Below are 57,671 nucleotides of genomic sequence, written 5' to 3' on the forward strand. Positions count from 1 at the left end.
AAAAAAATCTCTGTAATGTCTTTGATCACTGTTTCTACCCAATTTTTGAGGCGAAGATTTCCTTTCCCCTCAAAGCGGTTAATTCTGATTTATTTGACTACTGCGCTCTCTATTGTTAGTGTTTCTAATATATTTTTGTACGTTTTCATGACTTACAATTTAGAGCAACAGTCCAATCAAGAACTGCTGGCTTTAGCAGAAATAGCGGCCCCCATTTTAGAGATAGTTAAAGTCGAAGGACTGCAAAATTTGGAGCAAGAAGTTCCCTGGCGAGACTTATTTGCAGAACAAAAACAGAGTTTAGATTGGTTTGACAGTAAGGGTAAGCTTTTAGCGAGAGAAGGAAAGAATTTTCAGCGATCTTATTTTCCGCAAACTATAGCTGCTGCTAAGACTAGAGAAGACTTTCCCTTTTATAAACGTTGGGGTCAGGTTCGGACTGTAACTATTGCTGTTTATACAGACAACACAGAGGGTAAAACTGAAACATTAGAAGGCTATATTCGAGCCAGTGAATCCACTGAGGAAATAAATCTGATCCGTAATAAGCTAAAGTTGGCATTAACACTCAGGGAGACTATAGCAATGCTCCTAATTTGTACTATTAGTATTGGTTTTACTCAACAAACGATTATGCCTGTCAAGCATGGTTTGAAAAAATTGAAACAGTTAAGTTCTGAAGTTTCTCACCAACTACGCACCCCTTTATCCAGAATTAGCATGGCTACAGAAATTTTGCTGGCTCATGGAGATAAAATTCAATCTTCCGAAACTAGAAAACTCAACATTATTAATGATGCTGTCGAACAACTTAAACGTGTAATTGAGGATTTGCTAGTTCTCATTCGCATAGATCTAACTGCCGATCCAGAAGAGTTACAATTTTCGGATGTTTCTCTCAATCTATTGCTACAAAATTTGCAAGCAAGATTCGTCCCTCTGGCTCGTTCCAGGAACATTGACTGTCAAATTCAGATGCCACATAATATTTTAATTAAGGGAAATACTGCTGAATTGAATCGTTTATTGAAAAATTTATTAGAAAATGCCATTGACTACACAAAACCAGGAGGAAAAGTTCTTGTGCTTACCAAATTAGAACGAAAGACTGTGACTATCTCGGTTCAAGATACGGGGATGGGCATTACTGTTGAAGAATTACCGTTTATTTTTCAGCATTTTTGGCGAGGCGAACTGGCAAAAAGTAAGCGAACGGAAGGTTCTGGTTTAGGATTAACCATCGCTCACACAATTGTTCAACAGCACGGAGGAAAGATTGAAGTAGATAGTCAGCCTGGACAAGGTAGTTGTTTCAAGGTACATCTAGAACGTTGCTAATTGATAAGTAATCTCAGTTCGGTTTAAGGTTATTTTGCTACTTATTCCACCAAAGAATAGGAGTTACAACCAAGGATAAAATAGGGGTTTTAGCCGATCCCGAACTCAGGTTAAGTAAGTTCTACTTTATTGAAACTTCAACCTTTATCAGTATTGTGATGATTGCCCTGTTAGCAACCATTGGCGGAGCAAAAAGGTGGGAAGATATCAACTCATGGCTTACGCCATGAGGGTTGGTTGTCCAGTTTCTGGGAGTTACCTTTCGGATATCCAGTGTTGATACCTATCGACAGACGTTTGAGCGGATATCGTCCACCGCTATGAAGCGGAGTTTCAAGTCGCTTTTTTTGGTAGTAAAATTGTAAAACGAGTAAAAGTATCAGCTTTAGTTTCTAATTTTATTTTTCCTTGACTGACTTCGGTGATTAAATTGTGGGATATAGACAAACCCAAACCCATCCCTTCTTGTGGTGGTTTAGTCGTAAAAAAAGGATCAAAAATTTTATTAATAATTTGGAGAGGTATTCCTTGACCATTATCTTGAATAATAATAGCAATCTCTTTCTGTAGGTTATTAGTCTTAATTTTTAGCGTTGGGGTAAACTCTTGACCGTCTTTTAGATACTTTTCTTGCAGTGTATAATAAGCATTATCGATAATATTAATTAAAGCTCTACTTACATTTTGAGGTATTATTTCTATTAAATCGATCGCAGTATTGTATTCTTTGACGACTGTGACAAAAAAATTGTTATCTCGATTTTTTTGGCTATAAAAAACTAAGTTAATTGCTGAGTCGATTAGCTGATGAATATTGCTCAACTGATAATGAAAACTCTGTTGGTGAGGATGAGGTAGCATCATTTGTAAAATATCGTTGGCTCGTTGGCTATATTCTTGAATTTCAGTCAAATTTTCCACCAAGGTATCCAAACATTGATAAGTCTCATTAGTTATTTTATATTCATCAGATGGTAAGTATCGAATGACTTTTTCTCGTAGTTCTTCAGTCAAATCTACCGATAAATCGGCAAAGTTGCCAATAAAATGGAGCGGATTTTTTAATTCGTGAGAAACTCCAGCTACTAAAGTTCCTAAAGCAGCCAATTTTTCTTGAAATATAATTTTTGCTTGAGCTGATTGTAATTCTGCTAAAGCTGCTTCTAATTTGCGAGTACGTGCTTTAACTTCATTTTCTAAAGCAGCATTGTATTCTTGAAGCTTGCTGACATTAATACAGACAATAATTAAAATAGTCGAACCAAAAGATGACAATAGCGAGGGAGCCAAAGGAAGCCACCAACCGTCTAAAAAAGCAATATAACTGATGCTCGCTAAAATGATACTGGAAATAACTCCACCAACGATAATTATTGCCACTAATCTTAGAGCATTTTTAGTGTGACGATATTTCCACCCCCAGATAGCCACCATCGCACTCCAGCCAGAAATCCAAAAATATTCTTGAGAGTCCGACCAAATCTTAATCAGAGGGCGTTCATCGAGAACTGTACTCAGAATTTGACTGGCAAGATTTGCTTGAATTTCAACGCTATAAGTTTGAATAGGGTTAGTAATAGTTCCTTGACTATAAGGAGTATAAAAATGGTCTTTGATACTGGTTGCTTGAGAACCAATTAAAATAATGCGATCGCGAAATAATTCTGGATCGAAGCGTCCTGCTAAAACGTCTGTTAAGGTTATAGTCGGAAAATTGTCAGCCGAACCTCTAAAGTTTAATAAAGTCTGATATCCACTGTCATCAGCACGAACGTAACCACCATCGTTCTGCTCAAAAGGAGCAAACACGGCATCTTGTAATTGCAACCAACCTTCATTTTCAGAAACAGCAGGCAAAATTCCTTCTTGCTCTAAATACTGTAAAGCTACTGCCATTCCTAAACTGGGTAATATTTCTTCTTTTGAGACTATCGGAAATAAGAAGGCGCGACGCAGTACACCATCTCCATCAATAATCAAATCGCTGGCACTAATTTGTTCTAATTCTGCTAATATTGGTGGCGGATTTATCTTCGCAGAAAACGGATCGTCAATTGCTTTTTTAATGCCGATGGGGGTAGGTGTATCTTTAAATACTTTGATTAACTCTTCATAGCCTGGTTCGACTGGTAAATTTCGATACAAAGATAATCCGATCGCTCTTGGCTTTTGTGCTTGCACTTTCTCAAGCAATTGAGCTAGTGTGCGATCGCTTATGGGCCATTGTCCTAACTTTTGGAGATCTGTTTCTTGTATACTAATAATCGTAATCCTACGATCTTCTGACTCTTGTGGGCGAATCTGAAACATCAAATCTAAAGCATTCCATTCTAAAGGCTGCAACCAACCACTGATTCGCAAAAAAGCGATCGCTATTGTAACGCAGGGTACTGTCCAGATTACTCCTCGCCAATCCCAAACTAGCTTTTTTAATTGATTCCACATCCTAAAATGCCATATTCTTATTTTTACGTCATAAATTCAGAGAGTAACAAAAGAAGTTTTATGTATGTCATGATAATTCACTTTATTAGCAAATAGTGCTAATATCCAATACCTTGTGGCAGTTCTCAGCATGATACGATAATAATATAAAGCATATTTTGGTAGAGGTAAAGCCTATAAAAAGGCTGTAACTTGAAAACAACTACTACCACAATTAATAAAATAGCTAATTTTATTGTAGCTTTGAATTTTTAATATTATTAATGGTTGAGAATCTTGAGAGCACTTATTTTTGAAAATAATTAAGGGCAAAAATGTCAATTAATATCTTAATTGTTGAAGATGAAAAGTCTTTTGACAAAATAATCAAGCAATATTTTAGGCAAAAAATTAAATCCAAGAAATATCAATTTGAGTTTGCTATCAATGGAAAACAGGCTCTTGAAAAAATTGTTGCCTGCGATTATATTGACTTATTAGTCTTAGATATTAAAATGCCAAAAATTGATGGATTAAAGTTGTTGAAATTACTTGAATATTTTAACATTAAAATAGAGACAATTATAATTTCTGCCTATGGAGATATGGATACAATCAGAAAAACCATGAATTTAGGAGCATCTGATTTTTTAAATAAACCATTTTCCATGCAAATTTTAGAATCAGCTATTGAAGATCGAATCAAGAAAATATCTGAGCGAAATATAGGCTATATTGAAAAAAGATATATTTACAAACAACAGACAACTGGGGAAGAAAAGGAATACGGACCTTACCTCTATTTTAGACAAAGAAATGAACAAAAAAAATTCAACGATATTTATTTAGGAAAAGAAGAACCTTGGCTACAAAAATTGATAGACATGGCTGAAGATATTGAACGTAAAGAATAGATATAAAGATTGAGTATCAGAATGGAGAGTATCTCGTTCATATTATTTTCTCTAATGCCAATGGACAAGTAGTTGTCTTAGCTTATGACTGCGTTTTTTGTTGTACGGATTTTCATTTCGATAGTTATATCTTTGACGAGAATTGTCAGCCAGAATTAGTGATTGATAATAAGTTTCCCGCTATGATTAAGTGAAGGAAAATCTAGCAACGTTAAAGACTTGCATTTTGCTGGAACTTGAATGCAAGTGCGTGACTTTCATAAAACCTATTGCAATGTGGTTCATGGATTCCGCTTTAATGTTAATGTTAAAGCTCTATCTCAGATGATCGAAGAGAAATATCACGATGAGCCATTACCACATCACACTCTTCCATTTAATTCATAAGCAATTACCGACATGATAATTGAGAGAGCAAGTACGAGTGCAAGTATTTTTCTACAACAAGGTTTTCTCGACGATTTTATTTTTTTTAATGTTTTTGCACATCAAGTTCGGTTAAACCTAAATTAAAGAATAGCTTTTTAAACTTTTGGTTATAGAATCATAATCTACAGTAACAAAAATTAATATTTTGACCTTATCAAAATTTAGCTCACAAATTTTGACGGGAGAAAATGCTTCTGGAAAAGCGCGCATATTCCACTCCCGTGTTGACCTTCAATCTTAATACAATTGCTATTTGCTCTTTAATTTTCTGGCTTTTCAGCTCACAAAAACTCAAAACCAGAACCAATTACCCTTAAAGAATAGAGCAGAACAAGGTGTTGAGCAGCTATGCTAATTAAACATTAAGGTAATTCAGTACGTACCTTATTACTTACATAATTTCGATAGCTTGATTAAATTCATTATGTCTTCTAATTTATCTATCAAAGTTTTATCCAATAGAATTTTTGACTATTCTAGCTTAGATGCTGAAACTATGAGTTTTGTGCAGCAGCAAACTGGAGAGATTCGCTCGTTAATGAAACGAACAGCCCAAGATGTTATCGAGATCGGACAAAGGTTAATGGAAGTCAAACAGCGTTTGGAACATGGACAATATAGAAAATGGATAGAAGCTGAATTTAATTGGGGTAAATCAACGGCTAATTCTTTTGAAAATGTTGCTAAACAATTTACTAATGTCCAAAATTTGGACGTTTTTGCGCCTTCGGCACTTTATGCACTAGCAGCACCTTCAACTCCCAAAGAGGCTAGAGAAGAGGCAATTGCTTTAGCGCAAACTGGAAAAAGAATCAGCTATACAGTTTCCCAAGAAATTAAGCAAAAGCATAAAAGTAAGCTCGCCAAGCCAGAATCAGAATCTACTGAACAATCTTTTCTCTCAAAAAAATCTCGGCTAACCATAGCAGAAATAGAAGAAAAAGCAAACAACTGTAGTTTACTATCTTCTGCTGTTGTCAATCCCACTGCACCACTATTACAGCCAGAGCAATCAAAAGTTGTCGATCTTTATTCTTCTACCTCTAGAAAACTTTCGATAGCTACCGCTAAAACAACTGAAAATGTCAGATTTTCTGACGATTCTAAATCACTCCAGTCTGAGCGTTGGTGGCGGTTAGGAAATCATCTTCTTTATTGTGGAGAACCCCATTCACAGCAATTTCAGGAGCAGCTACCAGAGAAAATCGCTCTAGCTGTTGCTTTTCCCGCCACTCATAATTGGCATTGGGGAAATTTATCATCCAAAATAAATTCTTCTTTGACTCTTCATAGTAGGTATAAAGATATAGATTTAAAGCTATTACGAGAACTGTTACAGAATGCTTTGGAACTCTATACTGAAGGACAGGAAACAGTATTTTGGGCTTTTGTTCCCGATCCTGCCTTGCTCTTGCTAGCAGAGAATCTTGATTGTCAATGTTTTCTCGCCGAATCAGATATCGAACGCTGTGAAGCTGTAATTCAGGTTTGGAAACAGATAGGTGGCAAAGTAGAGAAATTTTTGGTAGACAAGTCTAGTAAAAAAGCGGTTGGTTAGCGATTTTCTCTAGTCCCATTTTTATCAAAAGTTCTTCCCAATATCCAGCTAAAGAATGATTTTCTGGTTGAGCTTTTCTTAACTGAGCTATCTGATGTAAAAGATCGTACCAAATTCCCTGTTGTGATAATAAGCAAACAGACTCATGAGAAACATCTAATTCTGGTAACTGCGCTAAGGTAGAATCAAGTTTAACTCGCTTAATCCATCCTGAAACTTGAGGATCGTCTGGCTCTAGTTGTTGCCCACAAATCAACACCAATGACCATTTGTAATCGGTATCCACCATTAGTGATTGTGCTGCTTCGGGAAGAGTAATACTTATGACTCCCGATCGCTCTGGCAAGGGAATGGTTGTTTGATAGTGAAGATTTCCATCTCGATTTTGCAGGCTAAAAAAAGCTTGTTGAGCAGAAGTTGTCGGAATATGGACAAAAATAGTAGGATACTGCGCTAAAGTAAGACCAAAATTGTTACTAGGAACTAGAGGAGTTAAAATAGTTTGCTCGGGGTTTAAAAAACATTGTCCGTCATTTCGAGAGCCACCAGGAGTAGTTCTTTCAGGGATTTCTCTGCTTGGTAATTGAAATTTCTCTTCTTGTGAAAAATCTGAACATAAAATGTTTCCCAATGATACGATTGAGGCGATCAACAACTGGGGTATAATCATGTAGCTGTTACTCATGAGCTTGTTGTTTGACTTCCACAATTTTAATTTTAATTCAATAGCTTGTAACCATTAGATATTAGCTTTTAAAGATAATCATAGAGCAATAAGATAGTATTCTACAACGGCTGAAAAACCGATTAAATAAAGATTTCGTGTCGAGAATGTGTCATAACTATAAATTACGATACCTTATACTTGCTTTCATTTTATCGGCTAGCCATAGGAGAAGCAGGAAAACGGTCTATTAACACCAACTCTCGCGCACTAGCTAGATAAGTAACCTGAGTTCGGTATCGGCTGAAAATACTATTATTTCGTAAAATCATCTCCTAAATTGTCTTAACTCGAACTGATGTTAAGTAGTAAATTATTTATTACTAAGAAAAAATAGGCAAACTCTTGCAGATTATGACATCACGACTCGATAATTCCTGAATTCTTTGCCTCTACTAAGTCTCCAGATACTTTGTGATAAATGGCATAACTTATCAACAAGTAGCTTTAAGCCGTTTTAAGACCAATTTCCCACTAAAACAAAAGCAGCCCAGTATACTGGATGATTGTATTCTCCTTCAATAAGGGACAGTTGAGCGCGACGTAAAGCCTCGGCTCTAGTTACTCCAGGCTGTCCTAAATGTTGGTAAAATTCGGTCATGAGTTTAGTAGTTGAGCGATCGCGTACTGCCCATAAAGTCCCCAGAGTACTACTTGCTCCCGAGCGTACTGCCAAACCAGCTAAACCTAAAATCGCTCTGGGATCGCCCTTAGCGGTTTGACAAGCACTCAAAACCAGTAATTCAATTGGGTTGGCTTGATTGGTTTCTCTAGAGCGAATTAGGGTGTCAAAATCTCTGGCGTTAATCTTGCCATTCCAAGCCAGGACAAAAGTTTCTTCAGCGTTGCTGCTAAATTTACCGTGAGTAGCTAGATGTAATATGGAGAAAGGATTTTCATCGAAAGTATTTTGTAGATTAGGCTGGGTAAAATTTTGATTTAAGAGTATTTTGGCTTCGATCTGAGTATTAATTTTGGCTAATTCTTGTTCCACTCCAGGTAAAGCTTGAAAGCCTTGGTTAGCTTCACTCAAGCCAGCAGCGATCGCTATTAAGTTAGAATTTGCCAAATTTTGAGGTTGTAATAGCTGTAATCCTGGGCTAATAACGGTGCTGTATTTTTCTAGTAAATACTGTTTGCCGTCATAAAGAGCCGACATCGGTACATTTCGTAAGCTACCATCTAAGACAAACACTAAAGTTTTAATCCCAGAGTTTTCTAGTTGAGAAGCTGCTGGCTCAATCAACCAATTGTATGCCTGTTGGTACAGTTTTAAACGTTCGGCTTGAGCGTAAGCAGGATTAAGAGACTGTCGCATAAGCTGTAAAACCGATTCTACTTCTGCCTGAGCCAGATGAGTTGTATAGTTACTTAGTGGTTGTCCTGGTATGGAAAGAATAACTTCTAAACGATCTGGCAAAATAATCGGGTAAATAATTGCTGCATCAGAATCAATTTCATCGAGTTGCACTGACTGGGTTTTTAAACAGGCTTCGTGGAAGAAGTTGTCTAATTCAGCTAGTTGCAGTGCTTCAATAACTTGACGAGCTTTTCTCAAATTGACTTGGCTGACTTGATTAAACCTATTTGCTGGTTTTTTAGTTTTGGTAGAGGTTAATAATAATGAGACTAGCTGCCGATAAATCGGTTCAATAGATTCTGTAAAAGAAAATTGAGTTTCGGCATTAATGGAAGCTAGATCGGTGCGGAGAGTTTGAAGAGTATCAAAAGTCAGTTCATAAGCAGTAATGGCTTGCTGAATATCTCCTTGCTGTCTATATAGTTTACCGAGTTGCCAAGCAGCACGAGCGACAATTTCTGGTGCATCAATTTGCTGGGCTAGCAGTAAGGCATTGTTGGTAACGGTTAAAGCTTTTTTCGGTTGCTGTGGAGCGAGTAATTTCCCCAACTGAGTTAAAACTAGAGCTTGAGCGCGGATATCTTTTAGCGTTTTAGCTTCATTGACAGCATTGGTTAAAATTCTTTCGGCTAGAGAAATATAAGAATTACTGCTAATTTGCTGCTCTTTGATCGAGGTTTCTAGCCGTTCTAAGCTTTCCGCAAAATTAACCGTAGCATTAATAGATGCCCGACTGGGAGGCAATTTACTAAGATGAGATTCAACTAGGGGAATTAGTGCGATCGCTTGTTCTGGTTGTTCTAGTTGCAGATAGAGACGCAATAAATTGAGTTGAGTTTTTAGTTCTATTTGCTGGCTATTAGTGATTTTAGTAGCTAACTGATAATATTCTAAAGCTTTAGTTAAATTTCGTGCTTCTCTAGCAGCGTTGCCTAAACTAAATAAAATACTGCTGGTGTCTAGTGGTGGATTGAGTTTATTTGCGATCTCGGCGGAGCCGAGGCGCTTCGCGATCGCTAAACTTTGTTCTAAGACTGTTTGAGACTGCGCTAACTTGCCTGTATTCTTTAATGCTATTCCTAAACTTTGTAAACCCTGCACCTTAAAGGAAGAATCTGATTGAGCTTGTAATTCTTTTTCAAGAGAGTTCAAGATGGTTTCTGCCCTGTGATATAGTCCCAAACGCCGTAGGGCTTGAGATTGATTGATTTGACTGCCCCAAATTCCCTGTTTGTCGTCTGCATTGCGATAAGCTGCTTCTGCTTGCTGCCAGCTTTGTATTGCGGATTCAGTTTGACCTGTAGAGCTTTGGAGATGTCCTTGAATATTGAGAACTTGAGCGAGAATAGCTGGTTCTGGTGGGGATGATTCTAAAAGTTGGCGACTTTCAGCGATCGCGGTTGTTGCCTCTTGCCATTTTCCTAAAGCTTGTTGTGCCAAAGAAAGATAGCTGAAACTCCAGGCTTGACCGATGGAGTCTTGCTGTTGCTCATATCCCTGGGCTGCCTGTTGCCAAACGGATGCTGCTGCGGTAAATCTGCCTGCTTCGTATAAAATTCTGCCTTGGTTTAATAATGTTTCAGGAGGGTTACCCTGGGCGATCTCATTTGAAGAGATATAGATATTAGGGGTTTGAGATTGGGCTGCTGGCAAGATTCTAGTTACTAATAAAAAAGTCAGCAACACCAAACAGATACTAGAGATAATGCGATCGCAAATTTTCATGGTCTTACTAACTATTTACACTCAAAGGTATTTTGCCATTTAGGTTGGGAATCACCAGAAGCGATTAACTGTACTTTACCGCGATCGTTAACAACCCAACTTTGAGCTTCCACAATGGGGGCTGATGTTTGCAAGCTTTGATTATTTTTGTCTGTTTCTCTTGGTTGTTGGCGGTTCAAAGGTCGCAAATCCGTCCAAAATGTTTCTCCCACAAGGTACTGGCTGGGGTCTTCGGGTATGCCACCTCTGCCGATAGAAACAAAGACATTATCTCGATCTGCTGCACAGCCTGTGGTAATTTCTTGAGAGCGATCTCTGATAGTTTCAGGTAACTCAGTAATGTTGTTTCTATTCTCAGTTACCTCAATATTGACGTTGCCATCAAAGCCAAACTCAGAAGAAGCAGTAATTTCGCTATTAGACTCTAAAAATAAACCTTGAGTGATAATATCAATGTTACCTCCCGCCCCAAAAACCGCATTGGCTCGAATGTCGCTGTTATTCCTCGCGATCAGTAAATCGGTATCGATCTTAATATCTCCGCCCCCTCCTGTGCTATCTGCAACGCTAGTGCTGAGTAAACTTTGATTATCTAAAGACAAAAGATCGCTCGTCAGAAAAATATCTCCGCCACCTGTACTTTCTGAAGTAGCAGTAATTTGACCGTTGTTGATTTCTAATTGCCTTGCGGTGATGATAATGTTACTCGCTTCACCCGTGCCAATGCTGTTAGCTGAAATTTGAGCGTTGCTGGTTAACTCCAGAAAATTAGTCATAATTGCGATCGCGCCACCATCGCTGCTGCCTCTAGTATCAGCAGTAATTTGACTACCATTACGAGCAATTAAGAAATCTTGAATCTCAAGCTCAATGCTTCCTCCACCAGCTTCGGCAGTCGCAACAGTAATGCTGCTAGGTTCATCGGACATAGCACTGTCTAAGAATAATGAATTAGCATTAATTTCAATGTTTCCCGCTTTTCCTTGTCCTGGGGGAATATCTGGGTTACGACTAGAAAAATTACTGGCGTTAATCGTTGCTCCATATTCAATGGTTAAGCGATTAGTAGTGAGCCTGATATCACCGCCATCCCCCGTACCAAAAATAGTATTGGCAAATAAACCACTAGCACCTTGTTCTGAGGCCTCACTTAGTTCTACAGATTCAGTAGCGTTGATAACTAGCTCTCCCCCATCTCCCGATCCCCCAGTACTTACTACGATTTGCCCTCCTCCAGTTACTAATAAACTACCTGTATCGATAGTTACATTGCCTCCTTTGCCTGTGGAATCAATGTCTACAGGTGAGAATAAACCACTAGGACGAAATTGCGAACTGCCAACGATATTGATTTCCTGAGCCGTAATTGATAATGCTCCTGCATTGCCCTCTCCAAAAGTGCCTACCGAGATTTGCGCTCCATCAGTGAGTTGCAAAAGCTTGGTGTCAATAGCTAAACTACCTCCATTACCTGTTGCTCCTGGTTCAACCGATGTAGAAAAGTTACTTGCACGAAAAGCTGAGTCACCGACCAAATCAACTTCATTAGCTTCAACAGTTATGTTTCCAGCATTACCTGAGCCAAGAGTAATTGAGTTTATCTGCGCTCCGTTGGAGATTGATAAGCGATCGCTATTAATGGTTAAATTACCTCCATTCCCTTTTGCTCCTGCTTCGACATTAGAAAATAAGCCACTAGGGAAACCATCGGCTGATTCTCCAATCAGTTTGATTTCATTGGCACGAATATTTAAAACTCCTGCATCACCAATACCAAAGGTTGTAGTTGCAATTTCTGCTCCATCAGTGAGTTGCAACAGTTCGGTATCAATAGTCAAATTACCTCCATTACCCACAACATCTGTTTCCACATTAGAAAAAAAACCGCTAGCACCTAATGGCGAGTCACCCACCAATTCCACTTCCGTTGCGGTAACTATCAATGTCCCTGCATCACCATCACCAAAAGTATTAACTCCCACCTGCGCTCCTTCGGCAACCAATAAACGATGGGTATCAATAATAAGATTACCTCCAGTACCTGTCGCTCCAGAGGAAACATCGGCAAACAAACCGCTAAAAAAGGAATTATCGACTGAAGTTCCCATTATTTCTACTGTTTCCGTCGCCTCTACCGTTAAGTTACCTCCAGGCGAACTACCCAAGGTATTTGCGAGAATTGCCGAACCATCTCTCAGTGCAATGCGTTGTCCCTGTAGCTGAATATTTCCTCCCCCATCACCACTAGCATCTACTGAAGCTGCCTGAGACAAGCTGATATCTTGAAATATCTCTACTCCTTCATAACTAAATTGCCAGCCAAGTTCAACAGGAGTAAGTCCCACTAATTCGTTACTACCGACGCTGCCAAGCTCGATGTTTCCTGCTTCAGCAGTTAGATTGCCACCCTCTAGAGAAATATTGCCACCAATTAGAGCGAAAGTTTGATTGAGCTTTACTCCAAGCCCTTCGGGTCGATTCTCGCGGATAACGGCAAAAGTTTGGGGATCGATACTGAGATTATTTCCCGAACCTGTAACTTTAATGTCTCCGGCATTTGTTCCATACTGCAAACCCACGGGAATATTAACCGTCAACAGAGGTGGTGCTTGAGGATCGACCGCACTAAACTCGCTGCCGTCGGCAAACTGCATACTATTAGCTGTAGAGCCGATAAAAGAGCCACCAATATTTAAAGCTGCGTTTTCACCCAACACAATGCCGTTGGGATTGAGCAAAAACAAATTAGCAGTACCGTTGGCACGAAGCAAACCATCAATATTAGATATCCCATCCCCCGTAACTCGGCTAATAATGTTATTTATATTGGCAGCATTATTAAAGAAAGCTGTATTGCCTGTCAGAATCGAAAACTGTTCAAAGCTATGAAAAAGATTTTCGCCAACTGTCGTACCTCCTGTAATCTCAGTCATATTTTCTTCTGAAGTAACGGCAGAGTTATTAGGCAGAGTATTATCAGGTACGATTTGAGCAGTCAGGGGCGATCTTATTCCTGTTGACAAATTTAAAAGAATTGATAAACGTAAAAATGTATTGATTTTGCTTCTTTGCCAAAGCTGCTGGTATAAATTGATAGTGACTGGCATTTTCTTGCGATCTGGTTACAGATAGTTCAATATTACTTGGAAAAGTCGTGTTTTTTGTTTGTCAATTCAGAAATACTTTCCCGATCAAACCTCAAGTGTGCGGTATGAAAAACTCTACTTTTATCAGAAGCTACCGCGTCACAAAGATTGGTAAATCCCGCGAACTAATCGATTATCAACCCCCTAGCCCTCCAATACTGCGGGAAAAAAGCTTGAAATCCCCATTTTTGGGGGATTTAGGGGAATAGATTCACTTCCAAATCAAATGAATAAATTAAACAATGAGATGTGCATATAAGGTATTTCTTTAAAAAGAGCTTATTGTCCATTGCTCACTCATACATCCCCCATATTTTCAACATTATCCACTGCCAAAACAGGCTCAAATATCTCACTTGTTGACCCTTGCCAGTTCTCAAATTCCTCACCAGATCCATATAGAGCTAAATTACTGTTCAATTCGGCAACATTTGTTGTTGACCCTTCCCCAGCAAGTTCTGGAATAGAGTAAACACTATTATCAATAGTTGTTGCTCCAGTAATATCCAAGCTCTGACTATCTACCTCTACTGGCTCGATGTTTGATTTCCCCGTCTGCCACCAACTCCAACTCGAACCTCCAGAACTTCTGCGTGCCATCTCGTCGGGAGCAGCAATACTCTCAAGCTTTGCTAATTCATCATCTAGAGAATCCCCCGTCTGCCACCAACTCCAACTCGAACTGCCAGAACTTCTGCGTGCTATCTCATCAGGGCCAGCAATACTCAACAACTTTGCCAGTGCTGCATCTAGCTGTGTTCCTGTGGGACTTTCACCATTAAAAGTGTCTTGATACAGTAACCCCAAAGCATCTCGAATCTTATTATTCCATTCGGTTCGCTGACTTTCATTACCAGAGCTAACCGTTATGGCTAAAGTGACAAGCTGTAAGTCAGTGGCATTCTGCGGGTCTAGATTTTCCTTGAGTTCGGTTGGCGACTCATCTAACCATTCTTCAATTTGGTCGTTGAAAGACTCTTGTAACTCATCTTTGTAGAGCTTATCTAAATCGGCTAGAGATTTTTGGATATCTGAAGTTCCTTTGAGGGCTGCTTCTAATCGCAGGTCGGGATCGTTTTGATTTTCTTCTACTTTATCCAGAGTTATCTGAATTGCTTCCCGTTGCTTTTGGGCTACATCATTGGTATCTTCTTCTAAGTCGTCCACTTCACCCGCGATCTCTGGATCGAGTCCTCTAATTGCCTCTCGTTCTTCTGCGAGACTTACCAACTGCTCATCTAAATAGTCCGTCAGCAAATTTTCTAGGGAAGTTAAATCGGGATTAGAACGATCCCAATCAATAGTTTGTACCGTTTCCCTGACATCTACCTGTAACTGGGGTATACGATCCCAACCAATTCCATCTAACAGTCGTAGGTCTAAATCAGAAATTTCGATTCTTTCTCCCTTTTTGAGTACAGGAGTTGCAATACCCCGCGAATCACCGTCTTTCCAGTGACTACCTTGAAACCCATCATTAGAATTTCCTGTAGAAAAATCACCAAGATTATTATCTCCGCCATCAAGAGAGAAATAGGTTTGCCCTCTAGTCCAGTCGGGAACGCCTAAGCTAGAGCTATATTCGGAATAGCGCAGCAAGTCCATTGGTGAAACATAATCCAAATTTTGCTCGGTAATCTCGCCCTCTTGGGACAAGAGATCGAAAGCATCAGTACCGCTAATAAAACCTAAAACATGACCAATTTCGTGGCTGGCAACAGTTAAAAGGTCATAGCGATCGCTGGAAACTCCTGTATTAGGGTCAAAATGCCAAGAAGCGGAGTCATTAACGCGGATACTAGCATCAAAATCACCATCATTGTCGTTAATTAAGTTTAATGCTTTGGCATTAGCACGAGTCAGCCAAATTTTATTTGCTGAGTCAATTTCACTGCTTTCTCCCCAAGTATTGGTGTCAGGATTATATGTCTCTCTAAGATACTCAAAACTATTGCCTGGTTCTCGATAATTAGCAGCACTTTGATCGTCAGGAGAACTAGCGTCTGAATTGAATTTATTGATAAAATCAGTATATTCAACTCTCGTCATCCCTGGACGAGAGCCAGCTAAGGCTGCTTCAGGTAATGAGCCATAATCAACATAAATATTGACAGTAGCCTCATCAGTTACAACATCAAGAATTTCGCTATCAATGCGCTCAACAGACCAAGCGTCAGCAGCCCCCCAAAAAGCTGACATTACTTCAATAGGAGTGCCGTCAGCAAAGGTAAAATTAAAAGTTACCATGATAGTCGTGTGCCAAATAGATTATGCCATGGAACATAATCTCATAAATACAGACAAAAAATAGATATAGACTGGTATTGTTGCGAACCTCTGGGGTCTGTTAATGAAGTTAATCAAGACTTGTTCTGATCGCTGGAAAATAAAAGAGTTTCATCGTGAACTCAAACAATTAACTAAGATTCAGTCTTGTCAATGTCGTCAAGCTAGAATTCAGAGAAACCATATTGCCCGATGCTCTTTTAGTGTGGAATTATCTGAACAAATTATCTGATTTCACTAAATCTACAGTTTATCAACCAAAGCAAAATAGTCGATCTTCACATCTAACTAAAGAACTGAAACAATCTTCTTTGCTTATGAAATGAGTTTGATTATTGTTCACTCGATATCTAGTGTTTTTGCGTCAGTCCTGATTTTTTCAATTCAGGGTGTTGTTTTTTAATTAGTTGAAGCGAGGAGAAGGTCAATTCTAGCAATTGGTAATTTCTTTGATTTCTGACTTTTGGCTTTTTTGGCTTTAACTACCCATACCGCCTTAATGGGGTTACGGTTTCACTTTTAGAAAGGGGTAAATAGACACGAAAGCAAGTACCAAGACCAATTTGGCTTTCAACTTTGATTTTGCCTTGGTGTTTTTTAACAATATTCTTAGAGATTGCTAAACCCAAACCCGAACCCTCTTTTTTTTGTTTACGAACCCGTTCGTCTCGCCAAAAACGTTTAAAAATAGAGGATAAATGTTCGGTAGCAATTCCTATTCCTGTGTCTCGGACCAAGATTATAGCATTCTTCTGAGATTTTTGCAGAGAGAGATTTACTGTGCCTCCACTCTCTGTATATTTAAAGGCGTTTTCTAACAGATTAGAAAACAATCGATTCAATTGCGATGCATTTCCTTTGACTACCAAGGGACAATTCAGATCGAATTGAAAATCAATTTTTTTAGTAGGAGCAACTGTTCTCAAGGGTTCTGCTAGCTGTTGCAACAGTTGATCGATTCTAATATCGGATTTTTCGGAGTGGTTTAAAGTATAAGTATCATCAGTTCGAGCTAAAAATAGTAGATCGTCCAACAAATGTTTCATTTGCTCTGTAGATCTATTAATAATCTGTAATTTTTTTTGTGCTGAAGTCTGGGAAATCTGTTCTGGATAATTCAACATAATTTCCGCGGCAAAGCTAATCCTCGTTAAAGGAGTACCAAGCTCATGAGAAGCGTCGGCAGCAAACTGTTTAAGCTGCTGAAAGTTTCGGAGAGTGGGTTTAAAAGCTTGATGAGTCAGGTAAACACTGCTAATGCTAATCAGCAAGATAGCCGTTCCACCTCCAAGCCATAATCCCAATCGTAGTTGATTTAAAGTGGCATCAAGATCGCGGGTTGATTCGCTAGCTCTGATGTAGCCTTTGAGTTTTAAAACATTTCCTTTACCTTCATCAGCATAGATAGCAATAGTCACACTGCGAATATTATCTTCATTTTGAAATAATAGTGTATTAGTATTGGAAAAAGAATCTAAAAGCTTTTCATAAAAAGGTGCTTGTGGGAAAAATTTTCCTACTTTGGCTATAGTTTGACCGTTAACTCCAAACCACTCTAAACTTTGTTTTTTACGAGAAAAAAGTTCTTGCCAAGCTAGTTCGTTGTCTAAATCTTGCATCCCTTTTTCCTGAATAATATTAAGACTAGGAGCAGCAGTTTTCGCCAACATAATTAGTTCTTGGTCTAACTGTTCGCGCATACTGCGATTGAAGAAGACATAAAGTGAAATGGCAGAAACGCTTACAATAGCTGCCATCACCGTTAGGTAAGCCAACATTAAACGTTGGCGTAATCCAGGAAAATCCATATTAAATTTGTTGTTTGAGACGATAACCTAATCCATAAACCGTTTCAATAAAGTCATCCGTAGCCCCAGCCTTTGAAAGTTTTTTTCTTAAACGTCTCATGTGGGCTTTGACTGTATTTTCGTCGGGTGGCTCTTCAAAAGACCAGAGATTATCTAAAATTTTGCTGCGACTCAATAAGTTATTTCCATTACGCAAAAAAAGTTCTAGCAACTGGTACTCTTTAGGAGTAAGCTTTAAGGCTTGATTATTATATGAGGCTTTACAGATATTGGTGTCAAAAGACAAGTCTCCCCACCGTAAAACGGGAGATACTGAAACAGTCTTTCGGCGCAGTAAAGCACGAATTCTCGCTAACAACTCTCCCAATTTATAAGGTTTGATTACATAGTCATCTGCTCCTGCATCAAGTCCCTGGATCTGAGATTCGCTGGAATCCAAGGCAGTTAGCATCATAATTGGTGCGGGATATTCTTTGGCTCTCAATCGGCGACAAAGCTCGACACCATTAAGCTTGGGTAACATGACATCGAGCAATAATAAATCATAATCACAGGCTTTGATAAAATCCCAACCCTCCTCACCGTCAGTGGCTAGATCGACTAGATATTGTTCTCTAATTAGAACTTCTGTAAGTAGTTCACTAATTTCTCTATCGTCTTCAACTAATAAAAGTTTCATCTTTCAAGTTTGAACAAAAACTACAATTTTAATGCTGTATCTACTACTCACTCACAACCATACTTTAGATTCGCATCGCTTTATTGCTTATAGTAAGCGGAAAACAAAATTCAACCTACCAGATTAGAGCAAAAAAACACAAATAAATCCTTACGCTTTATTCAAAATAAAACTGGAATCAAAGAGCTGATTTTGCCCTACACCAAAGCTTCAATTAAGTTATTACGTTGCTCGTGGAAGATATTTGGTTAAAGCAAATACGAAAGTAATTTTTAGATTCATGGTTTTTAAATTATGACTTAATTGTAAAGAAAACGAGAAAAACACAAAACAACGAGAAATGTAAAGACAAAAATAAATAAACACACAATTCTTATAAACAAATACACAATCCTATGAAAAAACTAATTTTTTGCAATATTAGCTATAAGAGGATTTTTATTGATTATTTTTAGGTTTCTCCTAGCTCTGAGGCGTAGTTACGCTACCTATGAATCAATTACTCTGAGATGAGTGTTAAGTACAACCTTTTGAACAAAGGAGCAATTTAACTCCTTATAGAATACAATTCTTAGATCGCTTGTAGCATAAAGCTTTTATCAAGATTTTATGTCTGAACTATTAAGTTGTCACGCTGGTTTCGATCCCACCAAAAAACTGGGAAATTGTTCTCTCGCGGAGCTAATAGTTGATATTGTTTCCAGTTTGTTACTTTTTTGTTCCGAGTTCGTTACTTTGATGGGTTTAATCTGAAAGTGACATCAACACCCAACGCATCGATCGCTAATTTTTATTATTCAGTCTAGAGGAACATTTGGTTATGACTTATTCTTCATTAAAATCTACCGCTACAACCAATAAAAAACTTTCTTCAATGGGTTATCGAACTAGATCGACAAAAACCAAGATTGCTAACGGTAGACATATTGCTGCTGGTGCGATTATTACCAATCAGATTACAGCTAACAGTTTGCCTTCGGTAAATTCCGTAATCCATAGAAGACAGGCTCAAGCCAATCGCAAAACATTATTTAATGGCAAGCATCTATATGTTGTTGGTAAGAAGCGTGAAATCACTGGGCAGTCAGCATTTCGAGGAAATATCGAACAGCGCGACTCTTCAAAGCGAGGAAACCTTGCCGAATCTCGCGCTCAAACTACGCCCAATCAAAATAATATAGTTGTCAAAAACTATACGGCAGCCTAAAGCGCAATAGCTCCCAACAATTTCGCTACATTTAATTTTAATTGAATTTAACTCGGATAAAAAGTTATGCCATCTTTCTTTCCCCAACGTAAATCCTCTTTAAGCCAAATTAAAAATCAGTTTTTTGGTAATCCAGAGCAATCGCTAAAAGAAGCCTATGAAGCTGCCTCAAAAATTAAAACCATTGAAAATCATTATTTTAGCGGTTACAAAATCCCGATTGAATCACTGCAAAACGAGCGCCTACAGGCAGAAGTTCGTGAAAACCTTGAAATTTTGCAAAGTAGAATTGAAGAATTCAACGCCAGTAGTTCTGCCTCTGGTAAACTCGGTTCCAATCACCTAGAAAAGCTAATTTTTGTTGAAGGTATCTTAGCCAACTATAGCCTCGAAGCAAATCAAGCATCTGGCTTAATGGCAATGCCTCCTCAACCAGAAATTAATTCCACAAATTCCGCGTTATCAAACACGAATATTGTGGATGTACCATCCAGCATAGAACCGAGTGCCAAATCTAAAGAACGCAAACCTAAAGCTAATTCTCGCGGTCGACAACAAGGTAATAAGGTTAATCCAGCCGATGCGCTCTTGGGTTCTGGGGGAATGTTTTCACCAGGCTCAGTAGGCAAAGCTTTTAACAAAATCAAAAGCGACCTTAATCCTGACTCAGAACAAGAGGTCGTCAACGAATTTCGTCGTTCTAGAGCCGTAACCATGGTAGGTGTAAGGTTATTGGCTTTACTGATTGTGGCACCGATTTTAACTCAGCAAGTATCTAAATATTTTGTAATTGCACCTATAGTAGAACAGTATCGTGGTGGTGCAGAAGCTGTGGTATCTCTAGACGAATTAAACTCCGAATGGAGAGAAGAAGCGTTGCTAGAACTCAACAGCTATGAAGAAGAGCTCAAAATGGAGCATATGTTCAAAGGTGTACCCCCCATAGCTCCAGAGGTCAGAGAAGAGAAAGTTCAAGAAAAAGCTAACGAAATAGCCGAAGTCTATCACCAGAAAAACACTAACGCCATTAGTAATGTATTTGCTGATTTTGTCGGTTTAATAGTTTTTGCGATGGTACTTCTTCTGAGAAGGCGAGATATTAATGTTCTTAAGACTTTTATTGATAATATTATTTATGGTTTGAGCGACAGTGCCAAAGCCTTTGCGATCATCTTGTTTACAGATATGTTTGTCGGCTTTCACTCCCCTCATGGTTGGGAAGTTCTTTTAGAAAGTATGGCAAATCATTTAGGAGTAGCAGCCAATCATAGTGGTATCTCTCTGTTTATTGCCACAGTTCCCGTAGTTATGGACACAATGATGAAATATTGGATTTTTAGATATCTAAGTCAGATGTCTGCTTCTACCGTAGCTACTTTGAAAGAAATGAATGAATAATCCACACCTGTTGCCAAAGTTAAAAATTAAAGTCTCCGCGCCGAGAAACCTGCACCCTCAAAAAATCACGATTCAGGAACACACTTCAAAAGATTAAAAAATTAAAAATTCTCGATCGCGGAGCTTTTATTCAGGTTTTTCAATCGATGTTTGATTCTCGCTTCTTTCTATCTATGAGCTAGTCATAATTTTCATGGCTAATGATGAATGACTAATCGCTAACAACTAAATCAATGGGAGTTAAGTGGAAAAAATTAATCTCCAGAATAGCTTTTTGGTTGATTGCAGAAATTATACTGAACCTTTTGGGGTTAGACAATTTAGCAGATTATAGCGAGTTCGTTTTCGAGAAGGATTCAGCTTGCTCAGAACAATCAAATCTAATTATTGGAGATTTAGCAATGAATACACCAAGTAATAATAATTATCAAAAGCAGAAAACGTCAAAAAATAAGGTTTTGCGATTTTCCCAAAAGGATCAAATCAATCGCCAAAAATCGGCTACTTATAGAAGATTTCGCGAAAAATTTAAGATTTATAGTGGCGAGCATCTGCACGGATTACAAGTTATCTCACGACTAGCAGGAACAGTAATTCCTAGTGTCCTTCCTTGGGCTAGTTTGTGTGCTGGATATGGATTTCTAGTTGCTTTACTCAACCATTGGGGGTTTTTAGACTTTATCGTGGGAAATAAGTCAATTTCCGATTCGATTGTGGGTTTAAATGTGGCTTTGGGTTTGTTACTGGCATTTAGAACCAATACCGCCCACGATCGCTTTTGGGAAGGTCGTAAGCTTTGGGGCGCAATGGTTAATGTAGTTCGTAACTTAAGCAGAGGTATTTGGATTTACATTCAAGAAGAAAATCTTGAAGACCGTCGGGAAAAAGAAGCATCAATACGTTTAGTTCCAGCTTTTTCTACCGCAATGAAGATGCATTTACGCCGAGAGCAAGTAAACTCTGAAGTCGAATCTTTGGTATCACCCGCTCAGTATCGCCGACTGCAACACGCTAATCACGTACCTTTGGAGTTGGCTCTTTGGATTGGCGATTATTTACAGCGTTGCTACAGAAACGAAAAATTAAATGTGTTTCAGTTAACCGACTTGCAAAATTCTTTAGATGAAATGGTGGATATTTTAGGAGGCTGCGAACGTATTTTAAAAACGCCAGTTCCTTTAGTATATACGATTGCTTTAAAAACACTGCTAATTGCTTATTTCGTGGTGTCGCCTTTAGGATTAGTTGCAGGATTGGGCTGGGCAACTGGTTTAGTCTCAGGATTTATCAGCTTTATCTATCTCTCAATTGACGAAGTAGGAGCAGAAATTGAAGAACCTTTTGGTCACGATCCCAATGATTTACCTTTAGATTTTATCTGCACAGCCATTGAGGGCAATGTTGAAGACTTAATTCAAAATGCACCTGATTCTACAAAAATTATCAATCTTCCCAGATCGCCTAAAAAGACTGCATAGGGATCTATCTATTCCCCAGAAAATGATAGGTTCAAGACTAGGATGAAATTTCCAAGATTTTACCCATCATTAATTTAAGATGCAAAGTAAGAGTTTTTACTTGTCTTAATTCCAAAAAGTTTTTACCAATTTTAATGAATCTAGTTCCAGGAAAGTATCATGTTATTTGTATTTGCTCTGATGTTTGCTCTTCTTCCAATGTCAGTCGCCTTGATTATATTTGCTCCTGATGCCTATGACTAAAAACCAGTGACAAATAACCAATCACCAATGACCAATTAAACCTCAGTTTTTTTATGTATGAATCCATCAATTTTATTTCGTTCTCTTCCAGCTCGCTATCATAGCTTCTTACCTCGATTTTCTCAACTGGCAATTGTTAGTATTTTCTCTAATATGATGGTGCCGTTAGCAGGAATCTGCGATACTGCCTTCTTAGGGCATTTAGAAGATATCCGCTATTTAGCAGGAGTAGTTCTGGGGAGTATCTTATTTGACTATCTCTATCGAATCTTAAAATTTTTCCGCAACGGCACCAATGCCTTAACTGCTCAAGCAGTAGGAGAAAATAACCATAAAGGAATTGCGTTAGCACTTCTGAGAAGTGGTTTAGTAGCTTTGGCGATCGCTGTTATTATTCTAATTTTACAATATCCGATCCAAAAGTTAGGTTTTGCCATTCTATCTGGAGAGCCAGCTATTGAAAACTTTGGGATTGATTATTTTAACGCTCGTATCTGGGGCGCACCTGCGGTTTTACTGAACTTTGTCTTAATCGGTTGGTTTCTGGGACGAGAAAATAAGGCTTTGGTGCTAATAATTTCTTTAGTCGGTAATGGTTCTAATGTAATCTTAGACTATCTAATGATTAATCAATGGAACTGGTCAAGTTCAGGAGCAGGTTTGGCAACGGCATTAAGTCAGTATCTAGCACTGTTCATTGCTTTGATTGGAGTGGCTGTGAGTATTGATTGGCAAATATTACCCGCAGCTTTCAAAGAGTTGTTTGATTGGCAAGCACTAAATCGACAGTAATTCTTAAAGGCAACATTTTGATTCGCTATTTGGCGATGATTACTGCCTATTCTATTTTTACCAACTTGAGTGCGGGCATGGGGACTGAGGTGATTGCTGCCAACGGATTGTTACTGCAAATTGTACTGTTGAGTCAATTTACGGTTAATGGTGTCGGTCTGACTACCCAAACCCTAATCGGTAATTTTAAGGGCAAAGGTGAAACAGAACAGATGATACCCTTGTTAAATGTCTCTATTGTTACCAGTTTAGCGATCGCATCTACCTTTGCAGCAATGCCGATTTTGTTTCCGCACACACTTCTCGGCTGGCTTACTAATCACGATTATCTCAGCCAATCTGCGATCTTATATACAGCTTGGTTGTTGCCACTTCTGACCTGTGGTGCTATTGCTTTCATGTTAGAAGGATATGTAATCGGCTTAAAAGAAAGTGCGAAACTACGCAATTCTGCTTTAGTAGCTCTAATACTGGGATTTGTTCCTGTTGCAGGACTTGCTTGGTATTTTCAAAGTAACCACCTGCTTTGGTTATCTCTAACCTCTTATATGGCAACACTTTTAATCTCTCTAGCTATAAAAGTTTTTAGAATTCAGAGTCACCAAAATCTTCAGGTTTAGGCGATTAACCACTTAATTATTGGCTATTTAAATCTGGAATAAAAAATAATCCTCGACCTAGTATAGATCTCTATTAGTTTTAATAGGGATTTTTGCTGACAATTAAGGATTGATGAGCGAAGATACCTGCCGATACTCCGTCAGCAGCAGCCCAAGTTGCTCGATAAATCTATCTTCAGCCGTCCACTGCGGTATTATTCTTGCTGGCTTAAAATTTAAATCATCAATTACCTGAGCAATTGATTCAGGACTCAAACTGATAATTAGTTGTTCTGCTGGTTGTTCGATCCAGGTTGCGTGAGGTAAGTCTGGAGAAACGACAGAAATAGAGCCGCTTTTAACGAATTGGTATCGTTGTTTTTCCGTCTCAGTTTGCCACTTTACGTTAATTGCAGTTTGTCTTAAGGGAATACCTATTTTCAAAAATAATTGGTGGTGGTTTGTCATTGGGAACTGAGCGTGACGTACCCGTCGGCATAGCCGAGGGCTTCCTCTTTCGCTTAGGTTGGTCGCTTTTACCTTTGGCATTAAGCCTATTCTCACGACTCTTACGTCCTATCCCCAGGTTTGGCTATCTCTATGAAATGCCCTGTACTGGCGTACAGCTCAAGCTGTACCGAGGCTTCAGTTCCTCCGTCCGAAGAACTATATTTTATTTGGTTACAACCCTCATGCTTTATTTGCAAAAAGCTACGTTATTCACTTTTCAAGGATTGATTAACTCATTAGAGTTAGCAGTTCTAGCGTTTCCAGTTTCACTGTGTAGGAGAGTTCGCGAACTGCGACTAATCTCTTCTTTTCTGGCAACCTACAAGCTTTACTAGACAACAATTTCAGCTTTTACTGCATGAAGATTCTGTTTCAAAATTGCCAATTTTACCCGACAGGATATCGCGCTCGCTTTCATCCCTTCACTTAGAGTGAAGGTCTTCCCGCTCGCAAGATAAAAGACTCTTGATATTTTTAGGATATTCCACCTGGAACTGATTCATCACTGATAATCTAATAACAATTGGCGTTGCTGATTAGGTAATGGTGGCAAAAGTTATTGTAGAGATTTAGCATCGCCAAACCCCTACCAATTTATTCTTATCGATCCATCATTAAATTCAAATTAATGCATTCAGTAACACCTAGCAATTTAGCAAATTATTAGCATAGTAGTAGAGGCTTCATGTCTGCTTATCCTACATTTTTTTGCAACAATGGGGAGGTCGGATAAAAAAGTAACTCGGCAGTGGAATGCTGATTCACCATTTCTTTATTAATTAAGCAATGATGAATATCTTGTCGTGATGGTAATTCATACATGATATCCAACATTAAATCTTCCATAATTCCTCGTAATGCTCTAGCTCCAGTTTTGCGTCGATAAGCTTCTTGAGCGATCAACAATAGAGCTTCAGGTTCAAATTCTAACTGCACGTTATCCATCTGCATTAGCTCCTGATACTGTTTGACCAAGGCATTACGAGGCTCGGTTAATATGGCAAGTAATGCTTCTTCTGTTAAAGGTTTTAAAGTGGTGATGATCGGGAGTCGTCCAACTAATTCAGGAATGACGCCAAATTTTACAATGTCCTCTGGTTCGAGATCCTTCAAGAGATTATCTTTTGCTTGAGAAGTTAAATCTATCGTTTTCGCAGATGTAAACCCCATAGTTTTTTGGTTTTGGTTGTTACGGCGAGAGATCATTTTTTCTAAACCCACAAAAGCACCACCGCAGATAAAAAGAATGTTGCTAGTGTCTATCGGAAGACATTCTTGATTGGGATGTTTTCTCCCACCTTGAGGCGGTACGTGAGCAACAGTTCCTTCAATAATTTTTAATAAAGCTTGCTGTACTCCTTCGCCAGAAACATCGCGACTAATGGAAGGATTTTCGCTTTTACAAGTAATTTTATCGATTTCGTCAATGTAAATAATTCCTCGTTCTGCTTCGGAGATATCCATTTCTGTTGCTTGCAAAAGACGCAAGAGAATACCTTCAACGTCCTCGCCAACATAACCCGATTCTGTAAGGGTCGTGGCATCAGCGATCGCAAAAGGAACATTCAGAATTTTAGCTAAAGTTTGAGCTAGTAAGGTTTTACCCGAACCAGTAGAACCTATTAACAAAATATTCGATTTTTGTAACTCAATAGCATTATCTGTACCTGAAGAATTGTTGTTGGCAGCTTTAGCTTTATGACTAAGACGTTTGTAGTGATTGTAAACAGCTACGGACAACACCTTTTTAGCGTCTTCTTGACCAATTACGTATTCGTCTAAGTATTTTACTAACTCCTTGGGTTTGGGTAGAGGTTCATCCAACCAAGTTTGAGGGGTATCTTCGCTACCATCTTCCACAAGATCGCTAATTAATAATTCACTACATGATTCCACACATTCATTGCAAATACGAACACCGTCGCTAGCAATGAGTCTGTTCACCATATCTTGAGGTTTGCCACAGAAAGAACAGCTTAATTGAAGAGGTTCGATAGTCATTATAATTTCCTAAATTTTGAGTTGATAAGTAAGTATGTAAATTAAATTACTTAAAGCTAATAGCTAAAAGCTTTTATTAAAATCAGGCGATAGAGGAGCTTAAAAATTGATGGGAAGCGGATTTGCATTGTACTTCTAAAGGATGTTTTTGATTATTGCCCAGAATTTTTCTGAGTTCGGCAAGAAATTCCTGTTCGATATAGGGTTTAGTTAAATAGGCATTGGCTCCTAAAGTCATTGCTAAAGCGCGATGTTTGGCACTGCTGCGAGAGGTTAGCAGAACAACGGGAATTTGGGCGAGTCGCGAATTCTGGCGCAACCGATGGAGTAACTCTAAACCGTTAAGCTTGGGCATTTCAAGATCGCTGATAATGAGCTGTATTTGAGGACTTTGGTTGAGGAGTTCCAGTGCTTCCCAACCATCTTTGGCAGTTAAAACTCGATAACCAATTTTTTCTAGGGTATGAGTTAAAATTCGTCGCATCATTGCCGAATCATCAACAGCTAAAGCGGTGGGGACTAAACGTTTCTCCTCAGAAGCAGCCTGAGTAGTTGAATCTTTCTGATGGTTTTGATTAGAGGAATTTTGCTCTCTGACATAAGCTAACAAAGCGGTAGGTGCAACTGCAGGAATCAAACCGCCATCTCCCAAAACGGCACAGCCGTAAATATAATTGGGAGTCTTCATTTTGCCAGTCCAAGGTTTGATTACCAGTTCTTGTTCTTGACTCAAGCCTTCAATTTCGAGAATAAAATCTTGTTTTCCTTGACTAATTACTAATAGGGGTAAAGTTTCTTGTTGAGAACTCGCTATATTCTTAAGTGCTTGATTTCGAGAGCCAACGAAGGCAGGATATCTATATTCTAACAAATCCCCCAGTCGATAAACTGGCAATAGTTGTTCTCGCCAGGATAACATTCGTTGGTTTCCTGAACGGATAATCTGTTCTGCTTGGGGTAAGATAACTTCTCGAACATTAGTAGCAGGGATCGCAATAGCTGAGGAATCTACGCGACAAACCAACATAGAGGCGATGGTTTGGGTTAAAGGTAAGCTCAAAGTAAAGGTTGTTCCTTTGCCTGGAATTGACTTGACAGTCACTTCTCCTTTAATTTCTTCCAATTGAGAGCGAACTACATCCAGTCCGACACCTCTACCAGAAAGTTCGCTAATTTGCTCTGCTGTAGAAAATCCTGTTTTGAAAATTAAGTCTAGTAGTTCCTCTTGATTAATTGTTGCCAATTGTGTGACTGATAACCAACCTCGTTCAATTGCCTTACGAGCAATTTTCTCTAAATCTAAACCTCCACCATCATCTTTGATTTCAATTAAGGTTTGATTACCTTGATGATAGGCATCGATATCAATTTGACCTAATTCTGGTTTTCCTTGTTGAAACCTGAGACTTGGTGCCTCAATACCGTGATCGAAAGCATTACGAATCAAATGTAATAAGGGATCGTGGAGTTTTGCTAAAATGCCTTTATCGACTAAAACTTCTGTCCCAATCATATTCAACTTGACTGGTTTTTGGTACTTAACTGACAAGTCTCGTAATGTTCTGGGAAAAGAAGCAAGCACTTGTTTTAAAGGTAGCATCCGCGCCCACATCAATTCTGTTCGCAATTGAGACAAAGTTTTTTGCTGTTGTTTGATGGTGTCGTCAGACTGTCTTTTTAAGAGAACAAGATCGTCTATTGCCTCCTCAAACTGCATGGTTTCCTCTACCAACTCTTGAGTCAAGGAATATACTTGTCCATAGCGCTCCATTTCTAGGGCATCAAAATCTCCTGAAGATATAATATTATTCTGGTTATTGTGGTTTGGTGCTAGAGATATTCGCTCCGAACTTTCCTGAAATTGGGGGGTTAAGCGTTGGAATTGTTCTAAGCGATTTTGAAGTTTATTTAAAATTGTTGTTAATTGTTCCTGTTGTAAAATTTGGCTATTACGATTAATTACTAATTCGCCGACAAAATTATTGATTTTTTCTAAGCGTTGCGAATCAACTCGGATTTTGAGATTGGCAGTGGGTTTTGGTTTGGTAGGAGGATCGATTGTTTCTTTTTCTGGTTCTGATGGCTCAGCAGAAGCTTCAAAGGGTATTAAAGAAGAATTCGAGGGAACTAATACCAAACTAGAAGAGTTAGTCTCCGCAGCAATCTTCGGTTGTTCTGGTTCGATAATTGCTAAAGAAGTAGTAGTAGAATTTTCAACTACTTTTAATTGAGGTTTTTGAGAAAAGGCAAGCAAAGCCGAGGAAGGATTACCCCCAGAATTGCGATCGCCTGCTAAAACTTGCTCTCTAGCAGCCAGAAAATCCTCTAAAGCCAGATTAGCTATGGTCTTAGCTGCTTCAGGACTAGCATCAAGAGCAGCAATTGTCTCAGTTGCAATCTCTCCAAAACCAGGCAAATTTAGCATTTCGGCAAAAGCTAGAAAAACCTCAGCTTGAGAGCGTAATTCTGTAGCTAAATTATAGTCTTGAGGATGGGCAACGATCTCGGTGAGATGTTCGATTCCTTGGGTAACATCCACTTCAAAGAGACTTTCTACTAGATCGACTCCCAGATCGCTAGAGCTAGGAAGATAGTGATCTGTTTCTTGCAAAGCATCACCCAATCTGGTTTCAATTCTAGTCAAAGTTGATTCAGCCACAACTAGAGCCGTTTCAGAATCAAAACTTCCAGTGGTAATCAGTTGCTCTAATGGCGATCGCAAACAATCATAAGCCTCAAGTAATAATGTTTCTAGCTCTGTATCGATTTCAGTTTCTACATACAAAGCTTTGAAAATAGTTTCTAAGCGATGGGCAATAGTTTCAATCGAATTTAGTCCGACAGTAGCAGCACCTCCTTTAAGAGAATGAGCAGCACGCATTAAATCGTGAATTTTGGCAGGATTGCAATCTTCTTGGATAGTCAGCAAACCCGTTTCTAGTACCTGTAGTAATTCCGAAACTTCTTCCAGAAAAAATTGATAAGTACGTTCTCTTTCTTCTGAGTCCATCATAGTTTTGTAATCTTTAAGGGAAGTTGGGGAAGCAAGGGAGGGATTTTAAGCAGCAAGTAGCAAGTTACAAGACAGTAATCAAATGATTAATAAACTATTACCTTCTGACTTCTGACGTCTTATTGTGGCTCAATGAACAAAGTAAAAATCAAGAAAAACTGATGCCATTGATAGCTGTAGTAAAATTATTAAACAAAAATTACGCCGATCCATATTTTTGCGTTGCAGGCGATCGATATTGCGATCTAATCTTTGAAAGTTGGCATGGAATTGTTCTGCTTGTCTGGTTTCTGTATTCATCTTTTCAAATTAATTATAATTATTGGTTATTGATTATTGGTTATTGATTATTAGTCGTCAATCAAAGACAAACGACAAACGATCGAGGAAAAAAGACATAAGAAAGAATTAAACTTTGAATCGATTGATACTGGTTTGTAGTTCATCGTTGATGTCCTGTAACTCTTGGGTTGAGGCTGATACTTCTACCGATGCTGCGGAAGTTGTAGTTGCCATAATTGCTACTTCTGCTATGGTTTCACTAATCTCCTGACTGACTTGAGATTGCTGAACAGTTCCCACCGTAATTAGCTTTAGGCGATCGCCTAATTGAGTACTAGAAGCAGCAATTTGATTCAGCTTTTGACGAGTTTCATCAACTAATTTGGTGCCAGCTACTACCCGTTCTGTTCCTTGTTCCATCGCTGTTGCTACCTCTTTAGTATCGAGTTGAATACTAGCTACTAGCTTTTCGATTTCGATAGTAGCTTCTGCTGACTGCTGTGCCAAAGTTTGCACTTCGTCGGCTACCACGGCAAAGTTTTGTCCTTCTTGACCAGCACGATTAGCTTCTAAAGAAGCATTTAAGGCTAATAGATTAGTACGGTCGGCAAAGCTATTAATTAGGTTCACTACCTTAGAAATCTTTTGCGAAGATTCTCCCAATCGTTTGACCTTTTTCCCTGTTTCGGCAACAGTTTCGCGGATGGCAAAAATGCCGTCTACTGTGCGCTCCATACCTACATTACCGACAGCTACAGTATCCGATACATCTTGGAAAGAGGTTTCTACCTGTTTGGCGTGAAGAGCAACGGATTGAATTGATTCTGTCATCGCCTGAATTTGTTGGAGAGCAGAAGCTATGGCCTCTGATTGCTGGGTTGCTCTTTCTGAAAGAGATTGAGCAATTTTTCCATTTTTGTTAGTAGTGGTAGTCATTTGAGTCACTGATTTTTGTACCTGAGTGACAATTTGACGTAGATTTTCCACTGTAGAATTGTACGAATCGGCAAATGTACCAATTTCTCCGTCAGCTACCGTCGCACGAATGGTTAAGTCTCCTTTACTAATGGGTTCGATCTCCATTAACAATTCGATTGCCCGTTTTTGTAATTGTTCCTTGGCAGTTTTTTGTTCTAGTAAAAGATCGGTTCGCTCTTTGGCTAACATTATTTGGGAAGCAAGTTGACTAAAAAAGTCGATTTCCCCCTGTTGCCAGGCTCGCAAGCGATCGCACTGTTGGACCACAAAAAATCCTTGAAACTTTTGATTGAAGAATAAAGGGGTAGATAACTCTGATTTAACGTTCAAAGCTTCTAATTGTCTGATATGAGGTAATTGGAGCTTGGCTTGATAAATATTGTTGACCACTCGTACTCGATCTGAGCGATCATTAGCCAAATATTCGTGCAGGTACTCTAGTTGAGTTGCTGTAGTTTGTAACCGTGATATGCCATCGCTTTTGACCGCTTCAGCAACAACTTTACCAGGTTCATCTGCATCTTGATCTTGATAGTAAATAATCGCCCGATCCACTTTCAAAATGGAAATGATTTCTTCCACTGCAACTTGAAAAACTGCTTCTGAATCCACCGCAGAAGCAAGCTTGAGGGTTAAATCTTTGAGGAGTTGAGAACGTTTTGTTTCTCTAGCTTTTTGGAAAACAAATGATTTTAATTGTTTTGCCATCTTATTGATGTCAGTTCCCAGCATTGCTAGCTCATCGGAACCTTGAACCTCCAGCCTAGCGTTCCAATCCCCTTGACCAATTTTTTGAACTGTTTCTGCTGCTTCTAAGATGGGCAATGTAGCCCGACGAGCTAAAAGAGCAGCTAAACTGCCAACCAACAAAGCTGCGGTACTCGTACCCAATAGCAGAATCCAGCGCAATCGTATTAAAGGAGCAAAAGCTCGATCTACAGGGCGAGATAGAGCAACCTGCCAACCTGGTGCTAAAACCCCCTCAACATCGTTAATTGAGCCTAGGCTGACTACAACTTTTTCCCGATCGTTTTTATCGAGCATAACGTTAGTTTTCAGCAAATTTGCAGGGTCAATACCATTGCCAATGTCAATCTGCATTTTCTCCTGTAGCTGAGGTAATCGAGCAAAATCAACTCCCGCACCCTGACCAATCACTTCTGATTCGTTAGCTGCAAAAATTTTTCCTTGAGAATCGATGAGGATATATTCTGAGCCTTCAAGTTGAGAGCCTTGAACAACCTTTTGCCAATTAGCCAAAGGCACCCGCACCCTAACCAAACCTAGTACCAGACCAGTTCCTTTTTCTTTAATGGGCGTAGCTACTACGAGACTATTGTGACCTCCTGGATAAGATGCCAAACTGGGATTATTAACCGCAGTGGCTTGGGTAGAAATGGCTCGTTGAAAATATTCGCGATCGCCAAAATTTTCTTTCGGGTCTAAAGGTTGAGTTGATTTTGATTGAAAGAGTAGATTTCCCTCGGGATCGAAAACGGCAATCCCATCGTAGTCTTGCGGATGTGCATCAATATGAGTATTTAAAAGTGCAACTTTCTGTTCGAGAGAAGTAGCTTGATTTAGTTGAGGATCGTTTAACAGAGGAGAATTAGCAATTGTCTTAGAATCGTCAATTAATTGATTAGTAAAAAGACTGACTTTTTGTTTAATCTCAAAAGTGCGACTTTCTTGCTCGACAACAATTTGGTGCATCAAAGATTTACTGGCTACATAATGAGCAATACCTCCCACTACAGTAATAGGAACTACACCGATAGCAATAGCAATAGTTGTTGCCTTGTTTTGCAAGCTTAATTTTTTCCAATAAGATAATATACGAGATTTTAAAGAAGATTTTGGTGGAGAGATAGAATCCATTGCATCAGCAACAAGCTGGGGTGAGGTAGTTTGATTTTCGGTGTCAGACGAATTGGAAATCAATAAGTTAGTAATCATCGGAATAAAATATATCTTAAGTGAATGTATCAGTAATACTTTGTTCTTTATGGCTTTTCTTTCGTCTTTTATTTAGCGACTAATAACTAATGACCAACCAATTTAATAATCAAAAATCTTCTGTCCAATAAGCTCGAGGTCTAAAACAGGCAAAATTTCAGTGGCGCATTTTTCCCAATACCCTTGAAAAAACTTGTCAAATTCAGTATTAGGCTCAGCAGATGAAGTTATAATTGAACTCAAATTACATCGCTCGATGCTATTTACTCGATTAACCACCAATCCCACCAACTGATTAGAAGATTCATCAGAACTTATGTGTACCATCACAGTTGTATAGTCAGTAAGAGAACGAGCTTGTCTTGATATGGGGACTAGCCCCATTAAATAACCTAAATCAACAAGCCACATAATTTTACCGCGATAGTTGTAAGCTCCCATGACCCAAGAAGCCATGTGAGGCATAGAGACAACTCGATCTGCGCTAATGGTCAATACTTGAGTAGGTATAAGTTCGAGATTTTTTTGAACTGCCGACTGCCTAGTAATTTTGCTGACTTTTTCAGTTGGGAGTAAAGCGATCGTTCCTGAAGCTAGATGTAGCTGTAAAAATTGCGCTTTTACCTGAGATTCAGCTGAATTTTTTGTAGATATCATTATGCCTCCCCAGCAAAAGTTTGGCGGTTAATCACTTGGTTGATAATAGGAATGATTTCTTGAGAAACAATTGGCTTGGTTAGGTAAGCATCTGCACCTTGCTTTAATCCCCAGAATTTATCGAGTTCAGTTGCTTTGCTAGAACAAAAAACAATCGGAATTTTTTTAGTCTTGGGGTCAGTTTTAAATTGACGACAGATTTCAAAGCCACTGTAACCAGGCAATAAAATATCGAGTATAATTACGTCGGGTTGGTAGTTGCGAAGTTTCTGGATAGCTTCTTCTCCATTTTGAGCCGTTAGCACCTCAAAACCATTTTGTTTTAGACTAAACTCGATCGCTTTACGATCTACCAGACAATCTTCAACAACCAGGACGGTATTCATGAGCTTTTTTTCACCGATAAATAATTAACAATATTAACTAGCAATTAAAGAGTTAAATCTTAATGACATTTTTCCATCAGATAGACTGAAGACTTAAAGCGTAGTGCAATCAGTTGATCGTAAAACGGATTTAGCTTACAAAGAGGAGGAATAGAAATGATGGTGTGGTTGCCAAATTGAATCTTGCGCTCAAAGGGACAGTTATTAGGAATAATTTTACAAAGCAAGCGAGCTATAACAAGACTATTAATTTCAATTGATTCGAGTTGTTTCTGTAATTCGCGAAACAAGACAAAGACAGTGGAATTGTTCATGATTATCCAATTTAGTGAAACAAATTCAGGAGATGGGGAAGTATGGGGGTTAAAGGAAGCGGTAGAAGATAGCGAGACTTCTTTTAAGCAATTTTTTGAGAGGTTTTGTGACTAATTTCAGAAGAGTTACTCAAAGCAAGCTGACTGAGAGTGCAGTGTCGCAAATGTTTGTTCATCGTCTTTTCCACTATCTGGCGATCAACATTGACTTTGCTTAAAAAATCAGAAGCTCCAACCAATTTGGTTTTGACTCGATCTATGACCCCATCATTTCCCGTCAGGATAATAATTGGCGTGTTGCGGAAAACTGAAATGCGACGTAATTTGTCACAAAGTTCATAACCGTTGATATTAGGCATCATTAAATCTAAAAAAATCAAATCTGGTTTGAGTGCCAGCAAAATGCTAAAAGCTTTTAAAGGATCGTTAATTCCCACAAATCGATACCCTGCACCAGTCATAAATTTTTCTAAAGAGCTACAAATTAAAGGACTATCATCCACACAGGCAATTAAAGGTGACTGGATGCAAGTATCAGCAGATGTGCTTAAGACTGGCTCTGGTAAATCGGGAATGTTAATCAACTCCACTAGCCCCGACTGCAAATAAGGTAATAGAGAATTAGTAACTGAGAGAGCGTTTCGGTTCATCTCCAAAGCTAAATCCCGCAAAGTTTGTTGACCGTTTAAGAGTTGGGTCAGCATCTCAAATACAGTTGTCGAGGTGTTTTGTTGTAGTTCTTCTGGTTGTCTGATTATGGGGGCAAGATTAGGGTTATGATCCGTTGCTTTGGCTGCTTGCCAAGATAACCACTGTCGTTTGACTTCTGCTACTATGCGACTCCCATCAATCAAAACTATTCCTTGAGCAGAAGACTGACCTGGTTTTAGCTCATAAGTAATATGTCCGAGTTGGGTAACATCAAACAGTACCTCAACTATAGTTGACCAAATAATCTTAGTGGCCTGTTGACGAGTAATTTTACCCTGTTTGACCCAGGAATACAGCAATTGGTATTGCCAACATCGATTGTAATCTTCTGAAGCAATGTTGGATAGTTCCGATTGTTCGTGAGAGAAATCAACAGCTAGCTCTGGTAAGTAGGTTGTGAGGTTTCTTTGCCATCTTTTGACTGGATGAGTCCCCCCAGTGGCAAATACGACATGACCAAGATGAAGATAAATCGTCCAGTGTTCGCCTTCGGCTTCTTGCAACACTAGTTCACCATTGAATCGCAGTTGTTTCAAAGTATCAAATAACTCCCCCTGCATCGGCAGATCGAATTTGTTCCCCGACAGGATTTTGCTGTCAATGGCTTGAGAAGTAATAGATTTTGCAGAAACTTGATTATTCATCACACTGTTATAATATTCCATTGTCTTTTGCCCTTAGTCATTAGCAACACCAGAACAAAAGACAAATGACAAATGACCAATGACTAATAACTAATGACTTATATTTTTAAGCAGCTAGAGAACGCGAACTCCTTGCTTGTCTTTGATATCCCGCCGAAAGTTGGGTATTAACTCCCGCTACAGCCTTATTCAAATCTTTAAGGGGATAGCTGGGGGTAATCAAAGGTAAATTATCGGCTGCGGTTTGGGTTGTAATCAAAGCACCAGCAGGTACGTATCTCCCATCTTCAATATCTACTCCCATTACCAAAGCTTTTGGTTCGATTACACAATTTTTACCGACAGTGGCGCGAAATACTAATGATTGCATACCGACAAAAGTGTCTGCACCGATACTTGCAGGGCCATGTACTTGGCATTGATGAGCTAGAGAAACGCGCTCGTCAATATAAACACCATAATAATTTCCGTCTACTTCAACTACTGCCTCTTCAATTAGCACGTCGTGATGCCCAGTCTCTAAAGCATGAAGCACTACACAATCTTGAATCTTGACATCGTTACCGACCCAAATTGGCTGACCTTCATCACCACGTACAGAAGCAGCAGGAGCTACTATAACACGATCGCCAAGGTACACGTTACCAATAACAGCAGCCAGAGAGTGAACATAAGCAGTTGATTTTATTTCAGGAATTTTTATTTGACTATTGAAGGAAGCACGAACATTAGCATGAATATTTTGGGAATTTCCGCTATTATTATTAAATGAAATGACCTTACTCATTCAAATTACCTCTTAGATATCACTTTGTTGACAGTTTTTTAGGTAAATTTTTAATTGTCATCCAACAATTTGGGATGTTTTTTCTCAATTAATCTCTATCTAATCAACTTTTCAGGCTTAAAGCTTGATTGGATAGAGTATTATCAAACTTCAATTAACTTATGAAGACACAAAAATCAAGAAAACTTGGAACAATTAAATTTACCCGACCGAAGAAACTGCGTTTAGTTGTTTAACTTGATCTTAAATTAACTAATAAAAGGTAACAAACTAGGAACGAAAAAGTGACGAATACGAAACAATTGAATAATCTCTTTAAATTCAACTGCTGAAAGTCTATGGTTACTTAATTCATAAGTAACTGGGAGAAATTAAACAGAAAAGGGAAAGGGAAGTAAGTAGGGCTAATTAAAGTTAACTGCGAAGTCACGCCCGTCACGCCCGTCACGCCCGTCACGCCCGTCAGAAAGCTCTGTTTTATGTAAAACTTTCTGACATAGTTCATTTTAATTATGTCAGTCTATCTACCTATATGTAGCTATTCTTTCAGAAAAGCGATCTCGCCGTTGGCGAGGCGCGTTGCGATCGCCATTGACAAGTATACACGCCAAATGTGAATTAACTTACTAGGTAGTATTACGGAATTCTATCACTTTTAATTGCTGTTATTTTTAGTCTGCTCCTATAATTGGATGCGACAAAAAGGTAAGGATAAGTGAGGATTGCCCGTTATGCTTCTAAATACCCATAACTTTACAGAAACACAATGGGGACACTCATCACCAAATCACGGGGCATACAAGCACCGCCCTTCGAGGAGTTCGCGCCATCTGGGGTCTCCCCAGATGCTCGTGTCGGACGTGGCGGTGTCAGCCCCTCACGAAGATGTGAAAAATTTTGTTCTAGAATGTTCGGTTTGCGGTCAGTTTCATCCCACAAACGAACACTCAAAAGTAATGGCTGATATGCCTAGCCAACCAGATGCTCTAATTGACGATCTGGTCAAAATGGGTTTCTACAGCTCACAAGCCCTAGATGTCGCTAATAGTATTAGTCGGGTTGAGTTACAAAAAGCTTTATTTCTGAAAGTGGCAGGACGAGGCAATCCTAAACGGGAAAGATTAGTTAACGAATTAATCAAGCAAGCAGGAGGTCTAGACGAGGCTTTTGCAGCAGCTTTTGGACATAAATCCGAACAGTTTTTTAACGACACTCTTAGTAATAGTCGTTTTACTCGTCGTCGATTTTTACGTAACGTAGCGATAGGTGCTGCTTTAGTTGGTTTGGCAAGCTGTAACAATCAACAAGCTATAGAAGAAGAGCCTACTGTTACAGGTGAATTAGAAAAGAAAGATGTCAAAATCTCCTTTTTGCCTATTACCTGCGCGACACCGATTATTATGTCGGAGCCTTTGGGCTTCTATAAAGATCATGGTTTGAATGTGGAGTTAAAGAAATACCCTAGTTGGTCAAAAGTTAGAGACTCAGCGATCGCTGGTGAATTGGATGCTTGTCATATGTTAGCCCCCATGCCCATCGCTATGACTTTAGGCTTAGATGCCACAGCTTTCTCTACACATTTGGCTAGTATTGAAAATAACAATGGTCAAGGAATTGCCGTAGCTAATAAACACAAAGGCAAAATTAAAAGTGCTGCGGACTTCAAAGGCTTTACTATTGGTGTTCCCTATGATTATTCCAACCATAATCTAATTCTGCGCTATTACTTGGCTAGTGGGGGCTTAAATCCTGATACTGATGTTAAAATCTTCATTTCACCTCCTCCCATTGCGATCGCAGATATGAAAGCAGGAAAAATCGATGCGTTTCTCATGCCCGATAACTTTACTCAAAGAGTGGTCTACGACGATATTGGTTTTATCCATATCCTAACTAGAGATATTTGGACTGGTCATCCTTGCTGTGCTTTTGCTGCGGGAGAGAGTTGGATTAAACAACATCCCAATACCTTTAGGGCGTTAAATAAAGCTATTATTCAGGCTGCTGGCTATGCTCGTAATCCCACTAATCGAATTGAAGTGGCTAGAGCGATCGCTGAAGAAAAATACCTCAATCAGCCGATAGATGTATTAGAAGCAGTAATGACTGGTACTTTTCAAGATGGCTTAGGTAATACAAAAACCGTGCCAGATCGTATTGATTTCGATCCCTATCCCTGGCAAAGCTTTGCTACCTGGATTACTACTCAGTTAGTACGCTGGGATTACTTACCAGAAGAAAAAGCTGACTACAAAACAATTGGCGAACAAATATTTCTGACTGACCTAGCTAGAGAATTAGCCAAGGAGCTTGGCGCAAATCCACCCGAAGAATTGTTAAAAGTAGAAAAACTTCAATTTGACACACTCGATCCTCAAAAACCCCAGGCTTACCTCAAAGAGCAAATTGATAAGTTTGGTGTTTAATTCAGCTATTAATTATTGTTAATTATTGTTATGCCTCTTGCTTACATTATAAATATTATTGTTGAATAGTAAATTTTCAGTTTATTCAGTAAACTAGGATATTCAGTTTTGCTATTGTCAGAACTAGAGGTATTTATTTTAAATATTTTTCGATAATTGCTGTTAATTCTTCTTGAGTAAAGGGCTTCGTTAAATAATCTGTAGCACCTACCAATTTGGCTCTAGTTTTATCAATAAAACCAGTATTTCCTGACACCATAATAATCGGAGTTTGGTTACAATTATCACTATCTCTTAATAAGCTACATAGCTTGTAACCATTAATTTTTGGCATAGTAATATCCAATAAAATTAGGTCTGGCTCGCTCCGAAAAATAATTGGGACAGCCTTTACTGGATCTGTAATAGCTGTAACAGCAAATTTTTCTTGATCGAGAAAACGGAAAATCTCTTTTAAAATAGTTGTACTATCATCAATACAGATTATTTTCCAAACTTTATTAATCGGATAGTTGCTATTTTCTTCCTGATGTTGAGTAGTATTTGATATAGTAGGATTAAAAGATTGCCGAGTGTTTTTGTGAATCCGAGGGATATTTGGTAATCGATCTAAAGGTGATTCAGCATCACGTAGATAAATAATTTTATGGTCAATATAAGGAGATAAAATTCGGGCTATTTTAAGCTCATCTTTTTTCAGTAATACTGATAATTGGCGAATAGTAGTACGTCCACGTAATATTTTGGTTAAATCTTCAAGAGTTTGCTGATTTAGTGAGCCAGAGACAGGAAGAGTTTTTTGTTCCCAACCAGGAGTAAAGTAAGGACGTTGATGAACAGAAAGTATTTGCTCACTGCAACTTTGCCATTGCTTGAGTCGAGTTTGCTCTACCTTCAAGCACTCTAAAAGATTTAAATGTAGTGGCTGAACTAGTTGTTCTCTAATCCACAAAGGAAGAGGTTCTTTATCATGCCATGAAACATTACCTTTATCAACTAAAAGACAAAATTGTAAGCCATCTTTAGTCATGTATTCAATTAGTTTTAAAGCTTGAGATGATTTAATATGCTGTCCTGCTAGTAGCCAAGAAATAATCTTACTGTAAAGATTTTGAGTAGAAACTTTGTTTTGTATATGAGACTGTATTTTTAGATAAGATGAAGGTAGTTGTTTTAGGGCTGTTATAGCTTGTTTCCACCCTAAACGATAAAAATAGTACTTCAGTTGGTCTAGTGTCTGAGCAGAACAGTAAACATATACTAATTCTCCTTGTTGTAAATAAATTTTCCAACTAACTAATTGGTCACTAACTTCTAGACAACCAGAATTGTCAAAGCTTGCTAACTGTGACAACAACTCTCTAAGATTAAGTTTTGCGGTTGCTACCATAGGTGATAAATGATCAGCTTACTAAAGTTATAGTTCCCAAAGCAAGTCCATAAAGTATCTTCCTTAAATGATTTTTTACGATAACACTATTATTTAGTTATTGTTTTTTTAGCTACAGATTACTGAATTGTCCCATGACAGAGTAATCGGCAAATCTGCTTTGTTTTTAATTAAGTAGGGTCGGCACGAAAAAGTAATCGGCGCGAGGTTACCCGAATCAGTAGAAACGTGAAATAAGCGGTCTTTACTGACTCGGTGCGATTCACAGTTAACTTTAATTAGACCTACCCACTTATTCGGGTTTTTCTGCTTCATAACTGGTAACGATCGCCTGTATTTGAGGAAGTGCTAAAAGAATTTCGGTATCTTCGATTAAACGATCGCCCCAGAGATTGTCTCTCAAAAATTGAATATCTGCGTAACGATTATCAGTTTCTAAAGCGGAGGTGGCTAGTTCAACCCCTTTTTGTGTATCTCCTTGAGCATAGAGAGCAACAGCTAAAGCTAATTTAGGTTCTGCTTGTTCTGCATCTATTTCCAGAGCAGTTTCCCATTTAGAGATCGCGTCATCGGTTTCGCCCTGTTCGTATTCTACAAGACCAACATTATTAATTGCAGGCCAAAAACTGGCTTCTTGTTCAAAAGCTTTTTCATAAGAATTAATGGCTTTGTTAAATTTCTCTAGCTTGAGATAAGTGTTACCCAGATCGAAGAGTGCTTCGGGTGCATTATCTTCAATTTTCAATCCTGCTTCCAATTTGTCTAGCGCAGCTTCATAGTCTCCTTTTTGAAAGTAAGCATTCCCCAACGTGAACAAGATACCTTCTTCTTCTGGTGCTAAATTTTCAGCTTTTTGTAAGACGTTAATACCGTTATCAATTTGCTCTTGTTGTAGATACAGGCTACCTAAAATAAACCAAACTTCGTAGTTGTTAGGAGCTAGCTGAGTAGCTAGTTCCGCTCTAGGTAAAGCGAGTTCATATTGCTGGAACTTAATCAATTGCACAGCGTCTTGGAGTAGTTGTAAACCTTGCTGCTCAAATTTTTCCGAATTGATTCGCGGTGTATAGGGTATTAGGGCTTGACTTGCTCCAGGAAGAGCCGATGTAGTCAGAATACCAGCACAAGCAATTGAAGAAAATAACCAGTTTAATCTAGGCACGAACGATATAGCCTCAATACAAAATTTACTTAACCTTTATTATCAGTCTATGTTAAATGTATTTTTTCCAGATTGGAAACCTTTTTTAATTAATCAGGATAAATTATGTTTTGCGAAGGATGAAGGAGGAAGAAGTGGTAAGTATTAATTCCTGATTTTTTTTTCGTGCGCGTCTAGGGCTTGTGCTTTGGACAACATCATAACTTCAAGAATCGTTACTATAAAGATAGTTAAGAAACGTTAACAACTTTCATTCTCTAATTCTCTCCAACAATTATTATGGAATTTTCTACAACCAGTAAAAAGCGTCGTTTTCCTCTCTGGGGAATCGGTTTAATTACTGGAGGACTAATCTTAATCGGAGCAAGCACCACCTATGTAATCACTCAGCGCAACAACTCCCAGACGCAAATAGAAGAACTTACTGAAACTGTAGTTCAAGAAAATCTGGCTGTGAGAATTAGAGCTAGTGGTAGGGTTGAACCGATTAAAAACGTTAATGTCAGTCCCAAGAATCCAGGGCGTTTAATCAGACTATTAGTGGAACAGGGCGATCTCGTTTCTCAAGGGCAAACTTTGGCTATCATGGAAAACACTGAAGTCGCAGCACAAAAAGCTGAAGCAGAGGCGCAATTGCAACAAGCGATCGCAAGTTTAGAGCAAAATCAAGTCACAATTCAAGGCAACACCAATCAGGCTCAAGCACGGTTTGCTCAAGCCAAAGCACAATTGCAAGCGATTAAAGCCCGCATTCCCAAAGAAATTAGTCAAGCTGAAGCTCAATTACAATCTGCTCAATCAAGACTTAATTTAACCGCAGAAAGAATCAAGCGAAACCGCTATCTTTTAGAGCGGGGAGCAATTTCTCAAGATGAATTTGATGAAGCAGTGAACGAAAACTCGAACGCCCAAGCTAACCTGAAAGAAATCGAAGAGCGTCTAGTACAGTTAAAAACTACAGAAAGTCCTGAAATTGCCCAATTAGAAGCCCAGGTAACAGAAGCTCAAATAGATTTGCAACAGAAACAAAATAGCTCACAGAATGAAATTGCTGCTTTTAAAGCTCAGGTAACTGCTGCTCAGGCTAGTTTACAACAGATAGAAATACAGTATTCTGATACTGTTGTGACCGCCCCTTTTGATGGTACTGTTACCCAAAGATATGCTGTAGAAGGTTCTTTTGTAACTCCTACTACTTCGGCTTCTACTTCGGCTTCTGCTTCGGCTACTTCTATTGTCGCTTTAGCTCAGGGTTTGGAAATTATTGCCAAAGTACCTGAAGTCGATATTAGTCAATTGCGAGAGGGGCAAAAGGTAGAAATTGTTGCTGATGCTTATTCTGAAGAAGTGTTTGAGGGTGAGGTAAAAAGAATTGCTCCAGAAGCGATTGTGGAAGATAATGTAACTTCTTTTGAAGTTCGTATCTCTTTAGTAACTGGTGAGGACAAATTACGCTCTAAAATGAACGTTGATGTTACCTTTATTGGTCAAGAATTAAACAACAGTTTAGTTGTACCTACAGTGGCAATTGTTACTGAAAAAGGAGAAACAGGAGTTATGAAACTTAACGATAAAGGACAACCCGAATTTACTCCTGTAACTATTGGTTTAACCATTAAAGATAAAACTCAAGTTCTCGAAGGAATTACCTCAGAAGATCGAGTGTTTATCGATTTACCAGAAGAACGTAGAAATTAAGAGAAATAATTAGTACTTTGGCAAGTTAATCTCAAACCTTAATTATGTAATTCTTTCAACCTTACTAAAGATAAACAAAGTAAAAGAGAATAGACTCTTTTTTCTCAAATATTTTGGGTTGACGAGCGACCACGGCACTAGGTTTCCGCAAGCTTTGGAACGCTCAAGTTTGACTACAAGTCAGGCTATCAAAAAGTCCACAAAATAGGCTGAAACCCATCACCTATTAACCATTACTCTTTCTTACAGAATACTTTTTCGTACCGACCCTAATTAGTTAAAGTTCTCTTTCTCTTTGACGTAATAAATCTTCAGCGATTTGATACCATCTCCGACGATATTTAAGATGTTCGGTACTATTGGTTAACGCAACATTTTCCATTTCTGGATATTGACGATAGAATTCTCGATCTACTTGTCCAAAAAAGATTCCCGAATCAATATTAAGAGCTTGAACTCTTTGATAAATATCTTGTTGTTGATTACGTTCTCTACTAGTTATCGAAACTGGTAGATTGATTGTTTTTCTGATGACATAAATAGTCTTACTAACACTATTTCTAATACCAGATAAAGAGATGGCACTTCGTATATTTTGAATTGTCGAGAAAGTGATGATTCCTGGTATAATAGCTGCTGCTATTGTGATTAAAACCCATTGCCAAGGACGAATACGACGTGCATAGGGTAATTTGTTTACCTGGCGAGAAACGACTTGAGATATAGCGATCGCTTTAGTACTAACACGTGAAAGATTATTAGTAATTCGTCTAGTAAATTGTAAGGTAGGCTGTTTTTCTATGTGACTAATAGAGCTATTGTTATTACTAGAAACTCGATTTTTAGGCGCAACAACTAGGGTTTGAATGCGGGAAATCAAAGAATTAACTAAAGAGGGTTGATGCTTATTTAAAATCTTTAAAACTTCTGAAGCATTTTGATAGCGATCGCTTGGTCTATAAGCCAGCATTTTATGCAAAACTTTAGCTAAATGGGGACTCACTTTTGCTCTTTCTTGCCAATGCCATTTTCCTTGATGAGCATCGTATAATTTATCTGGAGTTTCACCTGTTAATAAAGTAACTGCGGTGGCTGCTAAAGCATAAAGATCGCTACAAGGAAAAGCACTACCACTACGCATCTGCTCTTCTGGAGCGTAGCCTTTTTTTCCCACTAAAGTAACTAAAAAACCCTGAGAGCGAGAAACCGCATTAGCAGCAAGTTTGACACAACCAAAATCAATTAAAGCTGGTTTTTTATCTGCTCGACGGTAAATTAAATTATCGGGAGAAATATCCCGATGAATTAAATTTTGCTGATGAATATATTCTAAAACAGGTAATAACTCAGTAATTAGCTCAATAACTTCTGATTCTGTAAATTTACCCTGTTCTTGCAACAGATCGTAGTAAGTTTTCCCTTCTATATATTCTTGAACTAAAAAAAGCAGTTTTTTGCCATTAACTTTAGTTCTCAATAAAGCCTTAAATTCAGGAATACGTTCGTGTTTTAGCTTGTAAAGAATTCCCGCTTCTCTCTCAAATAATTTTTCCGCCTTTTGCAAATCAGCATCATTTTCTACCAGAGGAGCAAACTCTTTTAAGACACACTTTTCATCATAACGATGGGTATCTTCTGCTAGATAAGTACGTCCGAAACCTCCCTGTCCAATTTGCTTGATTATTCTATAGCGATCGCCTAAAATAATTCCGTTTGGTAATTTAGAAGATGTCCCAATCATTGTCATCGAATGTGAAGTAAAAAAGATAAGGTTATTGTAGCCCTAGTCTCAAGTAATCTGGCTTTAGCGATCATCTAATCACCAACGACAAAATAGTAGTCACTGACTATTAACCATCTTCACCAGATTATTTTGATTATTCCCTTTAATTTACTGAGCAAACTTTTTGATTGTTTGTTTCCACTCTAGTAAATATTCACGAAGTGAACGCAAGCTTCGTTCTTGAAGGGCGGAGTACTGTTCACCAAAACGAGACTGATAAACTACTAAAATCAAATTTATAATGATACAGGTTGCTCCTAAACCCGCCAATATAAAAGTAACAGGAGTAATCACCCCAATCATAAACCAGGTTGCAACGTGCAGAAATAAAGTCAAAGCAAATGTCACTGCAACAGTAGCACAAAGGCGTACTCGCAAAGGAGAACGCTGCGAAACGACCATTATAAATGTTTGCACGGTAGTAAGCAGATTAGCTGGTACGAGAAACGCACAGATAGTAATGCAGTTATTACGCGAAAATTGAAAAATAGGTTCTAAATCAAACACAATCGGCTATTTGTTACTATTCTTTAGTTGATATGTTCTAATATTATCTTCTTTTTTCGAGCTTGTTGTGATTTTATTACTATTTCTCAAGATAAAAAAACCTGTCTTGCAACAGGTCAGTCTCAGAAGATTCTTATTTACTTTTATGACTTTTTCTTCCTTTTTTGCTTAATACTACCAAAGCCAATAGCTCCTAAAGTTAATAAACTGGAAATAGATGCTGGTTCAGGCACAGAAACAGGAGGATCGAAGAGTAAAATTTGAAAGCCAATACGAGAGCGAGCGAATGGTCTGTCTTCTTGCGGATGTTTACCACCAGTAGGAATATCCATGGCAAAAGTTCCAGACATAGAGGTGATTTCTGAGTTAACCGAATTCAATTGAGTTGCACCAGCATTGATAGTGTAAAAGTTCTTTACTGTAGTCGATGTATTCGTATCTGTATCTGAAGTAGCGGTGAAGCTAATATTAGGATCTTGTGTGACTGAAGAATTGCCATTTAAAGGGTCAATAATAACTTCATCAACAGTAATTGTGATGGCCGTACCTGCATCGATATAGGTACTTTCGTCATCGGCTCTGGCTAGAATGCCAAAAGCATTAAACTTGTCTAAATTTTTAGTTGGAGAATCAGATAAATCAAAATCATAATCAATTTCATCACCTTCAACATTGAAAGTAGCAATATTTGTATTAGGGTTCCAAGTCAATGTCCAACTATAAACGCTTTCGTCAACCCAATCTAATTCTAATTGATCTGCTAAATCTGCTTGAGCACCATTAAGTCCGATTCCAACTTCGTAATCTGCTGCTCTTGAAGCTCCTGCTCTCCCATCTACTTTTCCTATATCAGTTACATCACAATTGTCTTCAAATGTTTCTTCGTCACTTCCTTGATCGAATAAATAATCGCCTGATGCAGTTCCAGGATTAGAGCCAAAAAAACCTCCCGCAAACCCTGTTGGGACTAAACAAGATGCCAAAGTGGCAGCAGAGGCTGAGTCTGTATTTAAACTTAATCCAGTTAATAAACTGCTAGCTAATAAAAAAGCCGAGATATTTTTATTGTTTATCATAAATTTTTCGACAATCATAATAGATTTAAATTAATAATGATAACGTCAATTGTAAATGCGATTAAACATTATAGTCAGTAGAAAATTTACTGATTCAATACCTTTATTGACAGCAGAATATAGTTATAAATACGGAGTTTATTTGCTAAAAATACAGAGTTGAGTTGATAAATTTTAAAGTCAGTTAGATAAAGTGTTGTAGCTCATTTTAGCTGTGATTAATTTTGCCCATAAAAATACCCCTCTCTGAAGAGAAGGGCAGATTGTAGTACAAAATAAAAAATAGTGGATGTACTTAGAGATCTCCGCCACGTGCAGCTAACAGAAAAATTACCACAGGACCAGAAATCATAATAAGAGCGACACAAGTTAATTGAAAAATTATGTTGAAATCAATACTATTAAATACGCTGAAAATACTTGCTAGAAAATCCATTTTTTCTCCTAATATTTGCTTAAACTAGATTAAACAGAGTAGCTGAATGCTATTAGCTATAATCTATAATACCTGGAATTTGCCTCTTCTTAGCAAAGTATTAAATCTATATAAACTTTTATAAAGAAAAATTTATTGATGGGTAATACCCAGATATAACTCTCCTACCTTGGGATCGTTAAGTAAATCCGTTCCTGTTCCTTCAAAGCGATCGCAGCCATTCTCTAAAACATAACCCCGATCTGCCATCATCAGGGCTTTTTGGGCATTCTGCTCTACTAAAACAATTGCTTTTCCCATTTGTTGAATAGCCTTAATTTGTTCAAATACCCCATTAACCAAAATCGGCGATAACGCAGCAGATGGCTCATCTAGAAGCAAAAGATCGGGATCGAGCATTAAGGCTCTACCCATAGCTAACATTTGTCTTTCTCCTCCTGATAGAGTTCCTGCTGGTTGACGGCGACGCTCTGCTAATCTGGGAAACATATTATAAATATTATCTTTAAGCGATTTTAGAGAGCCACTACGAATAAAAGCTCCCATTTCCAGATTTTCTTCTACCGAAAGAGAAGGAAAAACGTTAGAAACTTGTGGTACGTAACACATTCCTTTACGTACAATGCGATCGGATTTTAATCCAGCAATACTTTCGCTTTTAAAAACAATCGTTCCTTTGTTAGGAGTCAGCAAACCAAAAATGGTTTTGGCTAAAGTAGATTTTCCTGAACCATTAGGTCCAATGACAGCAACTAACTCCCCTTGAGCAATCCGAAAGTTAATCCCTTGTAATATGTTTAACCCTTCCAGATAACCTGCATAAACATTATTTACTTCCAGGATGTTGTTGCTCATTAGATTAATAAAAGCTCGATACTTTAATTGAAAAAAATTTAAAATTGGTAAAGAAAACCCGTTGTCGATATAATTTTACTGTGAAGTACGGCATATCGCGTAGTTTAAATTCGTAGATATAGTTAAAATACTAATTACAAGATGGGGCTATTATAGTTAAGAGTGGAGTTATGAATATTAAAAGATTATCATCCGTCGCTGCAATCAGCGCGATTGCTTTGGGTTCTGCGATCCCAGCCCTTGCAGAAACCAGCACACCTTCTAAGGTAACTTTCTCCTGTGAAGTTAGCAATGGTATACCTACTACCATATTGCAAGCAGAAGATACCCAAAGAACAATTTTTAATTGGGAAAGCGATCGCCTTTCTCAAAGCAAAAATCCTCTTAAGTTGTGTAACGACGTAACGGCAAAATTAAACAACTATTCTGCCAATCAAAGCCACGACTTATCAAAGCTAACTTTCAAAGCAGATGTACAGAGTCAATTACCTACTATTTGCGCTACTGACGATCCCGCAGCTTGTAATACAGTACTGTTTACGTTATCGCCTACGGAACAACCTGAAATTGTGGCAAATAGTGTATTGAACGATATTTTAGATAAAAGCCTACAATCTGACAACCAAACCAATGATGGCAGAAGAGGTTTACAGTCGGTATCCCATTCAATCGACATTTGGGAATTGATTTTAGGCAGAAAAGTCATTAAAACATTCTAAATTGACTAAATTTGCCAGAAAATTTCCTTGGATTTGGCGTTTACTGTAATTTTACGTCTATTTTTTCTAACAAATCAATAGTAGTTTGATGTTGGGGATTAATAGCCAGAGATTCTTGACAATGAGCTTGAGCGTCTTGATATTCTTCTAACTCGTACAAAGCTTGACAAATTTGAGTCCAAGCCCAAAAATAATCAGGTTCGATTGCTAATACTCTTCGAGTGGCGGTAATCGCTTCTTGGTATTGACCCATTGTTAAGTATGCCTGTCCCTTATTGTACCAAGCACGATAGAAATTTGGATCAACAGCGATCGCTTGCTCGTATTCTCTCATAGCAGCTTCATATTGTTGAAGGTCAAATCTGGCTAACCCTCGACAATTCCAGGCTTCGGCAAAATCAGGGGCGACATTAGTAGCTTGAGCGCAGGATGCAAACTTATCTAGTGGTCTAACCAGTTTTCCTTCAGCAAAGCCTTTATTCGTCCAAGCTTGCACAAAATTGGGTTTAATTCTAATCGCTTTCTCAAAAGCAATAATAGCTCCTTCGTATTTTTGATTGCTCTTTTCTTTTTCTACAGCAGCATTTCCTTCTTGAATGAGACTATTACCTTCAGTGTAGTAATTTAAAGCTTGAATAGCTCTCCAAATCCGAGGACTGAAAATAACAGCCCCAATAAATATGGGAGTAACAATTATTCCTAACCAAAATTTCCAAGTACGTTTTTGAGGGTTAGTATTGGCGGAGGTGACTGCTTTTTTTGATGTTTTTTGGGTTTTGTCTTCTGGCTTCGGATTTTCTAAGGCTAATAGTACTTCATTGGCATTTTGATATCTTTTAACCGATGAATTGGCGCAAACCATTTTGTCAATAATGTCTGCTAATTGAGAACTGCACTGCGGAGCGCGATCGCGCCAAATGATATTTTCAGTTTCATCATCTCTTGGCAGTTGATCGGGGTGAAAACCAGTAATCCCATTAATTGCAGTCATCCCTAAAGCATAAATGTCGCTGTTAAAGCGAGGTTTCCCTAGATGTTGTTCCCGTGGCATATAACCAGGAGTCCCGACGACTACAGTTTGATCGATATTAGTTTGTCCTTCAGTCAAGGTCATATTGGTGATTTCTTTGACTGCACCAAAATCAATCAAGACAATTTTGCCATCATCTCTTCTAATAAGGTTAGAAGGCTTTATATCACGATGAATTACATTGTTTTTATGCACAAAAGCTAAAATTTTTAAGACATCTAGCAAAAAACTCCTAACTTTTTCCTCTGTCCAAAGTTGTTGATTGTCTGGAATAATTTCCTCTTGGCTCAGATCTTTACCCTGAATGAATTCTTGAACCAGATAAAACTGATCCCCTACTTGTAAATGCGCTAATAAGCGAGGAATTTGAGCGTGACTACCCAATTTATAAAGGACATTTGCTTCGTTATCAAATAACCTTTGTGCAGTTTTCAACACAAATTCCTCACTAGATTGAGGTTTGAGTTGTTTGACAACACAAAGAGGGTTGCCAGGCAGTTGTGTATCTTGTGCAATAAAAGTTTCACATAAATGAGTTTGTCTTAACAACCTGACAACTAGATAGCGTCCTCCTATTAACTTGTCTAACTTATCAGACATAGAGTGTTGAAGTAGAGTAGACTTGACGAAGTGAACATAAGCTAAAAGACTGCGGGTTTTTCAAGCAACTGAATTCGATCCAGGTGACAACCCCTTGTCTGTAAAGGTCTTCTCCCGACGGACAATTCATAGATTCGAGGCTTCCTCAAACCCCGTGTCCTCAGCCTGTAAGCCTCGTCCGCCTTTTTGGGGCAGAGTAATATTCACTGTGATACTGAGCAATGAACCAATAACCATCAAAGAAATTTGCTTAAAATAATCGATCTCAAAGACTATAGTAAAAGGTTATCGATTTGAACACCAATTAATTTAGTCTCTTTTCTATTTTAAAGCGGTAGATGTTGGGTAATAGATAGCTGTCAAAAAAAATATAGTAATTTTGCTTGCTATTACCCTAGTGAACCTCTTAGCTAAAGCTTCCGATAATAGCGTCTGCGAATTCAGAACACTTCAAAGGCTCTACTGGAGGATTCATTAATCGAGCCAAATCATAGGTGACATGGCTATTGGCGATCGCAGAAGCCAAACCTTTTTGAATTAATTCGGCTGCTTCTTGCCAACCCATAAACTCTAGCATCATTACTCCAGATAAAATAACAGAACCAGGATTAATACGGTCTAAACCAGCGTGTTTTGGTGCAGTACCGTGGGTAGCCTCAAAAATAGCGCAGTTATCACCAATATTTGCCCCAGGACTCATCCCCAAACCACCGACAATGGCAGCAGCAGCATCAGAAAGATAATCCCCGTTGAGGTTCATTGTAGCTAATATAGAGTACTCATCGGGACGAGTTTGGATTTGTTGGAAAATACTATCAGCAATGCGGTCGTTTACCATTATTTTTTCTTGCCATTTCCCCGATCCGTGAGTTTCGCCTATGGCTTCTAATACTGATTTTACTTCGGCACAAATTTGCTGCTGCTTGTCTGGTGTCAGAGAATCATAACCTGGATCGATTTTACGGGCGTTATCTTCGACGCTGAGATTAGGATCGGCTTCTTGATTACTCAAAATCCAAGATTCTCTCTCAGTAACACATTCATCACGAAACTCGGTAGTAGCTAATTCATAACCCCAATCACGAAATGCACCCTCGGTATATTTCATAATGTTGCCTTTATGTACCAAAGTGACTTTTTGCTTTTCTTTGGGCAATCTGAGGGCATTTTGAATGGCTTTTCTTACCAGGCGTTGTGAACCAGTTTTACTAATAGGTTTAATGCCAATTCCCGCATCAAGAGGAATTTGCTTGTTACCATGTTCTTCCGTGGCAGGAATTAATTCATCGTTGAGAAAATTAATTAATTTCAGTCCAATTTCGTCATCCTTGCGCCATTCAATGCCGAGATAAATATCTTCGGTATTTTCACGATAAACGATTAAGTCTAACTTTTCAGGACTTTTATGAGGAGAAGGAGTGCCTGGATAGTAACGACTAGGACGAACACAAGCATAAAGAGTAAAGATTTGTCTGAGGGCTACATTAAGAGAACGAATACCACCACCAATAGGAGTGGTTAAAGGCCCTTTAATGGCAATTTTATATTCTTCAATTGCTTTAAGAGTATCTTGAGGCAAATATTGAAATGTGCCATAGCGATCGCAAGCTTCATCTCCTGCGTAAACTTTAAACCAGTGGATTTTACGTTTTCCTTTATAAGCAGTAGCCACCGCAGCATCAATTACTTTCTGTGTGGCAGGCCAAATATCTACACCAGTACCATCACCACGGATAAAAGGAATAATCGGATCATTAGGTACTATGGGTTTACCTTCTTGAAAAGTAATCGTAGAACCTTCTGTGGGGGGAGTGAGTTTTTCGTACATAGAAAATAATCAAAATAATAAAATATTGCAACTTAAAGAATATATCAGGAATCGTTTTCAATCTTTGTACTCAAGCCCTGAAATTATTTTCTAGGTTCATTTTAATTAATTAAAGGTATGACATTGCTAAACAACATATTATTGTTAGAAACAAGCAGATCAAAAAAATCCCTTACCTCAAAGGTAAGGGACTGATTGTTTTAACTATCTAGTAATTCTTTTTAGTTATTGCTAACCAAACTTACCAGCAGTCGAAGCAATGAGGAAGGCTGCGTAAGTAAAGATGTAGCCAACTGTGAAGTGAGCTAGACCAATTACACGAGCTTGAACGATTGAAAGAGCAACAGGCTTGTCTTTCCAGCGAACTAGGTTAGCTAGAGGAGTACGCTCGTGCGCCCAAACAATAGTTTCGATCAACTCTTGCCAATAACCACGCCAAGAGATGAGGAACATAAAACCAGTCGCCCAAACAAGGTGTCCGAAGAGGAACATCCAAGCCCAGACAGATAGGTTATTTACACCGTAAGGGTTGTAACCGTTGATTAATTGAGCAGAGTTAGCCCAAAGATAATCGCGGAACCAGCCCATGAGGTAAGTGGAGTTTTCGTTGAACTGAGCAACGTTACCTTGCCAGATACCGAGGTGTTTCCAATGCCAGTAGAAGGTTAACCAACCTAACGTGTTCAGCATCCAGAACATAGCGAGATAGAACGAATCCCATGCAGAGATATCGCAAGTACCGCCACGACCAGGACCATCACAAGGGAAGGCAAAACCAAAGTCTTTTTTGTCGGGCATTAGTTTAGAGCCACGGGCATCCAAAGCACCTTTGACAAGAATTAAAGTAGTGGTGTGTAACCCTAATGCGATCGCATGGTGAACCAAGAAGTCTCCAGGGCCAATGGTAAGGAACAAAGAGTTAGTTCCACTGTTAATAGCCTCTAACCAACCAGGTAACCAAACATTGGCATGATTAGGGAAGGCGGTATAAGCGACACTGTCAGGATTTGATAATAAAGTATCGAATCCATAAAGAGCTTTACCAGAAGCAGCTTGAACGAACTGAGCAAATACAGGCTCGATCAAGATTTGCTTTTCAGGAGTACCAAAAGCTACTACAACGTCATTGTGAACGTAGAGACCTAAAGTGTGGAAACCAAGGAAGAGAGATACCCAACTTAAGTGAGAGATAATCGCTTCTTTGTGTTCTAGTACGCGAGCCAATACGTTATTTTTGTTAGCTTCAGGGTCATAATCCCTAACGAGGAAGATTGAACCGTGAGCAAAAGCACCAACCATGATGAACCCAGCAATGTACTGGTGGTGGGTGTATAAAGCTGCTTGGGTAGTGTAATCCTTAGCGATAAACGCATAGGAAGGTAAGGAATACATATGTTGAGCTACTAAAGAAGTAACTACACCCAAAGAAGCTAATGCTAGAGCTAACTGGAAGTGCAAGGAATTATTTAAGGTATCATACATACCTTTGTGTCCTTCCCCTAAACCGCCTTCTGGTGGTTTATGAGTTTCTAAAATCTCCTTGATGCTGTGACCAATACCGAAGTTAGTACGGTACATATGTCCAGCAATAATAAAGATAACAGCGATCGCTAAATGGTGGTGCGCTATATCAGTCAACCAAAGAGATTCAGTTTGAGGATGGAAGCCACCTAAGAAAGTTAGGATTGCTGTACCTGCCCCTTCAGAAGTACCAAATACATGACCAGCAGTATCGGGGTTCTGAGCATAGACACCCCAATTCAAGCTGAAGAAGGGTCCTAAACCTGCGGGGTGGGGAGGGGTAGACAAGAAGTTATCCCAACCTACGTGCTGTCCGCGAGATTCGGGGATCGCAACGTGAACCAAGTGACCAGTCCAAGCCAAAGAACTAACCCCAAATAAACCAGCTAGGTGATGGTTGAGGCGAGACTCGGCATTTTTGAACCAAGCCAAACTAGGACGGAACTTGGGTTGTAGGTGTAACCAACCTGCAAACAAGAATACGGAAGAAAGGATAAGTAAACCAATCGCACCTTGATACAAGTCTTGGTTAGTGGTCATACCGATGGTGTAGAACCAGTGGTATACACCAGAGTATGCAATGTTTACTGGACTAGAAGCACCAGCTTGTGAAAAAGCGTCAATTGCTCCTTGACCGAAGTGGGGATCCCAAATCGCATGGGCGATAGGGCTAACGTTTAAAGGATCTTTAATCCACTGTTCAAAGTTACCTTGCCAGGCTACGTGGAATAGAGTGCCAGAAGTCCACAAGAAAATGATTGCTAGATGACCGAAATGGGAAGCAAAAATCTTTTGATAAAGATTTTCTTCTGTCATGCCATCGTGAAGCTCAAAGTCATGAGCAGTAGCAATCCCATACCAAAGTCTACGAGTGGTAGGATCTTGAGCGAGATCTTGGCTAAACTTGGGAAATTTAGTTGCCATAGGTTGTGAGCGGAATTCTCCTCTGGTGAAGAAGAATGAGAGCAAATGCTACTCATTTTCTTACTTATACAGATGCTACATAAGTAGCGAAAGTTAAGAACGGTTTACTATGTACCGCTTTTGTTATATTGCTTACTCTAATGTAAGAGTAAGCTACCAATCCTCACGAGAAAACTTATAGCTTGCGACTACCGTCTACCCGCAAGGACTGGCGAAAGTTTTGAAAAGATACCCAACTAGAATGAAAGCGTTCTTGCCAGGAAGAATGCCCAGGTAGTAACGATTCCTCCTAGGAGGTAGTGAGCAACCCCTACAGCACGACCTTGAGTAATGCTCAATGCACGAGGCTGAATAGCGGGAGCCACTTTAAGTTTATTATGAGCCCAAACAATTGACTCAATTAATTCTTGCCAGTAGCCACGTCCACTGAAGAGGAACATTAAGCTGAAGGCGAAGATGAAGTGACCTGCTAAGAACATGATGCCATAAGCGGACAAAGCAGAGCCATAAGAGTTAATTACTTGAGAAGCTTGCGCCCACAAGAAATCACGCAACCAACCGTTAATAGTGATTGCACTTTGAGCAAAGTTACCAGCAGTAATATGAGATACGCTGCCATCTGGTGCTACCGTTCCCCAGACATCGGACTGCATTTTCCAACTGAAGTGGAAGATGACCACAGAGATGGAGTTATACATCCAGAATAAACCGAGGAATACATGGTCCCAACCAGATACCTGACAAGTACCACCGCGTCCAGGGCCATCACAGGGGAAACGGAAACCTAATTCTGATTTATCAGGAATTAAGCGAGAGTTACGGGAATATAGTACACCTTTGAGAAGAATCAATACTGTTACGTGAATAGTAAAAGCATGGATATGATGCACCATAAAATCAGCAGTACCAAGAGCAATAGGCATCATGGCTACTTTACCACCCACAGCAACTACATCACCACCGAAAGCAACACTAGCAGTTCCTAGAGCGGAAGGAGCAGTGGCACCTGGCGCAGCAGTGTGAACACTTTGAATCCACTGAGCAAAGATGGGTTGTAATTGAATTGCTGTGTCAGAGAACATATCTTGGGGACGACCCAAAGCTCTCATAGTGTCGTTGTGAATGTAAAGTCCGAAGCTGTGGAAGCCAAGGAAAATACATACCCAGTTGAGGTGAGAAATAATTGCATCACGAGAACGAATCATTCTATCTAAAACGTTGTTTACGTTCTTAGCAGGATCGTAATCGCGAACCATAAAGATTGATGCGTGCGCGCCAGCACCAACAATGAAGAATGCACCAATCCACATATGGTGAGTGAACAATGATATCTGAGTACCATAGTCAATCGCCTGATAGGGATAAGGAGGCATTGCGTACATATGCTGTGCCACGATGATAGTCAATGAACCTAACATTGCTAAGTTGACAGCCAACTGAGCGTGCCAAGAAGTAGTTAGAATTTCATATAAACCTTGGTGTCCTTCACCACCGAATAATAAGGGGTCTCCTTTGTGTCCTTCGAGGATTTCTTTCAAACTGTGACCAATGCCCCAGTTTGTACGGTACATATGACCTGCGATGATGAATAATACAGCGATCGCAAGATGGTGGTGAGCCGTATCAGAAAGCCATAAACCTCCAGTGACTGGGTTTAAACCGCCTTTGAAAGTTAGGAAATCAGAGTAGACACCCCAGTTAAGGGTAAAGAAAGGTCTGAGTCCTTCAGCAAAGCTAGGGTATAGCTCTGCCATTTTGCCAGGATCTAAGATGAACTCATGGGGTAAAGGAATATCACTAGGAGCAACTCCTGCATCTAACAGTTTGTTAACTGGTAAAGATACGTGAATCTGGTGTCCTGCCCAACCAAGAGAGCCTAAACCTAATAATCCAGCTAGGTGGTGGTTTAGCATAGATTCTGTATTCTGAAACCACTCAAGCTTAGGAGCTTTTTTATGATAGTGGAACCAGCCAGCAAAGAGCATCAAACCAGCCATTACTAAACCACCGATAGCGGTGCAGTATAGTTGATAGCTGTTTGTGAAGCCAGATGCTCTCCAAAGATAGAAGAAACCAGAAGTAATCTGGATTCCGTGGAATCCGCCACCAACATCAGCATTGAGAATACCTTGACCAACAATGGGCCAAACTACCTGTGCGCTTGGTTTGATGGCAGTAGGGTCGCCTAACCATGCTTCGTAGTTAGAAAAACGTGCGCCGTGGAAGTACATCCCACTCAACCACACGAATACAACTGCTAAATGACCGAAGTGCGCACTGAAGATTTTCCGAGAAACATCTTCTAGGTCGCTGGTATGGCTATCGAAATCATGAGCGTCAGCGTGAAGGTTCCAAATCCAAGTGGTGGTTTTGGGACCTTTTTTTAATGTGCGATCAAAATGACCAGGTTGTCCCCACTTCTCAAAGGAAGTAGGAACGGGATCGTTATCAACAGTTACCTTGACTTTCGCCTCTCCTTTTTGAGGACTGATTGTCATGAAGATTCTCCATCTCTCGACAATAGATTTATTTCTTACCTATTTGAAACAGGTTTTTTGTTTATTAGAAAGAATTAGTAAAAACTAATACCTCTCTTTATAGGTTAGCGTGGTTAAGCCTAAATTTTTTTTAGGTTTTAGCCACACGCATTAATTAAGATGATAAGACTTAGACTTCTCAAGTATTAGGGAAGCTTAACAAAATTTTAAATCAGCTTAATTATTGATGTGACAAGGTTTACGTTTTTGGATATTACTCACAAAAGTCAAGAAAAAATCAACTTTCTTTACAAAAATAAATAAAACACCCTAGTTAAAATAAGAAAAAATTAACAGATATATTAGTGTAGTTTAGTGATAAGAAATTACCTAATTTAATTGAATTATAAGGATTCGAGTTTTGGGCTTAAAATATAGATCGATTTCAATAAAAACTATTTATTATTTAATAGCGATCGCTCTAAGCTTGAGCGTAGCTAGTTGCGGTAAAATTGATTTTCCATCAGGGGTTGAGGGGTTTTCTGTTCCAGAGATTAAAAATGTAGCATTTGATAATTTTGCGAATGGTCTATCAGAAGTTGCACCTCCTGATGTGATTCAACAATTAGATCGAATTTTGCTGCAATATCAGCCTCAAGTTGCTATTTTGCGCCCCCAACAAAATGCCACAATAGAAGACACTACAGTGGAGGTTAGTTTGGCAGTTGAAGATTATCCTCTATTTCAAGACGATCGCTTGGGTTTGGGTCATCATCTCAATTTAATTGTGGATAATGAGCATTATGCTGAGATTTACAATCTTGAAGAGCCGATTATTCTTAAAAATTTAAAGCCAGGAACTCATACTCTAAGGGTAATAGCCGAAAAACCC

40 protein-coding genes and 2 pseudogenes (1 of these 42 running past the window's edge) are annotated in these 57,671 nt (G+C 38.8%); 13 read left to right on the top strand and 29 right to left on the bottom strand.

The features are described from left to right. Positions 1-1,338, top strand: a 1,338-nt coding sequence (locus tag H1P_RS00685) for a sensor histidine kinase (protein WP_246141415.1), incomplete at its 5' end; no start/stop codon positions are given. Positions 1,339-1,671: 333 nt separating this feature from the next. Here the strand turns inward: H1P_RS00685 and H1P_RS00690 are convergent. Further along, positions 1,672-3,783 (bottom strand): CHASE2 domain-containing protein, encoded by a 2,112-nt coding sequence (locus H1P_RS00690; RefSeq protein WP_144863122.1) that lies wholly within the window; start codon positions 3,781-3,783, stop codon positions 1,672-1,674. 314 nt (positions 3,784-4,097) lie between these two features. Between H1P_RS00690 and H1P_RS00695 the strand changes: the two genes are divergently transcribed. Together H1P_RS00695 and H1P_RS00700 are read left to right on the top strand one after the other, a co-directional pair. Then, complete coding sequence (locus H1P_RS00695; RefSeq protein ID WP_144863124.1) at positions 4,098-4,676, top strand: response regulator; 579 nt, start codon at positions 4,098-4,100, stop codon at positions 4,674-4,676. 853 nt (positions 4,677-5,529) lie between these two features. Then, positions 5,530-6,663 (top strand): DUF3102 domain-containing protein, encoded by a 1,134-nt coding sequence (locus H1P_RS00700; protein WP_144863126.1) that lies wholly within the window; start codon positions 5,530-5,532, stop codon positions 6,661-6,663. Here H1P_RS00700 and H1P_RS00705 read toward each other — a convergent pair. The 3 genes from H1P_RS00705 to H1P_RS00715 form a co-directional block, all read right to left on the bottom strand. Beyond that, positions 6,641-7,348, bottom strand: a complete 708-nt coding sequence (locus H1P_RS00705; protein ID WP_144863128.1) for a DUF928 domain-containing protein — start codon at positions 7,346-7,348, stop codon at positions 6,641-6,643. The genes H1P_RS00700 and H1P_RS00705 overlap by 23 nt on opposite strands. A 496-nt stretch (positions 7,349-7,844) precedes the next feature. Beyond that, positions 7,845-10,472 (bottom strand): CHAT domain-containing protein, encoded by a 2,628-nt coding sequence (locus tag H1P_RS00710; protein ID WP_144863130.1) that lies wholly within the window; start codon positions 10,470-10,472, stop codon positions 7,845-7,847. An 11-nt stretch (positions 10,473-10,483) separates the two neighbouring features. Beyond that, complete coding sequence (locus H1P_RS00715; protein WP_144863132.1) at positions 10,484-13,579, bottom strand: two-partner secretion domain-containing protein; 3,096 nt, start codon at positions 13,577-13,579, stop codon at positions 10,484-10,486. 104 nt (positions 13,580-13,683) lie between these two features. On the opposite strand from H1P_RS00715, the gene H1P_RS35600 reads away from it, so the two are divergent. Then, positions 13,684-13,827 carry a hypothetical protein gene (locus tag H1P_RS35600; protein WP_186375778.1) on the top strand — a complete coding sequence of 48 codons (144 nt, stop codon included), beginning with the start codon at positions 13,684-13,686 and terminating at the stop codon, positions 13,825-13,827. An 88-nt stretch (positions 13,828-13,915) separates the two neighbouring features. Here the strand turns inward: H1P_RS35600 and H1P_RS00720 are convergent, their stop codons facing one another. Continuing rightward, complete coding sequence (locus tag H1P_RS00720) at positions 13,916-15,865, bottom strand: NF038122 family metalloprotease (protein WP_144863134.1); 1,950 nt, start codon at positions 15,863-15,865, stop codon at positions 13,916-13,918. A 115-nt stretch (positions 15,866-15,980) separates the two neighbouring features. Between H1P_RS00720 and H1P_RS38040 the strand changes: the two are divergent. Next, positions 15,981-16,230, top strand: a pseudogene (locus tag H1P_RS38040) (IS701-like element ISPlag1 family transposase); the annotation flags it as partial. 156 nt (positions 16,231-16,386) lie between these two features. Here H1P_RS38040 and H1P_RS00725 read toward each other — a convergent pair. Together H1P_RS00725 and H1P_RS00730 are read right to left on the bottom strand one after the other, a co-directional pair. Continuing rightward, positions 16,387-17,712, bottom strand: coding sequence for a sensor histidine kinase (locus H1P_RS00725; RefSeq protein ID WP_144863136.1), 1,326 nt, complete (start codon positions 17,710-17,712; stop codon positions 16,387-16,389). Position 17,713: 1 nt separating this feature from the next. Beyond that, a complete protein-coding gene (locus H1P_RS00730) occupies positions 17,714-18,391 on the bottom strand; it encodes a response regulator transcription factor (protein WP_144863138.1) in 678 nt (225 codons plus the stop codon). Positions 18,392-19,211: 820 nt separating this feature from the next. On the opposite strand from H1P_RS00730, the gene H1P_RS00735 reads away from it, so the two are divergent. The 4 genes and pseudogenes from H1P_RS00735 to gntT all read left to right on the top strand — a co-directional run bounded on the left by H1P_RS00735 (position 19,212) and on the right by gntT (position 24,129). Then, the gene (locus H1P_RS00735; protein WP_144863140.1) at positions 19,212-19,598 is read left to right on the top strand and encodes a hypothetical protein; all 387 of its coding nucleotides are present in this window, start codon (positions 19,212-19,214) and stop codon (positions 19,596-19,598) included. Positions 19,599-19,664: 66 nt separating this feature from the next. Continuing rightward, positions 19,665-20,996 carry a proton extrusion protein PcxA gene (locus H1P_RS00740; protein ID WP_144863142.1) on the top strand — a complete coding sequence of 444 codons (1,332 nt, stop codon included), beginning with the start codon at positions 19,665-19,667 and terminating at the stop codon, positions 20,994-20,996. A 401-nt stretch (positions 20,997-21,397) separates the two neighbouring features. Beyond that, positions 21,398-22,474, top strand: a complete 1,077-nt coding sequence (locus H1P_RS00745; protein ID WP_144863144.1) for a bestrophin family protein — start codon at positions 21,398-21,400, stop codon at positions 22,472-22,474. A gap of 300 nt (positions 22,475-22,774) precedes the next feature. Continuing rightward, positions 22,775-24,129, top strand: a pseudogene (gene gntT, locus H1P_RS39210) (guanitoxin biosynthesis MATE family efflux transporter GntT). A 102-nt stretch (positions 24,130-24,231) separates the two neighbouring features. On the opposite strand, the gene H1P_RS00755 reads toward gntT, so the two are convergent. From H1P_RS00755 to H1P_RS00795, 10 genes are all read right to left on the bottom strand, one after another. Next, positions 24,232-24,672 carry a hypothetical protein gene (locus H1P_RS00755; RefSeq protein ID WP_144863147.1) on the bottom strand — a complete coding sequence of 147 codons (441 nt, stop codon included), beginning with the start codon at positions 24,670-24,672 and terminating at the stop codon, positions 24,232-24,234. A 639-nt stretch (positions 24,673-25,311) separates the two neighbouring features. After that, positions 25,312-26,619 (bottom strand): ATP-dependent protease ATP-binding subunit ClpX, encoded by a 1,308-nt coding sequence (gene clpX / locus H1P_RS00760; protein WP_144863149.1) that lies wholly within the window; start codon positions 26,617-26,619, stop codon positions 25,312-25,314. An 82-nt stretch (positions 26,620-26,701) separates the two neighbouring features. Next, positions 26,702-29,632 (bottom strand): hybrid sensor histidine kinase/response regulator, encoded by a 2,931-nt coding sequence (locus tag H1P_RS00765; protein ID WP_144863151.1) that lies wholly within the window; start codon positions 29,630-29,632, stop codon positions 26,702-26,704. A 129-nt stretch (positions 29,633-29,761) separates the two neighbouring features. Then, positions 29,762-29,932 (bottom strand): hypothetical protein, encoded by a 171-nt coding sequence (locus tag H1P_RS35610; protein WP_186375780.1) that lies wholly within the window; start codon positions 29,930-29,932, stop codon positions 29,762-29,764. Between the two features lie 108 nt (positions 29,933-30,040). Further along, positions 30,041-32,848, bottom strand: coding sequence for a methyl-accepting chemotaxis protein (locus H1P_RS00770; RefSeq protein ID WP_144863153.1), 2,808 nt, complete (start codon positions 32,846-32,848; stop codon positions 30,041-30,043). A gap of 102 nt (positions 32,849-32,950) precedes the next feature. Beyond that, complete coding sequence (locus tag H1P_RS00775; protein WP_144863155.1) at positions 32,951-33,505, bottom strand: chemotaxis protein CheW; 555 nt, start codon at positions 33,503-33,505, stop codon at positions 32,951-32,953. Continuing rightward, positions 33,505-33,891: a response regulator transcription factor gene (locus H1P_RS00780; protein WP_144863157.1), complete on the bottom strand. Its 387-nt coding sequence runs from the start codon at positions 33,889-33,891 to the stop codon at positions 33,505-33,507. Before H1P_RS00780 ends, H1P_RS00775 begins: the two co-directional genes overlap by 1 nt. Before the next feature lie 59 nt (positions 33,892-33,950). Further along, on the bottom strand, positions 33,951-34,205 hold the full coding sequence (locus H1P_RS00785) for a Mo-dependent nitrogenase C-terminal domain-containing protein (RefSeq protein ID WP_144863159.1): 255 nt from the start codon (positions 34,203-34,205) through the stop codon (positions 33,951-33,953). An 83-nt stretch (positions 34,206-34,288) separates the two neighbouring features. Next, positions 34,289-35,560 (bottom strand): response regulator, encoded by a 1,272-nt coding sequence (locus H1P_RS00790; RefSeq protein WP_144863161.1) that lies wholly within the window; start codon positions 35,558-35,560, stop codon positions 34,289-34,291. Between the two features lie 106 nt (positions 35,561-35,666). Continuing rightward, positions 35,667-36,347 (bottom strand): LbetaH domain-containing protein, encoded by a 681-nt coding sequence (locus H1P_RS00795; RefSeq protein WP_144863164.1) that lies wholly within the window; start codon positions 36,345-36,347, stop codon positions 35,667-35,669. An 845-nt stretch (positions 36,348-37,192) separates the two neighbouring features. Here H1P_RS00795 and H1P_RS00800 point away from each other — a divergent pair. Next, positions 37,193-38,773, top strand: coding sequence for a CmpA/NrtA family ABC transporter substrate-binding protein (locus tag H1P_RS00800; RefSeq protein ID WP_144863241.1), 1,581 nt, complete (start codon positions 37,193-37,195; stop codon positions 38,771-38,773). A 133-nt stretch (positions 38,774-38,906) separates the two neighbouring features. On the opposite strand, the gene H1P_RS00805 is transcribed toward H1P_RS00800, so the two are convergent. The 3 genes from H1P_RS00805 to H1P_RS00815 all read right to left on the bottom strand — a co-directional run bounded on the left by H1P_RS00805 (position 38,907) and on the right by H1P_RS00815 (position 41,325). Beyond that, on the bottom strand, positions 38,907-40,163 hold the full coding sequence (locus H1P_RS00805) for a response regulator (RefSeq protein WP_144863166.1): 1,257 nt from the start codon (positions 40,161-40,163) through the stop codon (positions 38,907-38,909). Between the two features lie 108 nt (positions 40,164-40,271). After that, positions 40,272-40,478 carry a hypothetical protein gene (locus H1P_RS00810; RefSeq protein WP_144863168.1) on the bottom strand — a complete coding sequence of 69 codons (207 nt, stop codon included), beginning with the start codon at positions 40,476-40,478 and terminating at the stop codon, positions 40,272-40,274. Next, entirely contained in the window at positions 40,456-41,325 is an 870-nt protein-coding gene (locus tag H1P_RS00815) for a tetratricopeptide repeat protein (protein ID WP_144863170.1), read from the bottom strand. The genes H1P_RS00810 and H1P_RS00815 overlap by 23 nt, the downstream gene beginning before the upstream one ends. 279 nt (positions 41,326-41,604) lie before the next feature. Here H1P_RS00815 and H1P_RS00820 point away from each other — a divergent pair, with 279 nt between their 5' ends. Then, positions 41,605-43,023, top strand: a complete 1,419-nt coding sequence (locus tag H1P_RS00820) for an efflux RND transporter periplasmic adaptor subunit (protein WP_144863172.1) — start codon at positions 41,605-41,607, stop codon at positions 43,021-43,023. Positions 43,024-43,300: 277 nt separating this feature from the next. Here the strand turns inward: H1P_RS00820 and H1P_RS00825 are convergent, their stop codons facing one another. The 5 genes from H1P_RS00825 to H1P_RS00845 all read right to left on the bottom strand — a co-directional run bounded on the left by H1P_RS00825 (position 43,301) and on the right by H1P_RS00845 (position 47,680). Further along, positions 43,301-44,764, bottom strand: coding sequence for a serine/threonine-protein kinase (locus H1P_RS00825; protein WP_144863174.1), 1,464 nt, complete (start codon positions 44,762-44,764; stop codon positions 43,301-43,303). 150 nt (positions 44,765-44,914) lie between these two features. After that, positions 44,915-45,208 carry a hypothetical protein gene (locus tag H1P_RS00830; RefSeq protein WP_186375781.1) on the bottom strand — a complete coding sequence of 98 codons (294 nt, stop codon included), beginning with the start codon at positions 45,206-45,208 and terminating at the stop codon, positions 44,915-44,917. Between the two features lie 248 nt (positions 45,209-45,456). After that, positions 45,457-46,407 (bottom strand): PEP-CTERM sorting domain-containing protein, encoded by a 951-nt coding sequence (locus H1P_RS00835; protein ID WP_144863177.1) that lies wholly within the window; start codon positions 46,405-46,407, stop codon positions 45,457-45,459. A 277-nt stretch (positions 46,408-46,684) separates the two neighbouring features. Further along, positions 46,685-46,825, bottom strand: coding sequence for a photosystem II reaction center protein Ycf12/Psb30 (gene psb30, locus H1P_RS38745; protein ID WP_144863179.1), 141 nt, complete (start codon positions 46,823-46,825; stop codon positions 46,685-46,687). Positions 46,826-46,957: 132 nt separating this feature from the next. Further along, positions 46,958-47,680, bottom strand: a complete 723-nt coding sequence (locus H1P_RS00845) for an ABC transporter ATP-binding protein (RefSeq protein WP_144863185.1) — start codon at positions 47,678-47,680, stop codon at positions 46,958-46,960. 170 nt (positions 47,681-47,850) lie between these two features. Between H1P_RS00845 and H1P_RS00850 the strand changes: the two genes are divergently transcribed. Next, positions 47,851-48,399, top strand: a complete 549-nt coding sequence (locus H1P_RS00850; RefSeq protein WP_144863187.1) for a COP23 domain-containing protein — start codon at positions 47,851-47,853, stop codon at positions 48,397-48,399. 40 nt (positions 48,400-48,439) lie between these two features. Here the strand turns inward: H1P_RS00850 and H1P_RS00855 are convergent, their stop codons facing one another. The 4 genes from H1P_RS00855 to psaA form a co-directional block, all read right to left on the bottom strand. Then, positions 48,440-50,029: a protein kinase domain-containing protein gene (locus H1P_RS00855; RefSeq protein ID WP_144863189.1), complete on the bottom strand. Its 1,590-nt coding sequence runs from the start codon at positions 50,027-50,029 to the stop codon at positions 48,440-48,442. A gap of 406 nt (positions 50,030-50,435) precedes the next feature. Continuing rightward, positions 50,436-51,857 (bottom strand): NADP-dependent isocitrate dehydrogenase, encoded by a 1,422-nt coding sequence (locus H1P_RS00860; RefSeq protein ID WP_144863191.1) that lies wholly within the window; start codon positions 51,855-51,857, stop codon positions 50,436-50,438. Between the two features lie 231 nt (positions 51,858-52,088). After that, entirely contained in the window at positions 52,089-54,302 is a 2,214-nt protein-coding gene (gene psaB / locus H1P_RS00865) for a photosystem I core protein PsaB (protein WP_144863193.1), read from the bottom strand. 236 nt (positions 54,303-54,538) lie between these two features. Then, positions 54,539-56,800, bottom strand: coding sequence for a photosystem I core protein PsaA (psaA, locus tag H1P_RS00870; RefSeq protein ID WP_144863195.1), 2,262 nt, complete (start codon positions 56,798-56,800; stop codon positions 54,539-54,541). A gap of 400 nt (positions 56,801-57,200) precedes the next feature. Between psaA and H1P_RS00875 the strand changes: the two genes are divergently transcribed. After that, positions 57,201-57,671 carry the 5' portion of a hypothetical protein gene (locus H1P_RS00875; protein ID WP_144863197.1) on the top strand. 1,071 nt of this gene lie beyond the right edge of the window, so only the first 471 of its 1,542 coding nucleotides appear in the window; its start codon is at positions 57,201-57,203; its stop codon lies beyond the right edge, outside the window.

This window comes from Hyella patelloides LEGE 07179 (genome assembly GCF_900659865.1).
Lineage (GTDB): Bacteria > Cyanobacteriota > Cyanobacteriia > Cyanobacteriales > Xenococcaceae > Hyella > Hyella patelloides.

Excerpts from the sequence above, each read along its gene's own strand:
- H1P_RS00825 (WP_144863174.1), bottom strand. The coding sequence starts at position 44,764 with ATGATTGGGACATCTTCTAAATTACCAAACGGAATTATTTTAGGCGAT.
- H1P_RS00775 (WP_144863155.1), bottom strand. The coding sequence starts at position 33,505 with ATGATATCTACAAAAAATTCAGCTGAATCTCAGGTAAAAGCGCAATTT.
- H1P_RS00860 (WP_144863191.1), bottom strand. The coding sequence starts at position 51,857 with ATGTACGAAAAACTCACTCCCCCCACAGAAGGTTCTACGATTACTTTT.
- H1P_RS00780 (WP_144863157.1), bottom strand. The coding sequence starts at position 33,891 with ATGAATACCGTCCTGGTTGTTGAAGATTGTCTGGTAGATCGTAAAGCG.
- H1P_RS00845 (WP_144863185.1), bottom strand. The coding sequence starts at position 47,680 with ATGAGCAACAACATCCTGGAAGTAAATAATGTTTATGCAGGTTATCTG.
- H1P_RS35610 (WP_186375780.1), bottom strand. The coding sequence starts at position 29,932 with ATGAATACAGAAACCAGACAAGCAGAACAATTCCATGCCAACTTTCAA.
- H1P_RS00720 (WP_144863134.1), bottom strand. The coding sequence starts at position 15,865 with ATGGTAACTTTTAATTTTACCTTTGCTGACGGCACTCCTATTGAAGTA.
- H1P_RS00710 (WP_144863130.1), bottom strand. The coding sequence starts at position 10,472 with ATGAAAATTTGCGATCGCATTATCTCTAGTATCTGTTTGGTGTTGCTG.
- H1P_RS00820 (WP_144863172.1), top strand. The coding sequence starts at position 41,605 with ATGGAATTTTCTACAACCAGTAAAAAGCGTCGTTTTCCTCTCTGGGGA.
- H1P_RS00810 (WP_144863168.1), bottom strand. The coding sequence starts at position 40,478 with ATGAAGCAGAAAAACCCGAATAAGTGGGTAGGTCTAATTAAAGTTAAC.
- psaB (WP_144863193.1), bottom strand. The coding sequence starts at position 54,302 with ATGGCAACTAAATTTCCCAAGTTTAGCCAAGATCTCGCTCAAGATCCT.
- psaA (WP_144863195.1), bottom strand. The coding sequence starts at position 56,800 with ATGACAATCAGTCCTCAAAAAGGAGAGGCGAAAGTCAAGGTAACTGTT.
- H1P_RS00850 (WP_144863187.1), top strand. The coding sequence starts at position 47,851 with ATGAATATTAAAAGATTATCATCCGTCGCTGCAATCAGCGCGATTGCT.
- H1P_RS00835 (WP_144863177.1), bottom strand. The coding sequence starts at position 46,407 with ATGATTGTCGAAAAATTTATGATAAACAATAAAAATATCTCGGCTTTT.
- H1P_RS00745 (WP_144863144.1), top strand. The coding sequence starts at position 21,398 with ATGAATACACCAAGTAATAATAATTATCAAAAGCAGAAAACGTCAAAA.
- H1P_RS00785 (WP_144863159.1), bottom strand. The coding sequence starts at position 34,205 with ATGAACAATTCCACTGTCTTTGTCTTGTTTCGCGAATTACAGAAACAA.
- H1P_RS00725 (WP_144863136.1), bottom strand. The coding sequence starts at position 17,712 with ATGGATTTTCCTGGATTACGCCAACGTTTAATGTTGGCTTACCTAACG.
- H1P_RS00855 (WP_144863189.1), bottom strand. The coding sequence starts at position 50,029 with ATGTCTGATAAGTTAGACAAGTTAATAGGAGGACGCTATCTAGTTGTC.
- H1P_RS00830 (WP_186375781.1), bottom strand. The coding sequence starts at position 45,208 with ATGGTCGTTTCGCAGCGTTCTCCTTTGCGAGTACGCCTTTGTGCTACT.
- H1P_RS00805 (WP_144863166.1), bottom strand. The coding sequence starts at position 40,163 with ATGGTAGCAACCGCAAAACTTAATCTTAGAGAGTTGTTGTCACAGTTA.
- H1P_RS00695 (WP_144863124.1), top strand. The coding sequence starts at position 4,098 with ATGTCAATTAATATCTTAATTGTTGAAGATGAAAAGTCTTTTGACAAA.
- H1P_RS00690 (WP_144863122.1), bottom strand. The coding sequence starts at position 3,783 with ATGTGGAATCAATTAAAAAAGCTAGTTTGGGATTGGCGAGGAGTAATC.
- H1P_RS00700 (WP_144863126.1), top strand. The coding sequence starts at position 5,530 with ATGTCTTCTAATTTATCTATCAAAGTTTTATCCAATAGAATTTTTGAC.
- psb30 (WP_144863179.1), bottom strand. The coding sequence starts at position 46,825 with ATGGATTTTCTAGCAAGTATTTTCAGCGTATTTAATAGTATTGATTTC.
- H1P_RS35600 (WP_186375778.1), top strand. The coding sequence starts at position 13,684 with ATGAAAAACTCTACTTTTATCAGAAGCTACCGCGTCACAAAGATTGGT.
- H1P_RS00795 (WP_144863164.1), bottom strand. The coding sequence starts at position 36,347 with ATGAGTAAGGTCATTTCATTTAATAATAATAGCGGAAATTCCCAAAAT.
- H1P_RS00730 (WP_144863138.1), bottom strand. The coding sequence starts at position 18,391 with ATGAAACTTTTATTAGTTGAAGACGATAGAGAAATTAGTGAACTACTT.
- H1P_RS00715 (WP_144863132.1), bottom strand. The coding sequence starts at position 13,579 with ATGCCAGTCACTATCAATTTATACCAGCAGCTTTGGCAAAGAAGCAAA.
- H1P_RS00765 (WP_144863151.1), bottom strand. The coding sequence starts at position 29,632 with ATGATGGACTCAGAAGAAAGAGAACGTACTTATCAATTTTTTCTGGAA.
- H1P_RS00735 (WP_144863140.1), top strand. The coding sequence starts at position 19,212 with ATGACTTATTCTTCATTAAAATCTACCGCTACAACCAATAAAAAACTT.
- H1P_RS00770 (WP_144863153.1), bottom strand. The coding sequence starts at position 32,848 with ATGATTACTAACTTATTGATTTCCAATTCGTCTGACACCGAAAATCAA.
- H1P_RS00740 (WP_144863142.1), top strand. The coding sequence starts at position 19,665 with ATGCCATCTTTCTTTCCCCAACGTAAATCCTCTTTAAGCCAAATTAAA.
- clpX (WP_144863149.1), bottom strand. The coding sequence starts at position 26,619 with ATGACTATCGAACCTCTTCAATTAAGCTGTTCTTTCTGTGGCAAACCT.
- H1P_RS00800 (WP_144863241.1), top strand. The coding sequence starts at position 37,193 with ATGCTCGTGTCGGACGTGGCGGTGTCAGCCCCTCACGAAGATGTGAAA.
- H1P_RS00705 (WP_144863128.1), bottom strand. The coding sequence starts at position 7,348 with ATGAGTAACAGCTACATGATTATACCCCAGTTGTTGATCGCCTCAATC.
- H1P_RS00790 (WP_144863161.1), bottom strand. The coding sequence starts at position 35,560 with ATGAATAATCAAGTTTCTGCAAAATCTATTACTTCTCAAGCCATTGAC.